Below are 57671 nucleotides of genomic sequence, written 5' to 3' on the forward strand. Positions count from 1 at the left end.
CCCGTCTCCTTTACTTCCTGTAACTGCAACGCTGACATCTCTCCGTTTGTCATCAGCTGAATAATCTCCATAATAAACAGTCGGAATGATACGCAGAGCACCAAAAACCTTCGTAGGGGCGGCGTTACTACCTCCACCATCAGACGGCCTGCCAAAGGCGTAGGGATATTCGCTTGTAGTTAATGTTTGTCCACCCTGTATATTTCCGAGCTCAAAAATAGATTCCGGACTTACCTGTAAGTCGGCAAAATACTGGAAATGTCTTTGAAATGGATTGTTGGCATATGCTCTGCCGTCTGAAGTAATCAACATGGCGGACCCTTTATTATCAATAGCTTTCTGTAAGTAGGTTTTCGCTATCTCGTAATAAGTAAGATAGTCTGAACGGCGCGCGTATACACATTTATTTGCTTCATTACCTTTTCTGGTGAACGTCACATTTCCATAAAGATCCGGCACGTCAGTTCTTATAGTCTGATATCCGCCGGCATTAAGCGCCAACTGACCGATCAATGCATTACAATACGTCCTTGAAAAACGTTCGGCATTAATGCCGCCCTCGCCTATCTTATACATCAAGGGCTCCGCCTTTTTTAGATCCTCTATCAAGTTGTCATAAATCACAAAACGTGAGGTTAGCGAATAGTCGTCTACAAGTGTGTTTTCGTAACCATAGGGCACATCTCCAAAATGCCTTATCAACTCAAAATAACAAAACGCTCTCATCGTCAGGGCCTCTCCGTATAGTTGTGTCCAGGCTGATATCCTTCCCGCAGCCACATCTTCTTTAAAGGCTGCCTTTTCTGAAATTAAGCTGGCAACTTTAGCAGCCCGCCCAATGGTGGCGTAGAGTCCGTTAAATCCGCCGGCCACCGCGTCAATTGGAATCAGATCCGGGCGAAGTATGGCGTTTAAATTATTACTTGAATTATCCTCTGGATAAGTCTCCGCGTCAGAACCTATCGGATCATTCCAGCGATAAATCCCCATAACTCCAGTCTGGCGGTAATTTGCGTAGCCCCAGGAAAGTATTTTAAACGTTTCGGCAGGTGTTGTAGACACGAACTCGTCGTCTACACTAGAGGGGGATCTTGCCTCAAGAAAATCTTTTTTACACTGGGTGAAAGATATACTGACTGCGATCAATAGTATATATTTTAAACTCTTCATGATTTCTTCTTTTAATACTTAAAAATTAACGTTCAGGCCAAAAACAAACGATCTCGCACGAGGATATGAACCGTAATCCAGGCCGACTGTAGGAAATTGTTGACTATTAAAATTGTCGTTAGCACTAACTTCCGGATCTAGTCCACTATATCCGGTGATGGTAAGTAAATTATAAACACTTCCGTATAAATAAAGATTGCCTACTCCCGCTTTTGCCAATAGTGACTTTGGAACCCTGTATCCTAACGTGAGTGTATTTAAGCGTAAAAATGATCCGTCTTCAATTCCCAGGCTTGAGGTAGGCCCGCCTTCACTGTAAGACAAGGGTAGCGTTGCGTTCACATTAGCAGCATTCAACTCCTCAGGCGTACTCAAACGTTTAAGCTGACCATCCACAACATCGTAAATTTTGTAAGCGCCGTTCATAAATGCCAGTTTATTCTCATAAACCCCTGATTCTTTCGGCCCATACAAATTCACTAACTTGGTTACATTATAAACATCATTACCATAGCTCCAATTAAAGTTAAGGCCGAGATCGAAGTTTTTATAACCGAGATCAAAGTTTAGGCCGCCCGTATGAAGCGGATACATTTCGCCAATCACCGACAAATCGTTGTCATCAATTTTACCGCTATTGTCAAAATCTCTGAACTTCGGAAGTCCCGGATAAGCTGTTTGGCCCGCCGGGCGGTTGGCGGTACTAAGTCCGTGCACTGTACCCATAAAATTGCCCAGGTCGGCTACCCCCGGTTTTAACGTATACAAGCCATTATTATAAGTAAAATCGGCAGGCGTATAGAATCCCTCATAAGTTAATCCCCGAACCAGCCCGACAGGTTGGCCCTCAATCAGAATATAATCAGAAACGGGATAAGTACCCGCACTGTTCCAGTTTGTCCCATACAGTCCGGTTATACCAGGCGCCAGTTCATCGATATTGCTTTTATTAAAGTTAATATTTCCGCCGGCACTGATTCTCCAGGTGTCGTTTCTAAGAATAGTGCCGTTGAGAGCAAGCTCAATCCCTTTGTTACTTGTTTGACCGACATTCTTAGTAGAAAAACGGTAGCTGGTGATAGCAGGAATTGGAACTTGGGTGAGCAAATCCTTGGTAGAATTCCAGTATAGATCGATAGTACCCGACAATTTGTTTCCAAACAAACCAAAGTCTGTTCCGACATTTCGTGTAATAGTAGTTTCCCATTTTAAATCAGGGTTTGCCTGAACATCTTTAACCTGATAGGCTCCCTGGCGTACATTGTCAATTGCATACTGATTTCTCTGATCTGTTACAGAGCCCCAGTTCTGAACAAACAGACTAGCATCAATTCTATCATTACCCGCTTCACCGTAAGACACCCGAAGTTTCAAGTTGTCGAGCCAGTCGATATTGCTCATAAAAGCCTCATCCGATACTCTCCATGCGAAGGCAGCAGCAGGAAAGAAGCCCCATTTATTACTCGGACCGAAGTTAGAAGAACCGTCCGCTCTAAACGTCAATGTCAACAAGTAGCGATCCAACAAAGAGTAGTTTGCCCGGCCAAAATACGACAGCATACGGCTGGGAAAGCTAACATTTGAGGAAAATAAAGCAGAACCGACGGCAGCGTCATATTGATTGATCTGAGCAAAAGCCGTCTCTTTATCAAAATTCGCCGGAAACCGGTTGGCTTGAACAGAAAGGTTGGTTCCGCCCGAGTTGGCCATTTCCTGTCCCGCTAAAACATTCAGTTTATGTGACTCATTAATATCGAACTCATAATTCAATGTATTCGTCCACCGGTAGTTCCAGCTATCGGATTTACGATAGTCTGCCGCACCAGCGTGAAGCACTGTACCTGTAGCATCTTCAACATAGTTATTGTAGATAGCCCCCGACCAATATTTACGCTCATTCCATGCAGTATTTAAGCTAAAATCGGTGTGGTAGGTCAGACCTTTGATAACGCCCCAATTTAAAGAGGCTATTGCTACTGCATTTTGATCTTTATTATATGGCTCATAATCTGAAATACGAGCTACCGGACTATAGTTATCCCACATCACCGCTTTTCCGTACTGCTCAATATTGCCTGTTCTAAGAGCACTAAGATCACCGAGAACATGAGACGTTGCGATAGGCCGGAAACGATACGAAGTAGATAACAACGATCCGGCTCCGCTTGTTGTCCCCTCATCGCCCATGGTAGGATTGCGCGTATAGCGCGTATTTAAATCGAAAGTTAAATTCTCGGTTATTTTTTGGCTAAGCTTAAACGCGGCGTTAGCACGTTTATAATAGGAATTTACCTTCATACCCTGATCGTCGGTATAGTTAACCGAGAACAGTATTTTTGTTTTATCTGTTCCGCCGGTTAATGTTAAGGCATGATTCCAGGAGACAGACTCGTTATACACCTGCCTTTGAATGTCATCTGAGGCTAAATTCCGGTAGCTTTCAATTCCACCGGTATTAGCTCCGGCATTGGCTCCCAGGCCATAGTATTTTTCGAAGGGCGTTTGATAAGCTACACCGTTGGCAGCAGAATTTGCCCATACATATTTTAAATAGTCATATGGACTTAGAGCGTCCAAGTACTTTGTTGGTGTGTTGATCTTAGCATAACCGCTGTAAGTCACAGTCGTTTTCCCTGCTTTTGCAGATTTTGTGGTGACAAGAACAACTCCGTTTGCACCTCTCGCTCCGTAAATTGCGGTTGATGATGCGTCTTTCAACACATCGATACTTTCAATCTGATCGCTGGATATATCACCCAGGTTCCCCGGAATCCCATCAATCAGAATTAAAGGCTGATTACTTTGGGATATAGAACCTCCACCACGGACCCTGATCGCAATATCTGCACCTGGCCGACCATCTTGGGCGGTAATTTTCACACCTGGTAATTTACCCTGCATGGCTTGCGCTACGTTAGGCACCGGAGTTTCAGCAATATCCTTTCCGCTTACCGAAGCCACCGAACCGGTAAGATCGCGACGTTGAACAGTACCATAACCGATTACAACCACTTCGCTAAGGGTCGACTGGCTTTCTACCAACGTAACGTCAATGTTCGTCCTGTTATTAATCTTTACTTCGTTGGTGGCGAACCCGATATATGTAAACACCAGCGTACCAGCAGGATCATTAATACTTAGGGTATACTGCCCGTTAATGTCCGTAACTGTTCGATTATTCGTTCCCTTAAGTCCAACAGTAACTCCCGGCAACGCTTCGCCGTCGCTGGCCCGGACTGTACCTTTTACAACAATAACCTGTTGCGCAAAAACCTGCGCAGCCATAAACACTATAAATAGAACACTAAGCAAGGCTGGGTGCCTTACAAATTTAAACTTGTGTCGCTGTTGCTTCGCGCTGAACTGATGAGTCAAATCAATCATAATAAATAAATTAGTTAATAAAACATGAACGATACTACACCACTTGGGTGCTAAAAACTATTTAAAGAAATGGTAAATCGAAAAGGAAAGTGGTTAGGTTTCCTGGTAACGGACTTGGGTAAATATAAACATTCTCATTTGTCTTATTAAAATTCTGACTATTGGTTTTGCCAGAAAGGTTATAAATTGGTTAATAAATGCCGGTCAATAAACGATCATCGCTTCGAGTCATGACATTGTTTGAGCAAGGTTAAGAAAGTCAGGATCTATTGAGGTTTAAAACTTGGTGAAAAAAGTTTAAAAATTGGTCGACTTCTCGGTTAAGAAATTAAAACACACATATCTTAATAATTATGCGGTATAGCATGGAATGCCTTTTAGTCTAATTATGATTTTTCTTAACGTTGTAACTGGTGTCCCGTGGAATCATGGATACGGAAAATAGGATGTCAAAACATCGACAGCTTAGCAAATGTATATTGGCCTAAAAATCTTTTTATTCACAATCGGTGGCTTATCTTCAAGATGTTTCGTCGCAATTTGAATTTTCCGCCTGAATCTTCCATTTATTCATTAAAAATAGAAATCATTGCCCTACCCGGTTACGCCTTGATTAACATTCTTCAGAAACCGCCACCAAACCGGATAATTATGATTGGTTGAAGTGGTTAGGAAATCACCAAAATCCCCTCGTGGAAAGAAAGGATAAGTAACTGCAAATTCAGCTCTTTGCTACATCGTATCCGATCTTAGAAACCCCGCCTGGCTTTTGGGAGCAGTAATGTCTAATGAGCAAATTTTGGTAAATTATTGAGGTAAATAACTTCGACGATACCGCGGTCAATCACTTCCCGCTGAACGATGCTGTAGAGAGCTTCAATGTAAGAGTTTTCTTCCGGTGTGGCAATATGTCTAAATTCGTGATTGGCTTCTGCTGTTCTGAGATACTGCTTACCATACTAGCGATGAACTGAGAGCTGTTATCATTCTTATGGTTACTCCTTTTATTCCGTACTCCTTATTGATTCTTCTGAAAGCGTTCATTACATCAATCTGCCTGTTTCTTTTCTGAAATATCTGATCAACGGCTTTAAGCGAGAATACATCCAGAATGGTTAACAGATAATAATTTCGTTTATCTGCATGAACATACACATACTTAATGTCCAGCCAAAGATATTCCATCGGGTAAGAGGCCTGATCGAAAACCGTGCAGAATTTGGCAGGGCCGGAAAAGCAGGTAAACTGTTGCGTCGCTCCATGCGCCTGCTGATGCAAAACGCATCTGACAAACGCGTTACCGCCCGCATGACACAAGAGATGATGCGCGTGCTAGGCTGACTCCACCAGCATCCGAGGAATGCGCAACGTACTCGATGGCGCTCGAGTTGCTTACCGGTTTCGAGTTTTATATAGCCTTGTAAAAGAAAATGTGCGAATGCTGATTGATTATATATATTTAAGGTATGAAACACTCAATATACTTTCTTCTCTTTCTGATTGCACCTTTTGTCTCTATAGCTCAAGAAAAGAACATAATTAAGCAGCAAGCCACTATAGTCGCGAAAGCCACTAAGGCGCAAGATTATGCTACGGTTATAAATTATATATATTTAAGGTATGAAACACTCAATATACTTTCTTCTCTTTCTGATTGCACCTTTTGTCTCTATAGCTCAAGAAAAGAACATAATTAAGCAGCAAGCCACTATAGTCGCGAAAGCCACTAAGGCGCAAGATTATGCTACGGTTATAAAATACACCCATCCGTCTCTTATTAAAATGGTAGGTGGCAACGATGCCATGATGAAATTGTTAACTACCACCATGAAGACTGTGGCTGAACAAGGTATCACCATAGATTCTGTTAGTCTTGGACAGCCGGGAGACATTTTCAAAGCGGGCAATGAGCTTCATTGTTTACTTCCACAAGACGTGATTATGAGGTTCGGAGCTGACAAGAAAATTGTAGCAAAGGGATATCTTATAGCTATTAGTAAGGACGATGGTATAAATTGGAGTTTTTTAAACTTAACAGAAGAGCTAAATAACCAGACGATTACAACGCTATTACCTAATTTTAATCAAAACCTAAAGCTTCCAACAGATAGCAAGATGGAGGTGTTAGACAATTAGTATACTAAACTTTTAAGTTACTCGAAGAACTAAAGTCTTAAACAGAGTTGGTTGTTTCTGCCTCTGTTCTTGTCCAAGGATCGGGGCAAGTGCTAGCCCTCTAATTTTTTGTAGTTCTTAACGTATTTAACTTAACGGCTTTTTTATGGAATTATGGAATCCTCTTCAACCAGGCTTCGGGCACCGGAACAATACAGATATTCATCGACCGGTTATCCGCAGATAGCATAGCCGACTGAATTTGTATCTTCTTTCCATCGGGACTAAATGTCGGATGAACGTGATCAGCAGCGGTTTGCTTATGTCCGGTAGTTAGCAACAACCTTTCAGATGTGTGCCTGTCAATAAGGTGGAGCGAACGGCTAAAGTCATCGCCTGTGGCCCATCTTCCATCCGGGGAAGCATGTACGTGCCAAAAGCTATCACCCGGAGCTTGTCCTACCATTTCCACTTCACGGGTTCTGAGATTCACTATTGCAAGGCCGGTAGGCTTCTCTTTGGTTCCGCTATTTCCCCAATCCAGAGGTTTGAGGGTATCAGCAGCATTGCTGATTCTTCTGTGTCCTAAAATAGCTATGGTAACTTCGTCTTTTCCTGTTACAGCTTCGTGCGTTACCCACTCATAACTTGCCTCAGGATAAAGAGGACGAAGGCCCGAACCATCTGCCTTGGCGTACCAGGTGCGTTGTGGAGCTTTACCACCGGTCTCCCAGCAAAATACTACCTCTCCGGGCTACCATGGATTTCCTTGAATGTGCCCTACCTGGAAGGGAACTGAAACTACATGTCTGGTTTCGCCGGTTTTCACATTGTAACGGCCTACGCCTGTTGGGCCTGCACCCATATTCCGCGGACCAAAATTGGAGGCGATCTTAGTCCCTGGAGCCAGGTATTTAGCGGCTTCTTCTCTGTTTTGTATTCTGAAATACACCCATTCTTCATCACCGTCAAGAGCCATATCTCCACCGGCCGAAAATTTAGGGTCGGGGCTTCCGCAATTGCGCTGGTAGACCTCAGCCTTTTTTAGCTTCCCGGCTTCACTATCAGCAAAAAGCTTGGCCAGATCCACCTCGATGATATCTACATTTTTCGTTCCCGCTGGCGCCTTAACCGAATTGCGCATAAAATAAAGCTTCATCGACTTCTGTGCTAAACAAAGCATTCCGCTGTAGCCGCCCTCAGTGACTTGTACTATCGTACCGGTTTCTTCATTAACCGCCATTGCCTCGCCTTTTACACGACCCGAGCGGAAAACTACCCATTTGCCATCCGAGGTCCATTGCGGATGCGTTGGATATGCTTTCGAATCTCCATTAGGTGTACTTGTAAGGAAAGTAAGCATTGTACCCGTAACCGGGTCCTTCACCACTTTTCGTTCTGACGGAAATCTTCTACCGATTTGAGAAAAACTGGAGAACGGCAACACTAGCAAAATGCAAAACGCGGCACTAAAAAAGATGAGTCGGTTTTTTTTCATGATTTAAATTGGTTAAAACGGGGATCTAACTTGTAAAAGCGATATTTAAATCAAAATACGCACATTTTAAACTCCTGTGAAAGAAGCGGCTGTATCATTTTTGTTGTTATTACAGATACCCTCATCCCTTTCTAAAACAGGATTCTCTTTTTTATCTCTTATGCAACATCGCGCGGCGAAAGACATTGATCAGAAGATAATTATTACAGAATAACTGTGCAACTTACCTGCCGTATGTTATTCTCTTACAGAGGGCGACCCAAAGTAAAAATACAGCCTGCGTTTAGCGGAACCGTTTAACTGATTCAAATCGCTCTGAGGCCCCAGTTCTCTTACAGCCGAAGGACTTACGCCCATTTTCGAACCTACTGCCGGAATACCATCCAGAAAAGAAATGTCGCCCGCTGGAAGTTCGGGATGGGGACTGTTCCCGTTGATTGCATAGAAATCGAACAGGCGCACAAACAGGTCATTATCCGGAGAAGCGATTGTGAACTTACCTTCCATGGTACTCAGTTCCATCCATACGATATCTGAAAAATAGCCTTTGAATTCCGGATAGACCCAGGGCGCAGTGCCGGTATGGGTGTTATTGTTCCTGCTTTGATAAACATCATAGCTAACGCCTTGCATACGGTTCTTCCATACCCGGAAGGGCCCCTTACCTAACCATTTCGCTCCCATTACCAAGCCTTCTGGGTAATTGAAAGAGATTCCGCTAAAGGGATATTTTCCGTTCAGATTGTACTCATAAGACATCTCGAGCCAGCCAGTTGGATGCATCTTCCATCTTACATACTTAAGGTCTCCGGTATAGCTGGCTTCAGCCACATGGGCATCTCCCTCTTTAAAGTGCTTCATGCCTGCAAAAGCCGCTGAACCACTTACCAGTAGCGGACCATTACCGAAAGATATTTTCGAGCTATTATCGTTACCAAGGCCCACCAGCTTACCGGTCTTCTTGCTCAAACTAACTGATATTCCGTTCGCCTTTAGGGTGATTACGCTATCAGCCTCCGTCATCGAAACCACTTTCGGACCTTCGGATTTTAACAGCCCTTCAAGTAATACAGTATTCGGTTTTGCTTTCCAAACCCAGCGATAGAGTTCCTTCCCATCCGGGTCGTAGGCCCTTAAAGCCAAAGCATCGTAAATTTTCCAGTTCGCCGGAAGGCGCAACTTCAAAATGCCCTTTGCTACCGGAGCTACATTGGGGCCGGCCACGGAGCCTTCTCCAACCACGGTATGACCAGCTTCATCGTCTTCCCTGCTGTTAAAATCAATCAGCTCCCATGTAAACTTACACTGGTTCAGGTTGCTGAAATGAAAACGGTTTTCCACCGGGATCTCGCCCATGAAGTTTTCCGGTAACTCTTTTAGCATTATCCTAACCGGCGAATAAATCTCGCGTATAGCGTTAAAGCTGCCTTCTTTTTCGCGATGCGGACCAACAATACCGTCCGCGGCGTTAAGGCCGTTCAGGTCAATCATATTATTCAAATCGGTACGAATGATGCCTTCGTCGGCAAAATCCCAGATAAAACCTCCTACACCTTTTTTAGAGTTCCAATGCAGCTCCCACATATCGGCCAAACCTGCAGCTCCGCCACCGTCATGCATGGCATGAAGAAATTCTGTGGGCATGTAAAGGTTTGTATCTGCTACTAACTTTTCCGAACTATAGTATCCCTCATAATGATTTCCGTCTATGCCGTTAATAGCATTGCCCGGTCTATGGTGGGCATGCATTACCGTGCGCCTAGATAGATCATATTTGGCGTAATCATCCACCAGCTCCTTGTTATGTCCGCCCTCATTACCATTGCTCCAAAGAACAATGGAAGGGTGATTGGCATCGCGCTTCACCATTTCCTTTACGAGGGGCCTGCCGGCTTTAGTATTGTACGCTTTTTGCCAGCCGGCGAGTTCATCGATCACGTAAAGTCCCAGCGAATCGCAAACTCGCAGGAAGTTCTTATCCGGCGGATAGTGCGAGCAGCGTACGGCATTCATATTCATCTCCTTCATCAACTTCACGTCAATCAGGTCGGCATCGGGATAAGTGGCACGCCCGTACTCCGGCCAGAACACGTGCCGGTTTACCCCTTTCATCTTAATTTTGGTTCCATTCAGGTAGATGCCGTCTTGCTTTCTTAATTCGATGGTGCGGAACCCGAACTTATCCGAGGTTTCGTACACGGTACCGCCCTGATTCTTTAAAGCTACCTTGACGCTGTACAGGCTTGGTGTTTCTGCCGTCCAAAGTGATGGTTTTTTAACCGTAGCCTGGAGATAAACAAGCGAATCGCTCCCTGATGTTTTTGCGCTTGCGGTAGCTACCACCGAGCCTCTCGAATCAATGATTTGCGCAGTAACTTCACGGCCGGCCACGGCTTTGTTCAGATGCACATTCATGCCGAAAGAACCATCGGCTTTCGCATCAATTGATGTCCATTCAATATTTTCTATCGGCAAAGCTTCCAGATAAACCGGTCGAAAAATCCCTCCGAAGATCCAGTAGTCTGCCAGGCGCTCGGCATTGTTCACCGATTGATCTGCCGACATCTTGCTCACCGTAACTTCCAGCAGGTTTTGCTTCCCATAATTTAGCTTATCGGCAATATTGTATTTGAAGCGATAAAATGCGCCCTGATGCACCGGCCCGGCCAACTTTCCGTTTATCTTCACTTCGGTATCCGTCATCGAACCCTCGAACACAATATTCACCTCCTTACCTGCCCAGTGTGCAGGTACCTCAAACTGATATTTGTAAAGGCCCTTCTCATCGTGATAACGGAAGTTCTTCCCGAAGGTGACGTTATCACGACCGTAATTATAGTTTCCAAATCCTTGCTGCTCCCAGTGAGAAGGGACCTGTATCGTGGTCCATGAACCACTTTTTCGCCCGGCGCTTACCTGAAAATCCCAGGTCTTTGTGTTCTTAACATCGGTTCCCGAGAGATACTGAATTTGCTTTGTTGCTGAGGACTGCGCCATAGCACTTGCCGACCCAAGCAGTGAAATACATATTGCTGTGATACTGGTTCTTAAGTTCATATTTTAAATAAATCTTTTTTTCAATCACAGTCTCTAGCTTCCCGGCGGTTTTCGGTCTGATGCTTGTGGGCTTAAGGGCCAATAAAGAGTATCGAAGGGATCTGGTCTGGCCGGATTGAAAGTCTTTTTAAACTCGGGCATCAAATGCTTTGACAATCCGGGTACAAATTGCTTAATGCCTTCGGCAATACATTTCGCAAGCTCCCAGGCACCATAAACACTTGCATGCGAAGCATCAACAAAACCTTTTCCTGAATTAACTGGCCCCCATGCCTCATATAATTTCATACTCATGATATTGAGATCGATTACCGGAACATTAGCTTCTTTGCCCGCACGCCGAACAGCTTCAGGATAGTCTCCCAAAGTATTAATAGGCTTTCCCTCCGGGTTAAAGCTACGCCGTCCCATAGAACTTACTAACACTGGATGAACTCCCCGTTTACGCGCTTCATTTACCCATTCAATCAGAGTTTCTTTATAGCTAGTGAAAGGATCAAGATGGTTAACTCCGGCTTTCTGATCATTATGGCCGAATTCTATAAATAAGTAATCGCCGGCCTTAGCAAGGCTCCAAATCTTTTCAAGACGCAATTCACGCTTAAAGGCAAGCAAAGTCTCTCCAGATTCAGCATAATTTGCAACAGACACTTTTTCGGGTCTGAAAAAAACCGGAATCATTTGCCCCCATGCGGCCCATGGTTCCCTGTCCTGATCTACAACTGTGGAATTTCCGGTTAGAAACACAGTTATCGCCTCATCATTTCGCTTAATTTCTATTCCGCAGACTTTAGGCTCGGTACCGTTAAACTCCAGAGTTAACTGGTTGTCCCAATGAAAAAAGTTCACTTCGCGAGGAGTAATTAACACCTTTTTATCACTGCCGCCAATGCCAAGAGTGTGCATATGCACGGTAAACTTCCGTTTATCAACCTTTTTAGCCTCAGAGGAGATATTTTGAAGCATAAAGCGTCTGCTCTCTGCCCTTACAGTTTGGGAAGAAGTTCCCTCTTTATCACCATAGGTAACAATGACATCATAATTACCGTCAGGAAGATTTACTGAGAAATAAAACGGTTTATCACTGGTGATGAAATCACTTTTCAAAGCGCCGCCTTTAATTCTGTCATAACCGGCCAACTTCGCACCAGGCCAAAAACCATAGCCTTGCTCAACCGAATATTCGGTCTCGGGTAATACTTGAGTGAAGCCCGCCTCCGTTTTACCCGGCCCAAAATCATATTTAAGAGGAACAGAAATATTTTGGCTTGATACATTCAAAGTGATACAACTGAGTGTAACCAACAGCAGGTTCTTTACGGATTTCATAATTAATAAGTAAACAGTTATGTTCGTAGCATTGTCTCCTCTGCAGAGGCTTTGTGACGGTTCAATTTCTGTCCGGCCAATATCCTCGTTAAGATCTTATGTTCAACTATTGAATGTACTATCAAATTAAGTTTTTAGCAAGACTGAGGTTATTATCTCACCTCATTGACCCGCCTCGGCATTATTGTATACCATGTTTATAAGGTCTAGGCTCGGGCCATTAATACAAATATCGTAAACGTTTACGTAAGAAAAAAACAGAATTATGGATATATAACCCGAGCAAAACTATTATAACCGCTAAATAAACTTAGCTGAGGCACTCATGAGCAAATGACAAAGCAATTACACGCATTCTTTTATGTAAACGTTTTCGATGATGATTATGCCCTCACAACTATAATCGCTGACACATAGTTTATTCGTAAAGGCTTATTAGATTCGACTTAGCATGCAGGACGCAATGTTCTCTTTTGAAAGTTTAGTATTGTAAAATATAATTTACAAAAGTCTTTTCAGAAATCTTTAGGCGAGCGGAAGACTTGGGCATATAGTTTCATCTAATATAATTGATAGTATTATAACGAATTCTAAACATTGACTCTATTCGATTTATACAAGGGTTGCATATAAAGAATAAAGAAAAACGTGCATTTATTCTTTACAACAGATGACATTAGTACAAGAGAATGAAAGCCTCTACTATAATCTGCTTACTTTAATCTTTCCGGCAGTAATCTTCAAAACATCAACATGAATCTCTAACTTGATCGGCTTGCTGATATATTCATTTATTCCAGCGTTAAGACAAGCTTCACGATCTTCGGGCATAGCATTGGCGGTCATTGCTATGATTTGGGGCTGATGTACTGAAGTAGCCCTGATAACGCGGGTGGCTTCTATTAGATCCATCTCGGGCATTAGCATATCCATACGAATGTTCATTCAGCATGCTTACGGCCTCCTCACCATTATTTGCCGCGCTCAAATATTTACCAGGGCATATTGCACCGATAATCGTTGAGCCATATGGATGTATTGGGGCATTGTGCTAGTCTCTAAGCGCTAACCAGCTGAGCTGACGCTAAAGTATTTAACATAAAAAAAGCCTCACATTTCTGTGAGGCATTTGCTCCCCTTACTGGGCGCTTCTCGAATCATTTTGTTGAAGATTTGAGGAGATTATCCCAACTATTCACTTAGCCCAGCATGACCAAATGTGAGACTAAACATAAAAAAAATGTTCTTTAATTGCGGGTCCTGCATCTATCTAATAGCTTACGATATAATCTTAATACAGATAACCTGCTAGTTCAAACGGTGCTGCTCGCAGCGGGAACCCTACTTATCAAAATGGTACTATTTTAACAGCTATTGGTACCCCACGACAGAGCCATAGGTCTAAATTTGTAAGATAAAATATTATCAAATCACTATGGATAAAAAAGCATTAATTCTGTTTATCCAGTTGCTTGTAATTCTCAATTCCCTCATAAAATTTGGCCCAAACCGATATCATAAACCGGGTATTGTACTTGTCATGCAGGGTAGATATCATCTCCTTGGCATCAGGGAAACGTTCCTCATCAAATGACTGGCTTCCCCATTCTGCTTCCTTCCAATAAGACCAGTCCAGCACAATATTATCTAAGGGAACTTGCTTTTCCCTGAACGTCTTCACAGTTTCCAGGATCTCATCTTGGGATTTGTATCGTTCCCGGCTTTGCCATAAACCCATAGCCCAACTGGGCATCATTGTCGCCTTTCCGGTAAGCCTACGATAGCCGCTGATCACTTCATCTGCATTCTTACCATAAACGAAGTAGTAATCTATGTTATCACCTGCTTCTGAGGCAAAAGCAAAATCATTCTTCAAATTAGAGGGAACAGGACTTAAAAAGTTAAGCGCGATATAACATTCGGTACCGTCTGGAATCCATTCAATTTTTATCTTGTACCTTTTACCCTGGATCAGATCCTGGTCAATTGTTGCTGTAGCAGGGTTCCAACCTTGCCTCCATCTGTCGGCAACTAAATTTTCATCTATCCAAACTTTCACATACCCTCCATATTTCAGTTTGAACTGATGAAGTCCGCTTTTTGCAGGCTCGAAGCTACCCTCCCAGATTACTTTACTTTTGTCCAGCTTTACTCCCTCGGGGAAGTTCTTCTGGTCATTCAAAAATGAATATTCAATCTTGCTTTCAGGCCGCTGAAAGAACACTTCATCCTGATTATCTCTATTTAGATAAGTAGCGGTCAACCAACCTCTTTCTCCCTCCCTGGAATATAACTTCAAGGCCGACAAAGGCTGATAAGACCTGATATCCCCGACCTTTGTTATAGAATAATGTCCCAAAGAATGCCATAGTTTCTGCTGCTGAGAACGAAGGGAACAGCCACCTCCGTGTTGTTCTGAGCAAGCAGCACCTGCCTGCCCTTGTAGTTCATTATTCCTTCCTGATGTTGTCCCAGACCGTAAAAGGCCTCGTTTTGCGAAGATTCGAATACCTGCGTAAGCTTATAAAAGGAATCTCCGTCATACGAGTCTGGTTCAAAAGTACGCCCTGTTTCTTTCTCGGCAAGAATTGTATTCCCTTTGTTTTCCAGGAATCTGACTCTACCTGTGCTTAAATCTACTATCGCATTAATTGCTCCGGTCTTCACAATAGCTTCATTACCGAAAACCGAAGCTGACCATTTGCCACTTCTTTTCAGCGTATCGATTACACTCAAACTAGCAGATTGACGGAAGTCCTTTTCAGGATCAGCTGTTACCCTTATTATCCTATCTGAAATCACCCGGAGGCGAACTGTCGCCCCTCCCTGTTTTGGATTTACAATTATTCCGTCGCTGATATTAACAACATTCTGGGCCTGAACCTGAACACCTCCGCAGAAGATCAGACAAAGTAAGAAACTGTAAATTATCTTTTTGTACATAATTGTTTAAATTTTAGTGTATGCATTAACGTCAGGAAGCGGCTTAGTTTTATTGGATAAGACAGGCCACTGAGTCTGCTAAACTAAGGCAATGGCCCCAAGCTAGGGAGTGTTAATGTTTATAGAAAGGAAATTTTTGTTAACCTGGTTAAACGGAGAAAGAAGAAGAGAGAAACGGACGAAACTAACGACTCCTTAGGATGAGAGGGCCTTTTTTATTGGATTACCAAAAGCTTTTAATTGAAGCTATGTAATGCTATCCTGAAGGGAATATTCAAACGATTGACATCGATTGCTGCGTTTCTAGCAATCGACCATATTCATTCCGGAGAACAAATTAATGCTGGTAATCGCTTTATCCATACCAGAATATTGCCAATTGCCAAGAGAGTGTCCACCTCACAATCATAAACCAATTGTAAAACCAAAGCCTTTTTATATTTCGGTCCGCCTAAAACATTAATCTATCCTTAAATATGTAACAACATCGCTAAACCCTAACAATCTCGAACTTTAACACAATTGATAACCCAGAGCACGCGCTGCTCACCATTAACTTAAAACATTGACCTACTTATTTCATGAACTGGATAAGTTATATAGCGCATTTAACTTCTCCACCAACTATCCGCAGGTACACGCCTGTTTAATTAAGAATTTCCGAAGCGAAACGGAAGGCGACTCATAACTTTCAGCAAACCTTGGCATCATCGCAGTCTGATTTAGCACAGAAAGCGTTAAGAGACCCTTATAATTTCGATTTCCTTACTTTTACCGATACATTTAACGAACGTGAACTAGAAGCCGGGTTAGTTGGACATATTGAAAAGTTTCTACTGGAATTAGGTAGCGGCTTTGCTTTTGTAGGGCGCCAATATCCTGATGCAATAGACATGCTTGTTATTCAATATTCTCCTAAATATTGTTTAGCCTCCTCCAGTTCGGAAATTCTTTAGTAATCAATTTCTCAGGCCATATACCATACCAGGAATACCCCACCCGCCGTTCATACTCAATTTCGGAGATCCGTTTTCTTAAGATTTCTGTCCTATCGCTAAAAATGGGTTCTTGAGTTTTCAAATCATAAAACCTGGCCCAAAATACGTTTGCAGGATCTTCGACCAGTATCAGGTCAAACCCCTTAGGCAAGTTAGTATCTTCAACCCTTTTTGTATTAAATCCAACGATCTTTACCTCATCAAACCATTTAACAGCAGCTATTATGGCTGTTTTTATTTCATCTGATGGATTTTTTATACGCATAAGGAAACGCGCTATCCCAACAGATTCCGAACTGGTTATAGAAACTGGTTCAAATGCACGAGCCTTTGCGGGCGTCAGTGTTTTTTCATCATATTGAGAACCCCATGCTGTCAGTTTACCTCCGACCGTAATTTGAGACTTAACTATACAGGTAAGTGCTTTAGATATAGCGGCGTTAGCCTTTTTTATGTAAGCATCTTCAAAAACGCTGTAATCGCCTTTGTTTTCCGCAATATCCTGCAGGATATTGAGAATATTCACCATCGCGTCGTCATTAAAGGTGACTTGAGCCCGATATAACCGCTTGTCAGGGTAATACTGAGGCCAGCCTCCGTTTTCATACTGTGCGGCGAAGATAAAATCTATACCTTTCTGGGCTGCCTGGAAATACTTTTCATTCCCCGTTAATTTAAATGCGCTGATCAGGTAACGAATTTCTCTACTCGTTGCTTTGTTATCAAAAGTGCCATCATTTTCATTAACCGTTGAACGGATCTGCTGAAGTTGCTCCCTGGATATTTTGTTCTCATAGATAATTTTCTTTTCGTTTATCGCCTTTGGCCAGCCACCACTTGAGCGCTGGTAAATTAGCATCCGCTCAGCGATGGAATCAATAGTCTGAGCTTTGGAGTCAGAAATAAAAATAAGAGATAAAAAAACTAAGAGAGCACCCGCTTTGGCTTTACATAGCCCACTAAAACTTTTGAAATAAATCATTATACTATTATTGTTTAATACTAAGTAACATAACAAGTAAGAGAAGCCTCAGGTAAACCAGGCCTCTCTTACTGCCAACTAACCAATTTAGAAGCAATTATATTTTGAGTGATTAACTATAAGGAACCGTTCTTAGGGGCAACTATTTATTTACAGTCGCCACCGTGGATCGCCTGCGGTAGATTTCCCTGCGAAGTTAGCATCCCTGATACGAAAATTTCCAGTTGCTGGGCTTGTAAACAGCGCAGTACTCGTATCTGCATAATCAATGATATTCGGAATAGGGCCGCCGGAAGTAATTATAAAGTCGTTTGTTTTATAATTATTAGCGGAAACCACGTTTGTACCTCCGTAACGAATACCTCTACCGGTGTTTAACGGCGACAGTGTTTTAGCCAGGATATTATTTTTAAAGCTAAATGTTCCTATGGTTTGAGCATTGTAGTCAATAAAGTATCGCCCATCTCCGACCACGTTGTAAAAAGTATTGTTCTCAATAACCACCGACGCTGACGGCGCTGCGTTATGCAAAATAAATCCATATCCAATTTTATGGAATGTGCTGTTTGTTATTGAAATATTATTGACCTTGCCGGTAGCTACGTTGCTATGAATAAATGCATAAGTTCCGTTGGCATTGTTGTCACCTGTGTCGAACACAGTACAGTTGTTGACTGTGAACTTGCCAATAGTAATAACGTTTGTGCTTTGTAGCCTCATCGGGGTATTTACAAAATTCCTAATGATACAATTTTCGAAAATAATTTCGTCCGTTGTTGAAGCCATGCTTTGATTGAAAATGTAATTGCGCTTAGTCAGTCCGGCATCATTCTGATATCCTGTAATATCCAGATTTTCAAATTTAATAGTCTTATTTGAGGCGGCCAAATTTATCCCGTTAAACGCAAGAATGGGTTTTATTGGACCGGGTTGTCCCCAGATCGTAATACCCACACCGGCAGGAAGGTTTATCAGATTATCTGTATTATACTTTGCTCCCTGTAATAAAACAAACATCTTACCGTCTGACGCAGTCGAAATCATAGTGGCAAGGTCGTCTGTAGTTCCCACTATAACCACATTCGGGCCTGTGGGAAGATCCTGATTGGTCTTGAAAGATTGTGAACCTCTCACTGCCGTGTTATTATGGATTACTGCAGAATAGTTTGTCTCCGGTGTCAGACCAGTAATAGCCTTTTCACCAGCTAACTTCTCGCTCGCTGATATATCATATCTGGTAGTACCAATCATAAAGTGTGTTACTTCATTAGGTACAGACCATTTTAGAGTTACACTATTTTTTGTAATGTCTGCCGAAGCTACAGGAAGCATAATTTGTTCGGCCTCTGTTGTAAAGATTGCAGTTACCCATTTAGAATCCTCTATACCTTCTTTAGCTCCTTTAACCCGAACAGAATGTTGAGTAGCGCCATTGAGACCAGAAATTGTGTAGGGAACCTGATCGAAAGTTATACCTGTAAATGTCTTTAAGGGCGAGCCGGAGAAATCGGTATTTTGAAAAAGCTCAACGGTATAAGAACTTGCGTTCGCCATTGCTTTCCACGTTAATTTCACTTCGGTTTTATTAACTACTTGCGCAGTAAGACCTGTAGGTGACAATACCTGATTTAATTCCAGAGTTGTTATTTCTTCAAGTACATCATCCTTACAACCAGAGAAGCTGAGAATGCCGGTCAGCAGAGCTGTACCGATTAGGAATGTTTTTATGTTCATAACCTGTGAGATTATATTATTTTAAATGATCATTATTTATAAGGCCGTTTGAATTGTCAACGAAATATTGCCAAATGGGCCAAATTTGACGGGAGTTGGGGTCCTTTACATAAAGAGCATTCCAATAGGTAATCGGGTCATTGCTGGCTGATAAAGTCCAGGTCTTATTTGACGGGTACCCCAAAGCAACCCCTTGAGCGTCGGTTTCACCAAAATTCAGACCGTAGATCTGAACGGTCTCACCGTCAGGAGCTGTTCTGTAGTAAATCCTAGCCGGTAAATTTGCGTATTTCCCTTCGCGCTTATCTAACTGTTCCAATTTTGTTTTAGCCTCGGCGAGTTTAACATTTAGTAAGTTCCAGCGAATCAGATCGGCTTTTCTTAACATTTCTCCGGTAAACTCAAGCGCACGCTCATTCACAATCGCATTGAAAAACGCAGTCGGTGAAGCAATTGCTTGCGCCATAAACGCAGTAACTTTTTCCGGATTGTTAGGGAATGCTCTCTCGCGAACCAGTTTCAAATGTGGAGCGGCCGCAGAAGGTCCGTCTAATTCGTTAATCGCTTCGGCAGCCATTAAAAGTACATCAGAATAGCGCATGTACATCCAGTTTAAACCATCGTCATTAGTAGAAGTTACTCTGCGCTTCATCCACTCATAGCGGTACTTACCAAAGTACAGGCGGGACAATACGGATGGCACCTGTACACCGTTTGTCCACTCATAAGGCACGATGGTTACATCGCGGCGCACGTCTCCCTGCTCATATTCGTATAGCATAATTGGATTTGGACCGTTTGCTCCACCACGGTTCTGACCGGTATATTTATCAATAGTAGTATGTCTAACACCAAGGTCAAAAATCACCCTTCCCCGACCTTCGCTAAAAGGAATTTCCCACATAGATTCCTGTCCAGCCAAAAGAGATTCCTCATTCAATCTCCTGAATGTAGTTTCGAAAGGCAATAACTTAAGAGTATTACTCTGAATTATCTCCAAGCATTCTTTTTTTGTGATCGCATACATCTTTTCTTTCGACAAGTCAGGGTCTGTACTCAAGCGGACGGTACCATCAAGTCTGAACCCGTAACCGCCGGCATACAGTGCAAGACGTGCGCGAAGGCCCTTTGCAAAGGCCTTATTGATATGCTCTACTGTAGATGTTACAGCGGTTTGATTCGGCCATGGCAATAAGGTAGCTGCTTCTTCCAGATCGGCTAAAAGCTGTTTGTAAATAACGTCTCTGTCGGCCCGTGGCAAATAAAGCGTTTCTCCGGTGATGGGTTCAAAACGTGCCGGCACATCGCCCCATCCTTTTATTAAATCATTATACAATACAGCCCGCAGGGTAAGAGCCTCGCCTAAGACCTGAGCCATTCTGGCATTGGTACTAACGTTGCCGTACTTTCTCAATCCCCGGATGGCTAAATTAGCCCGCTCAATACCTTCATAGAACTTTGCATAAGCATTGTTATCGGTATTCATATTAGTATTGTTAGCCGGGGTATTATAATTCGCCAGCTCTCCCCTTGCATCGGTAGCCGTTTTTAAACTATTGTTCACCTCAACATCGGTATTAATACCGTAATGTGCAATGTAGCGACCTCTGTAAGAATTCGTTTCACCAAACGACTGTAGAATTCCGGCGAGTGTTCCTTCCGCCAAATCAGGTGTTGAGAAGATAACGGACTCATCTAGGGCCGATTTAGACGGCGCTTCAAGGGCATCTTTACAGCTGCTTATCGCCACCAGTCCTGTAAGTACCAGTGCTATATTTAAAAATTTCTTCATTTCCTTGTTTTTACAAATTTTCACTCGATTAAAAATTGAGATTCACACCAAACATAAATGATCTGCTTCTCGGATATGCTGAATAGTCAACACCAGGTGTTTGGTGAGTTTGACGTCTTGTTGACACTTCAGGATCAAAACCAGAATAATTAGTCAGGCGGAACAAATTATAGCCGGAGGCATAAACCCTCATGTTGTTGGCTCTAAGCTTACCCAAAACAGATTTGGGAAGTGTATAGCCTAAGGTTAGTGTCCCAAGTCTTAAAAACGATCCATCTTCAACCGCCCAATCGCTTAATACATAACGGCTCATGTAGGGAGACCAAAGCGTTGTGTTCGTGTTCATGGCTTCGAGCTCTGCAGGGTCATTACTAATTGTACCATCTGCTCGAAGGTTAGTCCATCTGGAACCGCTCGCCATTTCACCAATCATGTTTCTGGAGCTGTATTTACTGGTTGACGTATACTCAATTTTATTGGCGTTGTAAATATCATTGCCATAACTCCAGTTAAAATATGCCCCCAAATCAAACTGGAATATCCTGGAGTTGATCGAAAAGCCTCCGGTATGCAGCGGATTGGCATTACCTATTATGGTTCTATCGGTCGCGTCGATTTTGTTATCTCCATTAAGATCCTGCAATTTCATCGATCCGGGACGGATAGTACCGACTACTGCACTAGCGGTTGGTATATCGCCTTTTAACACCCAAGTATTTCCGGTGTTGCTGGCAAAATCTGAGACTTCGTAACGTCCGGCACTTTTGTACCCATATATTCCACCGATTGGCGAACCTACTTCAACAAGATAATCAATTCCGACTTCCGTAGAGGCCCAGCCAGAGCTAGCCGAATATTTTACACCACCCAAATCCATAACCTTATTCTTATTTGCGCTTATGTTCGCGTTCAAACTGAGGTCAAAGTTCTTTTTCCTGAGGGCATTCCAGTTCAGAGTCAGCTCAACTCCTTTATTTCGGGTTTCCCCAATATTTCTAAACTGAATATCATAACCCGTTCCACCTACCGGGAATGGAATCAGTAAATTTTTTGTATTGTTTCGGTACGTTTCTACGGTACCTGTCACTCTAGAATCAAATATCGCAAAATCCAATCCCAGGTTACGGGATATAGTAGTCTCCCATTGCAACTCAGCATTTGCCATCGTTTTTGACGGAGCCCAAAAGCTGTTGGTGCCGTTAACCCAGGAAGTAGTAGCATTCGCGAAAGGCTGTCTGATTACTCCTGATGGAATTGCATTGTTACCGGCCTCGCCATAACTCGCTCTTAATTTCAGGTCGCTAAGCCATGATCTGGTTCCTTCCATAAAGTCCTCAGCAGAAATCCTCCATCCACCCGAAAATGCAGGGAAATAGCCTAGTCTGTTTCCTTCGGCAAACTTTGATGAGCCGTCGGCCCGAAAAGAAGCACTTAATAAGTATTTTCCTTTGTAATCATAATTGGCTCTGCTAAAGAATGAAAGCAAAGTATTGTCGTCGGACTGGTTATTGTCAATCGAATAAGGAGATTTTCCGAATGTTGAAAAATTACGAGCCTGCTGAAAACTCATCCATTCCGGAAAACCGTGAACCACAGTAGTAAGAACCCCGCCCTGAGTTTTCACATACTCGTGCCCCAGTAACAGAGTTAGATTATGGTCGCTACTCAAGAAGCTCTTGAAATCATAATTCAAGGTATTGGTATTTCTTAAGGTGTTTCTTGTAGTATTCGCGAAAATAATTCCCGGAAGGCCTTGGAATTCGGCGGCAGGGGTATTATTGACATAATAGGTTGTAGCACCGTAAAAACGGTCTTGATCATTTCTGAAGTTATCATAACCTATTTCGGAGCGAAGGCGAAACCCTTTAAATAGTTCGTAGGTTACTGCGCCATTCAAATTGAAGGTTTTGCGCCGACCGAACTGGTCGTTGTCTGCGATCGATACTAGAGGACTAAATAAATTAAAATCAGGATCAGTATCTGTTGAAGAGGTTAGACCCGCTACAGGGAAAGGCGGATAGATCATAGCCGACTTCAAACGAGAATCCGAAGAAGACTTTTCATTCTGCTCGTTGACACCGCTTCCCTCGGTCTTTGCATCCGCATAGCGGGCGTTTAGATCTAAAGTTAGTCGATCAAACAACTTCTGATTTAGCTTAAAGTTTATGTTTTGTCGTTCAAAAGCCGAGCCTTGCATAATAGCTTTGTCTTTCACTAAGCTGTGGCTTACTGTAAATTTTGTCTTTTCGCCGCCGCCGCTGATACTTAGGTTTTGGTTAAATGTTGTACCGGTACGACCAAACACCAGATTCTGCCAGTCATTTGCCTGAACATTTGAATACAATCCTATATCCTGATAGTTACCGAAATATTTTGTGTAATCGTCAATGCTATTGTCTAATAGTGCTCTCTCATATTGCCAGGTAGCGTAATCGAGAGGCGATAAAACATCCAGTTTGTTAGCAAGCTTGCGAACTCCGGTAAAAGCGTCATAACTGATAGTGGTTGTGCCGGTTTTGCTGTTCTTTGTTGTAACCAAAACTACACCGTTAGCGCCTCTGGCTCCATAAATTGCTGTTGATGAAGCGTCCTTAAGAATGCTGATAGACTCAATATCTCCCGGAGCAATATCGGATATCGAATTTGCGGGAAAACCGTCGATGATATAAAGAGGTTCATTGCTCTGGGTAATCGATCCTCCCCCCCGCACTCTTACGGTCATTTCGGCATCAGGAGAGCCTTCAGTCGCTGAAATGCTTACACCCGCGACCCGTCCTTTAATTGCTTCTAAAGCCGATGACACGGGAGCAGCTTTAATCACGTCCGCGTCTACTGTAGCAACTGAACCGGTTAGATCTTTCCGTAGAACGCTACCATAACCAATAACTACAACTTCATTCAATTTGGTGACCTCTTCTTCTAACTTTACATTTAGCTGCGTTTGACTTCCTACCTCAACCTCGAGGTTTTTGAATCCTAAATACTTGAAGACTAGAGTCTGATTTCCTGAAGGTACATTGATTGTAAAACTTCCCACCTCATCAGTTGTTGTACCCTGGGAAGTTCCTTTAATTGTGACACTAACACCAATCAAAGGTTCGTTAGCCACATCGGTTACTTTACCCGTAATTGATTTTGTTTGCGCCTGTACTGAAAACATGCATGCATACAGTACAGAAAAGACTAGTAAAACTTTTCTCATATGTTCATTGAATTAAATTTTGAAGACGACAATTAGATTGTCCAGACCCCTTTTTGAATAATTGGTTTATTAAGCTTTTTCTCAACCGACTTTTAACGACATTTAAAGTAAGCAGACCGCTGTATTAGCAAAATCGTCCCGAAAAGATTTAGAACATCGCTCCCTAAAATGTCATTATTTTTCGTTCTCAAATATAGCTGACTGCCTTCTGTGCCGGCAGTATTCGACTACCAAATAGCGGGCTATATGTCCCAAAATGCGGGTTATATTTCCCAAAGAGTCTAATTGGTGATAAACAGACTAATTCTTAAACCACCTCCCCTATTTACAAGAGATTACGGCGATTAATAAACATACTTTTTTACAGAAGTTGGATTTTGATTTTACAGGATAACTAGAAACCTGATTATTCGATATTCTTCAATGCGAAACTAAAAATGGCTTTTATGTCGCAAAGGAGTTAGGGAGGAGGCGAATTCCAGACACCTATTCGGTCTCTTATGCGTCAATCGATCTGTCTTCACTCTTCCTTACATATTCTGTCGCATTTAAGCCAAATTTTTCACGGAAACACTTCCGGAAATGTGACAAATCCTTAAATCCAACGGCATAGGCAACTTCCGAAACGTTTAATTTTTTCTGGTCAAGGAGCTGAGCAGCCCGTTTCAGCCGGATATCGCGAATAAACTCTTTGATTGTCATTCCTGTTAAGGCAGACAATTTGCGGTACATCTGCATCCGGCTTACCGCCATTTGCTTGGAGAAAGTTTCAATATCAAGTTCCGTATCATCAATATTCTGCTCCACCACTTCTATTGCTTTTCGCAGAAACACTTCGTCAGGAGAAGTAACGGCGACATTAGATGGAGAGATGACTAATTCCCCTGCATACTTCTTTCGCATCGAATTCCGTAAGGCCAACAGGTTTTCAATTTTTGTTTGAAGTATAGAAACATCAAATGGTTTGGTAATATAGTCATCTGCTCCGCTTGATAAGCCTTCGATGGTATGTTGCTTAGAAGAAAGGGCGGTTAGAAGGATAATAGGTATATGTGAAGTATATTCATCTGCTTTCAATTTCTTGCACAATTCGTTCCCATCCATGTTCGGCATCATCACGTCTGATAAAATAATGTCGGGTAAAAGCTTCTGTGCAAGACGAAGCCCCTCAATGCCATCTGCGGCTTCTTCAACATGGAACTGGGATTCAAAGTTCTGCCGAATAAACCGTCGCACGTCGGGATTGTCTTCTATGACAAGTAGTATATTTTCTGCAAGGAGTTCACCTTTAGCTGTTACTTCTTTTTCATTAGAGCTGTGAGGATCTTCATTGATTGCTAACTCACTATCTATTTGTTCCTCATGCTCTTTAATCAATGGCAATCTAACCGTAAATTTTGTTCCCCTGCCGGACTCACTTTCCACGGAAATTTCACCATGATGCAGTTTAACTAATTCCTTGGTCAGAGCTAACCCAATACCGGTTCCACCCAAGTTTTTATCGTCTGAAACTTGAAAAAACCTGTGGAATATACGTTCCCAATGTTCCTGTTCTATGCCGATTCCATTGTCTTTGACTACTATCTCTATAAACTGATCATGACTGTCAAATGATTCGTCAGCGGCAATATTCACATAAACCGATATTGTACCATGCTTTCGTGTAAACTTGAAAGCATTAGATAGCAGGTTGTTAATTATTTTCTCCAATTTATCCGAATCAAAGTATGCCATCACGCTATCGCTATAAGCATTGAACCTTAGATGAATTCCCTTGTCGTCAGCCATTGAAGAAAACGAGCTGACGATCTCCCGAATAAAAAGAGACAAATCACCTCTCTGAAGCTCCAATCGGAGATTGTCAATTTCAAGCTTTCGAAAATCCAGCAATTGATTCACAAGCTTCATTAAAGAGTTTGCGTTCCGATGCATAATTTCCACCTGGCTTTTAATAAGTTCAGTTGGCATCTCGGAGTTTCGGATCCTCTCCAAGGGCCCGATTAACAATGTGAGCGGGGTCCTGATTTCATGGGACACATTCGTAAAAAAGCGAAATTTAATATCATTCACCTCATTTAGTTGCTTGACTTTGATTCGCTCCAAATCCAATTGTTGCTTTATTTTTTCCCGGTTAACTATAAAAGTTATAATCTGGTGAACCAGGCCTATTGCCATAAGCGCACTTAAAACTTTGAACCACCAGGTCATCCAAAATGGAGGCAGAATTTCGATTTGCACCTGTAAACCATCTTTGTTCCATACATGATCGTTATTGGCAGCAATAACATGGAAAGTGTATTCACCAGGATCAAGATTTGTATAGGTAGCGGAAGACTTAAAGCCGGATTCATTCCACCCCTTGTCAAACCCGATTAGCTTGAACTTGTACATGTTCTTTTCTGGTCTTACGAAGTTGAGTGCAGCGAAATCAAGCGTAATTATGTTATACTCGTAGGGGATACGAATCTTTTTCATTTCTGATATACTGCGATCGAGGACAGAAAATTGGTCTCCAATCTGTACTGATTTATTGAAAATCTTCAGATCGGTTAATACTACAGGGGCGCGATAATTATTTCTGGTCACTTTGGCAGGATCAAAAAGGTTGAATCCGTTTACCCCGCCAAAAACAAGCTCGCCAGTACCTAACTTAAAAGCTGCACCATAATGAAACTGATTGCTTTGAAGGCCGTCCCTCTTGTCAAAATTGATGAATACTTCCTTTTGAGGATCAAACATTGCCAAGCCGTTAGCGGTGCTTAACCATAGGTTACCTCCATTATCCTCCAGAACCTGAAAAACCTGGTTATTTGGAAGGCCATTCCTCTCATCAAAATACTTAACCGGGCCATTATCCGCACCGAATAATACCAGTCCATTATTTCTTGTGGCCAGCCAATGCCTGCCCTTAGTATCTTCGTAAAAACAGCTGCCCTGCTCCTTGAATGTCTTGATAATACCGGTGCCCGGCTTAAACTTAGCAACAACACTAAGCAATCCCAACCATAAATGGCCTTGGGAGTCTTCGCTAATCCAGGCAACCTGCTGATTTTTATTTTTTATGCTTTGATGGACAAAATCATTAGTCTCTTCATTATACAAATCGAGTCCTGCATCCGTACCTACCCATATATTACCCTTTTTATCCTTATGTAAAGCCCAGACACTGTTGTCCGATAAGCTTGATACGTTTTTAGGTTCATGCCGGAAGTGAGTAAATCGTTTATTTTTTAGATTGAAAACACTTATTCCGTCCTTGTCAGTACCTATCCAAACATTCCCTTTCCCATCATCCAAAAATGCTTTGATACCATTTCCTGAAACAGAATTGTCGTTACTAGCACCATGGGTCATGTAGCTAAAATTCCCAGTTCTTCTATTAAGTATATTTACTCCGCCTTCAGCAGTACCTACCCAGATGCTGTTTCCTGATTTATCCGCCCAGGCGGCATATACCTCATTGTTATTAAGGTATTTTGAATTATTTCCAAGCGCTTTATAATGCTTGAATATTTGCCTCCCCGGAACCATTAGGCTTATTCCACCGCGAGTACATATCCAGAGGTTTTTGCCAGCATCTTTATACACATTCAATACTGAATTGTTAACAAGAGATTTAGGTTCGTTTTCTATATTTCCAAACCAAGCAGAGGACTTTTTTTCCGTGTCATAAATATACAAACCAGCACGGCTGCCTATCCAATATAAGCCATTCTCATCCCGTACCACCGAGCGGATAGTTTGGCTCCATTCACGATTATAGTCCAGAGGTATCTTTTGAATATTGTGAGATACCGGATTGATCACAAATAGACCATTATTGTACGTGCCCACCCAAAGCATGCCTTTCGGATCTCTATAAATCTCCCATATTTCATCCCTCAATTCAGGGCGGGCAGTATAGATACGGCTGAACTTTTGCGTAGAAGGATCAAACAGATCCAGACCTGAATTTGTACCCACCCATAATTTTCCGTTTGCATCAAATTGCAACACCCTCACATAGGGGTCTGAAGGAGAAGAAGAATTGTTGGCTTTGAATGGATACCATTTTACCCACTTAGATCTTGGGTCATACACTTTTATCCCTTTATTCGTTCCCAGCCATAAACGACCATCTTTATCTTCCGCGATCGATTTCACAGATGTTCCGATAGCGGTAGCTGAACTCTTTGGCAATATATGCTCAAAAATTTCCTGTTCGCGGTTAAAACGATTCAGGCCGCCGGATTCGGTACCTATCCAAAGATTTCCTGCCTTATCTTCATATATGACCCTTGCGAGCAGTCCAGACAGGCTTGTTGAATCATTAGGGTCGTTACGAAAAGAAGTGAACTTATATCCGTCATAGCGGCAAACGCCGTGGTTGGTTGCAAACCACATATAACCCCTACTATCCTGAAATGCCTGCTGAACGGTGTTATTCTGAAGGCCATTTTCCAGTGTATAATTCTCGAAAACAGCCTGACCAGGCTGTGCAAAAGCTGCAATACTCTTTGTTAAAAGAGCTGTAAATACTGCTAAAAACAGTGCTAATTTCAAAAACAATGGCATCATCTGTTTAAATATAACTATTATAACGACCAAGTACGCATAGATTTCTCCAGACAAAGCAAATCAGGACTGGAAACATTCCAGCCCTGATTGCACCAAACTAACGCTTATGCGTTAAAGCTTAATTACCCTTTTGAGATGAGACTGTCCATCTATTTGCATGGAACATATATAGACCCCAGCACGAAGGTTCCCCATATCAATATTTAATTCATTCATTCCAGGAACAACGGCAATGCTTTTACGCAGAACTATTCTACCGTTAATGTCCATTACAAGAATTTCAGATGTTTGCGACATGTTGCCATGGAATGACAAGACAGTTTCGTTCGTGACATAAGTCGGCTTTAGAACCATATTAACCTCATTAATGCCTTTTGCAACGGTAATACCACCTTGTAAAGTCATTGCAGGTGCAGAGCTACCCGTTGTAGAAACCATATACGTACCCGACTCCACTGGTGTTCCACTGATGGTCAAGGTTTTTTTACCCTCATCCTTATGACTTGATAATCCAGCGGGCAACCCAGATAAAGCCACTCCGGTAGCGGCACCACCCCAGGTAAATATAATATTTGAAATAGCTGCACCTTTGATCACAGTTTGGTTGTGATTAGCGGTTGCTTCCAGAGTAGGATTTGCAGGCAGTACATTAATCGTTCCTTGCACAGATGCCGCTGGCGAAGCACCCCCAATCGTCGCAGCAGTATAACTGCTCGAAGATCCTGGTGTGCCGCTAACAGTCACAGTTCTTGCTGCCGCGTCTCGTGATATGGTCAATCCTGATGGCAGCCCCGAAATAGTAATATCAGTGGCACCGCCGCCCCACGTGAACACGATGTTTGTGATTGCCAGACCCTCAATTACATTCTGGGTATGATTGTTCGTAACCGCAAGTGTGGGGTTTAGAAGCGAAACCAGAACAGTTCCCTGTAAGGATACGGCGGGTGCTGCTCCTCCTATAGTTGTCACTGTATAAGTACCCGAAACGTCTGGTGTGCCGCTAATAGTCAGTGTTCTAGCGCCTGCATCCTTTGAACTCGTTAATCCTGCAGGTAATCCGGTAACCGTTACATCAGTAGCACCGCCTCCCCATGTGAATATGATATTTGAGATCGCTGTTCCTTTAACTACTGCTTGACTATGGTTGCTTGTAAGTGTCAGTGTAGGGCTTGCCAGCAGCATATTAACTGTTCCCTGCAAAGACACAGCAGGTACAGCTCCGCCAATAGTTACAACTGTATATGTACCAGAAGCCTCTGGTGTGCCGCTAATAGTCAGCGTTTTAGCACCTGCGTCCTTTGAACTCGTTAATCCTGCAGGCAATCCGGTAACCGTTACATCAGTAGCGCCGCCACCCCATGTGAACACAATGCTCGTAATAGCTGTTCCCTTAATTACTGACTGGGTATGATTGGCTGTAACAGACAAAGTGGGATTTGCAAGAAGCATATTGACCGTTCCCTGAAGAGATACGGGCGGTTTGCTACCGCCAGTAGTTGTAACAGTATAAGTCCCGGAACCAGATGGTGTACCACTAATGGTGAGGGTTTTAGCCCCTGGATTTTTCGAACTTGTCAATCCCACAGGTAATCCGGTAACAGTAACATCTGTAGCTCCTCCACCCCATGTGAACACGATATCTGAAATGGCGGTACCACTAACTACTGTTTGCTCTCTGTTGTCTGTACTTGCAAGTGTATGCAAAGGGGGTTCAACAAGTTCATTGCCCATTAGATACAAGCAGGCATTTCTCACAATGGTGACACCATCTGCCGTTACCTGGGCGTAGGAGGCGCTATTAATTCCGATCTGTATAAATTTTTGATTGATCGGTGTTCCGGATACTGTTGTACCAGCGGGTATCTCAAGTATACTCACCTGACTGACTTGTCCGCCTACGGTTGCCAACGACTGGATTGTACCACCGCTAACATTTTTGAATTGCGAGGGGTCCATATAAGTGAGACCTTTCAGGCTGCCTACTGACGATAAAATCTGTACTTCGTTACCGTTAATGAAGTTTATCCCCGCAAATATCGGGTGAGTTTTTTCCGTAACCTGTATTTTAGTGTCTGTAGCGCTTTGATTATATGCAGTCTCTGTATTCGACCAACTCCAGGCCGCAGCCGCATTTTTATATGAGTGTACTTTCATCATGACAAAGGGTTTATTAAGCCCCTTAAGCTCCAAAACACCAGGATCTTCCGAGCCTGCCACTTCACTGAATATTACCAGGTCATAAATACTGTAGTCAGTCCCTCTGATACTCGAACTCACTTCCGTAACTGCAAAATTAGGATCGCCCTTTAGTCCGGTCAGTATTTTGGTATCGTTGGTGTAAGTTGGTAATGCACCGTTGGTAACATAGGCAACTTTGTACTTAGCAGAGCTGAAAAGAACATTTACGATCGCTTCATAGCTGACAGCAGCACCACTACCGCCTATTGTGCTAATTGTAAAGGCTCCGAATAAGTTAGGCTTACCGCTGATCGTCAGTGTTTTGGCGGTAGCATCTTTAGTTGCGGCGAGTCCTGCAGGCAGAGTTGATACGGAAACATCGGTAGTGCCTCCGCTCCAGGTAAATACCATATCAGAAATCGCGCTTCCACGGTTAACCGACTGGTTAAGATCACCGGAAAAGGCGAGTGCTGCTGGAGCAATGGTTGTGAAGGTGATGGCAACTTGCTTAGTTGCTGGCAGTCCTACGCCGCCAACGGTTTTTACCGTTAATGTGCCAGGGGCAGTTGGTGTTCCACTTATTGTTAAGGTCTTAGCAACGGAGTTCTTCTCAGTGATGAGACCTGCTGGCAAAGACTCGATAGCAACATCCGTAGCCGTACCGCTCCAGGTAAATACCACAGGTTCAATAGCATTGCCCGTAAATACTTCTTGTTCAAGCTTGCCTTTGGCAGCGAGAATAGGTACCGATGGACAGTTAGAGTAAACCTCGCCGTTCTCGGTAACAAATAGTGTAGCACCTGCACCACAATCAGCATTCGTAATTGCGGCCTGCACTTGTGCAGAAGGCATGGCTATATATTCATATGTTGGTGGAACAACGGTACCATAATCGGCCGCTCCATTAATACAGTCCTGGAACTTTATACCAATGTCGCCAGGCCCCAAATCAGAGACTTTGGCAGTCGCTGGCAGGTTAAAGACCCCTCCTTCGACGTAAACCCTGGTACCGAAAGTCCCCGCAGTAATGCCAATAGCATCCGCCGTTTCAGGACTATTCCAATAACAATTCAGTAAATGGATTTCTGCGTTTCTGGCGCGCACCATCCTGGCCTTTACGCCCGGAGCCCACCAGCAGTTTTGCCAGGTAGTACTATAACGTCCATCAGCAGGGGCATCTGAATCACTTCCCCCAATAAGATTTGAAAAACGGTGATCTGGGGACCCTCCGGGGCCGCCGGCTCTTGGTGCTTTGAGATAAGTAAACTTACACCATGAAACCGTAATACTGTCAGAGTCGCCGGAATTGTCAAAGTTTCCGTCAGTTCCGTCCTGAAACTCGCAATGATCTACCCAAATTTTATACCCTCCTTTGTTCGATAACAGGTCATATCCATCAACGTCATATGCTCCGGGACCTTCAAAGGTGAGGTTCTGAATAATGACATTTCTGGAGCCCTCTGTAAGGAAAAATATACCAGAACCAGACTTTGTCTGATCCAAATTGATCAGTCTGGCGCCAGGCAGACCTATAATGGATTTATTAGAAAAAACACCCGATATCCTGTTTGTAGTGATCGTACCAGAGACGAGGATAACTGATTTACTACCGTTAATAGCGTCTGCAAGCTCGGCTGCTGTTCTTACTGTGACAGTGTTTTCTGGTGTGGGAGTACCGCCGCCAGTAGTACCTTCCGCGTAACCTATCGGTTTTGATAGCTTTGAAGAAACAGGAGTATTAAATGTAATCTCGTCGCCATATACGGTGCCAACACTGTTGGTCGCATAGGCCCTTACAAAATATTTAAAGTTTTCGGTCAGACCCGTAAGGGTCCCTGAATGAAAACCTGCACCAGTGCCCAAAACGGCCTTGTTATCAGCGACAGTTGGTGTCCCAGTGGTATTCCAGCATAATCCCAACGTAGTCATAGCGTTACCATCGTTGGTGATCGTTCCACCACCAACTGCCTTGTATGAGAAGACGCTTGTGATAGGAGCCGTAGTTACAGCGGGAAGTGCCACGGCACCTGTGCTAAGCTGCTTTACTTCGCCATATGATGTACCGGCTATATTTACCGCATAAGCGCGATAATAATAAGTGGTATTCGGTGTAAGATTTATAAGAGTACTTGTGAAAACACCTGGTCCGGTGCCATCTGTGGATTTGCTATCGGCAGTAGTTGGAGCCCCTGTGGTATTCCAACACACTCCCCGCTCGGTAATGGGAGCACCGCCATCATCTGTAACATTTCCCCCGCTGGTAGCCAGTTCACCTTTCACATCTGTTGCAGCTGTTGTTGAAAGCACCGCAGGTGTGGCTGCAACCGTTGTAAAAGTCAGTTCATTTCCATAAGCTGTACCCGCCCTGCTTGTTGCGTATGCACGAACATATATCAATGTTCCGGCAGGCAAGCCAGTTAACGGACTACTAAACGCGCCTATTCCTGTTCCAGCCGGCACTTTATTGTCTGCGATAATAGGTGCAGTTTTCGTATTCCAAACTACACCTCGTTCAACTAAAACCTTCGAACCAGCCGCGGTAATTTCCCCGCCAGTAATTGCAGTATTCTTATTTATATCAGTGACAGCAGATGTAGTTAAGCTGGGTAAAGTCCCGGAAGGAAAAACTGTAACTGTGATATTATCTATATCTGTATCACCTCCACTGTTATTTCCGATTCTTAGCTGATTGACGCTTCCGCTGTTAATTTTAACCACTATTTTCTCGCCTCTCACGGTTTCTATATCCTTTAGCAATGACCAGGTTGCCCCTCCATTGCTGGAAGTGTAAATAGTTAAGGTACGATCGCCGCGACCTTCGTAAAAAGACAATTCGGAGACACCATCTTCCAGAAGTGGCGTAGTTACGTAAGCCCCTCCTTTTAGTACACGAAGCGCGCTCACAGATCCATCTGTAATATAAAGAGGAGAAGTTGAACGGTAGGCATTGAAATAGGTCCAGTCGCCCTGACCAGGCACATTAATTGTTACAGGGCTCGTTGGCTGTGAGGTAGGAAAGTGTGAATTATCATTGAACGGCTGGGTCCAGTACGCAACAGGAGCATCAGCTGCACGGGTAGTAAAGGGTACTACAAGTCCATAACTTATTCCGTCTGGTGTTTGGGCATAAGCTTTCACATAATAGGTCTTTCCTATTTCCAAACTACTTATCGTTCCAGAAAATGTCCCTGTAGTGCCGGGTATCTCCAGTTTATTTGAATTTATATCCGGCGAACCTGTTTCATTATAAACAATTCCCCGAGCCGTAATGGTTGTAAGGTTTTGTGAAATAATGTCCCCGCCAACAACTGCAGAAGTTTGTGTAACATCCACTGGCGTAGCCGTTGTCGTAGAGACTCCCGGAGCTCCGGCGCTGGTAACCAGTACATTGTCAATATAAAGACCACTGTTTGAGTTGGATGAAAATCTGACATACCTCACTGCCGGATTATTAATGGTCACGGTTCTTAGTGTCCATGCCGCGGTAGAGGCGTAACTGTCTACAGTTACCCATGTTGTCTTATCCACAGACGTTTCCACAATAACCGTCCTGCTACTTGTTCTGATGGTGTGATAGGTGAGCACACCAGCACCGTTATCCAGGCGCGGCGACATTAAGGCCGCTGTTTTGTTTTTAAAAAGAAAGCTAAAACTCCCTTCAAAAGCAGCTACCGCATTGCTCTGCACGTTATCCCTGGCGGCAGTCCAGGTTCCTGTAGAAGAAGGAATTTCGGTAAAGGTGCTGGGGGAATTGGCCCAGATGTTACCCTCGAAACCTTCTACACTATAAGTGTACGATTGGCCATAAAGCGACTGTACACCCAGGATAGAGAATAAAATGACTAAAACAAGATGTAGTGATCGTAGAATTTTTTTCATAATACAATTGGTTAATTTCAATGTTGTTATTAAGCCCTGGCATGCAACACAAATTCTTCACCGGGCGTCTACCTCTAAAATGTTATTTATCTGAAGTTTTGGGTTTGCCGTCGAAATTGAAAAGGATTCCAAAACGGATGGCGTTCGATAAGGGATTTTGATTATTACTATTTTCTGTAGGGACTACATAGGAAAAATTTAAACCAAAATCATTGTATTTAAGGCCGGCACCAAGAGTAAAATATCTACGATTCCCTTTGGTCTTGTCCTCGAAAAAATATCCGGCTCTGAGTGCAAACTGTTCTTTATACCAGTATTCGGCACCTGTCGAAATCTGCAGTTCTCTCAGTTCTTCTTTTCCGCCGCCTGGAGCGTCGCCGAAAGAGCTGAACCAGCTGCCAACTATTCCCTTGTCTCTATAATCGGCAATTTGCTCTGCCGTTGGAGGATTGCCTTGTGCATCACCTACAGGGGGTGTTGGAACAAGTAATTTATTCAGGTCAAGCCCGAAAGATAGTTTGCTATTTTCATCCAAGGCCTTAGAATAAGAAGTACCAAGTCCGAGGTTAGCAGGGATATATTCATCTCTCGTCTTATCTGAAGTGTAATTTATTTTAGTTCCTAAATTTGTTAATGTGGCTCCAAAACTCCATCCCTCACTGCTTTGAGTTAAACCGGAGTAAAAAAAACTAATATCCCCGGCGACAGCACTACCTGACTTGTAGCTGGTTCCAGTATTACTGGCGTCTCCTTTTGCCAGGCTCGAATTAATGTACCGCATTGCTACTCCCAAGCCGACTTTTTCAGACAACTTCCGTGTATAACCTACATCAATAGAAAATTCTTGCGGATTGGTGGCTCCAATATCCTGCCCGTTTTCATTCACCAACTGGATATTCCCAAGGCTGAAATATTTAAACGTTGCAGCAACTGCCTGTTTATCGTCTAATTTTTTATACCCCGTAGCAGAAGTTAGATATACATCATTAAGTCCTAATTTTTTCAACCAGGGCGTGTAGGTAAGAGATGCTCCGATTGGTCTTGTATTAAAGGAAGTCTTGGCAAGATTCCAGAATGCTGAACTAGCATCAGGAGATGTCGCGATACCTACTTCGCCCATACCCCCGGCCCGCGCATCTGGAGCAATGCGAAGAAACGGAGCTGCACTTGTAACTACATTTATCTTATTATCCGACTGCGCATACAGTGTACTAGAAACACTAAATGCAAATAAAGTAATAGTGAGTTTAAACGTTAATCGTTTCATTCGTTGATTTTTGGCTTTTGTCCGTGACATGGCGTAATAATATTTGATAATTGGTTTGGTGCAGGGCCTTGCTACCCAGGTTATAATTGCAATAATTTGCACTACAAATGTAGGTCAAGATTGAGGCTGTACCACTATATCCGCCTGCCAAATAGCGGGCTGTGTGTCCCAAAATGCGGGGTATATTTCCCAAATGACTATTAGTTATTTCCGCATAAGTCTCAGATAGTCTCTTCATGCACATAGCGTTTACATACCGTGTCATTCCAAACATGATTATAGGATACTAATAATAATTTCCTGCGGGTATCATGTTCAATGAATAATATGGAGCCTGAAATAATTAACGTCTTATTGACTAACGCCCAATTGATCACAGTCGGCCTTTTTTGGTCCTTCTAAGTCTGTTGTTTTTCGGGTTCGTGTTTATCTTTAACAGGTCGTGATTAATCGTAATTTTGCTTGCAAATTCAGATGTGTATAGTTGCTATACTCTTGCCGTTTGCGAACTAAAAAGTCTGGGATAATTTTGATTTGTGCTCAAAGGAGTTTCATAAGATATTAAAGGGTTTGAATTATATGTGGTAAGAAATGCGGCAAAAGAGCCACTCTTCTCTATTTGCAGGAAGCGGGTGAGGTAAGCATGGACAAACCGGCTTTCCTGCTGACCTAATTGAAAGGAAAGCTGGCGATACATAAGAGATGATAGCACGTGACGAAATTGGGTATTAAACCTAAAGAAATCGCCCCCCCCCTTAGATATAACTATCCCAGAAAATAAACTAACGCTTGCGATCTATCTATCCACACCAGAGGTTGAAAATGATCGAAAAGCACTAAATGTTGTTCATGGAATGCGAAGAGCCAGAAAATGAGGACGGCGGATGTCCCAAGCACCTATTGTTTGTAAGAATGCAAAGTTAGAGAATGGGAAAAAGGCTATTGTTCCAATGAGCTAACGGCAACAATAATTAAACAAGCCTTTGAAAGATTGCATCTGGTCAATTATCCACAGAGCAATTTGGAAGGTGTCGAGGGAAAAATGGGTTAACCTGTGGAAACGGCAGATTTCTTCTGGCAATGCGAAACCCTGTTTATTGCGTTAAATCTTCATCGACCAATTTAAGGATGAAAAAAGCCATATCCTACCGGGCCTTCCTAAAGCCATTTTTCAGAACGCGATTCAACGGGCTCAAGATGCAATGGACGGACGGAAAAGACACCAGGAACGAACACTCTGTCTCAGGATGGATGCGATATAATCACGCCGGACTGAACGAATATATTTAATATGGCTAATAACAACTATGGGTCCCTAAAGCATAGTTCAGTCATCCTAAAGAAATATTTTTCATTATCAGAGGTGTTTTTGTGCAAATTTTGTGCACATAAAAAAGCCCCACTAGGGCAAGCGGGGCTAACTACTTGATTATAAAGCTCCCGAAGCTGGGCGCTTTTCGAACCATTTTATGGCAGATTTAAACAAATTATCAGCTATAGCAATTTAAGTCTTCATCAAAACACAGGTATTTTCACTTCTAAGTTCGCAGCGTTTATTATGGTTCAAAAGTTTCGTTTAACAAATCGGGTTGAGAGAGTTTAAACACTTTTCTAAGAGAGAACAGCTGTTAAGACTCATCATTAGACCCGTGATTAAAGGTGCAACAAAGTTTTCGTCTACCCGCAGAGTCCCGGAAAACGGAGACTCTGCGGGTAGGAAAATTCGAGCGAACAACAACTAGGACAGTTACAGAACTTCCTTGAAACTTTCCTGCATAAGACGGTAAACCCGCTGGTTTTTTTGCTTTAACTCATATAATTCCGCCGGCATCTTTTTCGGTGGATGTGGACCATCAAAATAAAAAAACCAAAAGCCCTTTATTTCTTTATCGGTCCGTTTTTTCAATAATTCACAGAATGATTCAATATCTGCTTTAAGTTTAGCTTGCATTCCATGCTTAAAGTGACTAACGCCATCAGCATACCATTTTCCATTACTACTTATATCGATGATTCGATTATAATACATCGTTTTTTCGATTTCCTCTAATTTAAAAAAGGCTTCAATATAAATTAAAGATTCATCATATAACGGACCTGGTTGAAAATCAGCGCCCATAGGCTCTTTGTCCGTATAACCAAATAGACCATTAAGCAATACAAATGAACTTGGGAAGGAATCAAAATACTGTTGTTCAAACATTTTGAAAGAAGAAGAAGACAACCTCTTGTACGCTTTCTTAAGCTGTTCTGCTTTATGTTTTAAATCTGATTGTTCTTCTTGAATATGTTGATTCTCGTGAACATTCGATTTATTAGCTCCCTTTTGAGTTGTATTACTTATACAGCTAAGAAACAGGTTACAAAATACTATTGTTGCTAAAAGCTTTGCCATAATTAAAGATTAGTCGGATCAATGATTTTTATTGTAGCTCCCTTACTATTGTTTTTAAAATGATCCATGATTTGTTTCAACACCCCTCCACTACCTCCAACAAAGTTTTCACCAACAGAGCTTCCTGGTAATAAGCAGCCTTCAGTGTCTCCCGGATAATTTCCTATATGAATTAGAATTGCTCTGCTTTGAGGTACCTCATCATTGTATAATCGAAGTCCATATTTCGTTCCAACATTCAGAATTAAATTATATGTACCAGCTGGTACTCTTTTGTCCTGATTACTTTTAGTTGTTGATGGCCCTGCCGGTTCTATAAAATAACCACTAATTGTTGTACCAGGAACAGTAAAAGTTCCAGTGGTTGATTCATCCGTTTCCGTAGTTCTTTGGTATATAATTGTTGCAGGATCTGTGAGAATGGACCAGCCAGGTTCCGTGGGTAAGGGTTCCCGCGCAAAAGGATCGCCGCCCTTTTTAGCATCCTTACCGCTCCCCTTTGGGCATTCTTTACACTGGAACGTTGAAAGTGGATCTCCCTGGTCATCGTCTTCCTCATCTTCATTCCCTTTTTGTGCGTTATGCTGTAAACGGTAAGCAATAAAGGCCTCTCTGGCAGCTAGTCCATAAAGAGTCTCCATCCCGTCAGGATCTGTATTATTTATGGGATTGTTATCTGTATAATTATATGGTGTTAAATGATGAAACTTTTCCGCAAGCGGATCGATGACATTCCACCTACCTATCACCGGATCATAGAACCTCGCCCCGTAATCATACTGTCCATCCTCATTCAAAGAACCCAACTCATCCTGCAACTCTTTTCCACTATAAAGATATTGATTTACTCCGGAAACCGGACTCACTAATTTACGCTTTCCGAATGCGTAGTAGTTGTCTTCCTGTAACCGTCTAACAGCTCCATTATGAATATCGAAGGTGTACCGTACGTTACCCAGGTGATCGGTCAGGTTGTGGTGGTAAGTATAAGTGCCGCCATTGTTCTGTGCTATTCCGGTTTCGGTCTGGACACGATCGATCGTACCGCCGCTGTATTCGATGCCGCCAATATAATGACGACTGGTGGTTATCGAATTGATGATACTGGTTTTTGTAAGTCTTTGCCCTAAAGCATTGTAGGTATAACTCAAGCTGGTACCGGTTTTGCTGGCCGTTACAGGCAGGTTCAACAAATTATAGGTCAGCCCCATGCCGTTTCTGCCATCAGTGATCGCATTGCCGTTCACATCATAAACATAGGCGCTTGCAATATTATCGACGGACGATAAGCGGTTGCCGTTGTAACGATATTGGTTCGCGGTTCCGCCATCCCTGCTAAGGGTACTGATATTTCCCATTACATCGTAGGTTAATACTTCGCTCATGGCAATGCCTGTGCTTATGCCGCTTGTAAGTCTGTTCAGCTTGTCATACCCATAGCTATACACATTCGAATAACTAGAGCCCGCCCCCCAAAGCTGACCTGAAATATTTCCGTTGTATTGCGGAGATATTCCGTCATCATACGTCAGCTGCACGCTAAATTGTGTTGATGTCTGGCTTTTTAGCCAGCCACGTGGGTTATATTTGTAGGTGGTGCTTTGCAGGTTATTATGTAACTTCTTTTCGATTAACTGACCAACTTCGTTATACTCCAATTCAGAAAGGCTCACTTCTGTATTGCCTGTCCCGCCCGTAGTCTGGAAGGTTTGCTTCTTCCTGCCCATATGGTCGTAAGTATAACTGTTAGCAATGGTAACACTGTCGGTACTGCTGGTATGGCTGCGACTGCTGCTTAGCAATTCATTGGTAAAGCTATAGGTATTATCTACAATGTCGGTTCCGTCCAGGTGGTTTTCTGATTTAATTTTAATAACTCTTCCATCTTCATCATAGTAGTTTACTGTCAATAACATCGTAGAACTTCCCAATACACCGGTTTTAGTAGCAGTAGGCAAAAAGGTTACATTTGCTCGCTGACCGGTAGAACTTCCGCCGAAGCTGTTTCCGGGAACATCGTAGCTGTCGTAATAATTTAGGGTAAGCGTGGTAATAAGGGTTTGAGGATAGGTCCGGTATTCCGACTGAGCATTGGTATACCCGTTACCCCCGGTTTGCCTGATCTCCCATTGATGGGATTGACCATCAACACTATTTTGTATATCCAAACGATACGAAGTATTAGCGGCGCTCCCACTATGTACCCATACTCCCTTGGTTACTGTTCTTCCGTGTGCATCGTACTTTGCGATTAACCATTCCTGGCCGCCATGGCTACGCTGCATGGCATCCTGGCTCATGACTACCTGGTCAAGCGCATTATAAACCAAATACTCCCACCCTTTCCCTGGGATCTTCTTTTCCACCACCCGGTTACGGTGGTCGTATTTGTAACCGTAGATAAACTCCAGGAATTCATTATCACTTTCCGCATAGCTGCTCCCAGTTATGGCTGGTGGTACCACATAACGCAGATTCCCTATGCCGTCGTACACATAGTAAGTAGATAGAGATGCGGTTTCACTTTCCCATGCCCTTTTGAGAACTAACCTTCCCTCTTTGTCTTTATACTCTTCGGTGGTTCCGGCTTTGCCCGAGGTCCAGTTCTCGTCTCTTTGAAAGGTTTTATAGAGCTGATTGTCTCCATAGGTGGCCGGGCTTTCTAAGCCAGAGCTCGTGATTACCCAACGCTTCACCTCTCCCGTGTCGCTGGTGCCGTAGGTGGTTCTTAGAGTATGTCCCGTCCCGACTTTAAAAACATCCCCGGGTGCACCTTGTTCCAGTACGCGGTTCAGTACTGAGCACTCAAATAAGGTCTCAGAATAAGGTACATTAAATGTAATGGACTGCCCTGGCGCGGGGCTGCTTGCGTTATAATAATCGCTTAAATCTTTCGCCCAGTCTAACTGATAATATCCAAGATTACTCGCGGTGGCGTAGGGCAGAAACTTCTTTACCTCACGCCCGAAACCGTCGTACTCATTGGAGACTATTACATCTTTCTGTGCGTCGGGGCTTCCTTTTACTAATATCGTTTGCAGCGGCCTTCCCATACCGTCAAAATACTGCACGGAGGTTTGCACATTCACCGGGTTGGAACTGGCGGTGACCACCGATTGGGCACTGGAATAATCGCCGTTTCTCGGGGTGTAGGTAACAATATAATTCTGGTCTTTGCTCAGGCCCGAAGGCTTAGGGATTACCGCAAGGCTAAAGGTTGCCGGAGTGGTGTTGTACCCGGTTACTGTATAAGTGGTTAGTGCCGAGCTTACCGTTGCTTTGCCCGTGATCGAACAATCCTGAGTGTTGAACACCAATCCTGCCGGCAGGGCCGGGCTGATGGAAAACGGCGGGGCGGGTATCCCGCTGATCTCTGGCCGGATGGCAAAGGGGGTACTGACCACCATGCTGATGGTATTGTAGGGATATTGAACAATTACAGGTGGGATTACATCCACCTGGATAAGTGTGGATAAATAGCCGTTAAGCGTCCCGTTTCCTTCAGATACCACATAATAGGTCCCTGCCTCCAGCTGTGTCTCGATAAATGCTTGTTTACCGGGACAGGGTGAGGCAATAGTGGTATTGTCGTTATTTGATTGGAGAACATTGCCATTAGAGTCAAGCAACCACATATAGGTATCAAAATTGCTGCTGCAATGCGACAGTTGCACTTTTGAGGTGCCGCTAAGCTGAAATTTGTAGTAGACATCATTGCTTGACTGCCCTGTATTATTGCCAAGGCAGTTGTCTGCCGTATTTTTTGTGTCGCTAAACCGGCCAGAAACCGAAAAGGTACCTGCGTCAATCGCACTGCTTAGCACCGATCCCGGAGGGCTGCTTATTACAGGCGTGCTGATACTGGTTGTGAGTTCATCGCTAAATTCGCCGATACCTTGCACCACAACATAATAGGTACCGGGCGAGAGCGTTTCGCTGATGACTGATGGGCTCATGCCATAATCGTTGGCATTGGCCGAAAGCGAATGCCATCCGTCTGCATTAAGCAAATGAACCACCGCACCCGACGTACCGTTAGCGCTGATGGTTACCGGGGCCTCATTGTCCAGCGTAAACTGGTAGTAAAGATCGGGGCTGTACTGAGCGTTCGGCCCAGTATAATCCCTCCCCCAGCAGTTGTTGGTATTGCTCCGGGTGTCGGTAAAGGTGCCCCCGCAGGTGGTGACACCCGTAGCTTTTATCGGATTAAAGAAATTATTTCCCATGGGCGTAAAAAGCGCCCGTACCTGTAACTTAAACGTCCCAGTGTTGCTGGTGCTTTTATCACTTCCCTCTACCACGATATAATAGTCCCCCTGTAAGAGCGAGACGCCCACTTTCGACTGTATGCCGCAATCCGAGTCATCATTGTAGTTCATTACGTTTCCTGAGTTATCTATCACCTGAACGTAGGTATCAAAAGAGCTCTCGCATAGCGAGACCTGAACAATAGCATTATCCGTTACTGAAAACGAATACCATACGTCTGGGCTCGACTGGCCGAAGGTATTACTGTACCCATCCCAATTATTGGTAGAATCGGTATAAATAGGGCCTCCGCAGGAGCTGTAAGCCCCTATCTGGATAGGATTATACATACTATTTCCCAGGGGCTGCGCCCAACCGGTCAAAAAAGGAAGCAGCATAACTGCCAGCAGCGTAAAGCGGCATGCGCTGTATTTGCTTAAGATGGGTGGATAAACTTTCGACATAGGTTTGTGAAAATTGAATTTGTGAATCTGATTCCGCTGCTCCAGGCTTTCGATCCTGAACCGTCCCTTGCTTTTATGGTGCTCTGCAGGTAATTTAATGGTCATCCCGCAAATGATACTGGTATACTTTTACTGTTTTCTCCACCCATGCTCCCAGCCCATTTTGTTCTTTTTTGTAAATCCGGGTGAGCCGTCCCAACCCATCGTAGTCGAAATAAGAGATCAGGCCCTTTGGATCGGTGATGGATGTTACCCCTCCGAGCGGTTTATAGGAATAAGTAGTGACCATCGAATTGCCCAATTGGGAGCGCAGTCCGTTAAGCTGACTCATATCGGAAGATGATGGCTCTGTTTTTTGTCTCAATGCATCAATGAAGGTCTGCCCCAGCAGCGTTACAATCTCTGAGTACAGGGCATTTTCGATTTTCGCCACCACTAATTGGTTATTGTATCCCATCAGGTAACAGGTACGTGAGCCCTTCTCGTGTGACACTTCGGCTATATTGCCATAAGCGTCATACGTATGATAATTAGTTCGTGCCTCAGGCTGCCCGTTCGAGCCGATCGTTTTGATTTGCTGAATCCTTTCTCCGTCGTATATCGCTTTGGTGGTTTGCACACTACCCGATTTTTTAACAGTATGCTCCAAAAGCGGTTCGAGCCGATTATCTCCCAAAAGATAGTTCTGACCCGCATCCTCAGGAATCCCGGTAACGTGCGCTCTCAGCACATAATCTTCCGGATATAAGAATAGCTCCTCCTTTAAATCACCATCGCTGGTGCTGGTCTTTATTTTTACAGGGAGCATGTGCTTGCTTGAATCGTTATAAAAGTATTCCTTTACAATCTTTAATTCTCTTTCGCCCGTGTAGCTTGTCTGAGTTTCTTTATTCACTCTCATACACGCGTTTTCAATAGCCCATTCCACGTATGCTAATCTTTGATACTGCGTTCCGGTATAGTTATTTGGATTTATAGTGCGCAATTCGATCGTGTTGTAGGCATGCCCGAAATGAGCGATCACATCCCGGCATGTATAATTTGAAATTGACAATTCGTCGCAGTTTCCGGTATAGGCACCTGTGTAGGTTTTATATCTCGACCATTCATACTCGGTTTTGGAAAGCGGCTTATATACCGCTCTTCCATACTCGAAGGTACTGTCATCAATAAACTTTTCTTCACTCAGCAGCTGACCATACTGCATGTCGTCTTTCATATCTATCATGAAGGGCACTGTTGAGATTTCAGGCTCTGAAGGTTCTGTTGCAAAACCTTCTGGAACTTTGTACTTGCGTCTTATAACCTGGGCCCTTGTGCCGTCATGCTGCATAAATTTCTCGGTAACAATACCATAAAGCATACTGCTGCCATTGTTAAATGTGATGGGCCTGAGAGGGTAGGAACCATAAATTCTGAGCCTGGAATGGAATTGGGGATTATCCACATCATCAGGATTTACCCGAAGCTTGGTATAAGCATAATCATTAACACTCACTTTACGCTTTGGCACTCCCCAATTTGCGTATACTGGAGTTGAGGGCCCCTCGGGGTAAAGTGTTTCTCCATACTCAAAAGCTCTGGTATAATTCTTTTGAGAATAACGGTGATCGCGAACGTCAATGCGACTGATGCGCAGACCACCCGATAAACGCGTTTTTGCCGGATTGGTCGGATGAACGTCCCATCCATAGATATGTGGTTCGTAACTGAAATTTGTGACACTTCCCTCGGGCGATACAATAGTTTTTAATGTTCCTACCTCGCTGTCGCCCGAGGGCTCTCTCGAGCCACCTCCGATATTAAACGTGACTACCGTGTTTACAGGCGTGGTATTTGCGCTGACGGTTGCTGATGGTACCATCCAGGGGGTTCTTGATGCAAGTCTTGAGCGTAGATTATCCTGCCCGTTATAATACCCCCAGTGATCTATCCCCTCCGTAGAGGCTGCGGGCACTCTTCCTGGTGAATTATAATCAAATTTATAGCTCTGGATTTTTGTGCCGGGGGCGCTAATCTGAATGGAATCTAGCTTGGTCAGGGTGGTAACGTTATGGTATTTATTGATAAAGAAGGTAAATTCCCGAATCAGAGTTTGATTCTTATCGTAAACGTAAATTTTATTTAAAGTGCCAGGCTCGCTTGTTTTCATTTCGAACACTACTTTACCCGACTCGAAAGAAATTTCCTTGATACTTTTCTCTTTGATAAAATCCTGGGGTGATGTAATCTGTACGAAAACGCTGCCTCCGAAGTATTCGGGAGTTAGTGTGCCATCGCCTTCTACTTTATAGGAACGGCTGTCTTCAAAGGTAGTATTAGTAGTCACCCGGACAGGGGTAATATTGTCTTCGACCATAACAATGTCTTTGTATCGTAAGGCATGCAGATCGGCAATTCTTACATCGTGATAACTGAAATTGACCATAGCGGAGGTTGTGGCACCTTTTACCCACTGGCACAACCATCTGGTCTTTATCTGATTATCACCGGTGGTCTCATGGTAACCCTCGCCGCCAAAAAGGTATTGAATTCCGTTTCTGTCCTTCATGTTGAAATGGGCGAGAGTACTCCCTGCATCTGCCATAGTTCCTGTAAAGGGTCTTGAAACAAACCCGTGGTAAGCATTTGTACTATAATCGATATATCTCCGGTTCACATAGAGTTCACCTCTTTCCGACAAAAGCTTGTAATAAAATGCGTCAGGCTGTCCGTCCAGTGACCCGTTGGCCAATTGCCCATGGTAATTGGGATTACTGCGGTTTAAATTGGGATTCTCGGAATTGCTTAAATACCCTACTCCTGGTTTATCGTCAGGCAAGCCGTTAACATTGCGAGATATTGACGGCTCGGCGTTTAAGGTCCAGCCTGTACCTACGGGGCCACTCCGCTCTCTGGGTTTTAAGCCGGAAGCATGGTAAGAAAGTGATATTGGAAGCACCAGATCCCCTACCTTAATCTCATATATAGGTACCGAGATATTCACCAACCCAACAGAATAGTCGACCGGATAGTTAGCGTATTGAGCTACAGCAGCAGCCGTCGGTGAAACCGGCACTTTTTCAGGAAGTTTAATTGTTATCGTATTATTTTGGCCGGAAGCTTCCGGATTTGATACAAAAACAATAAGGCACAAGAGGAATAAGCGCGCAAGGCTGATCTTGGGGTTTAGGTTTATCATAAGTTTAGCTGTAGAACTTAGGAATCCAAGTATCATCAGCGCCGGAAATAACTGAAGACGCTGTTCGCTATCCCCGTCACCTCAAAAAGCTGACATACACGATTCCTTTACGTTTATATATGTATAAAATACGTTTATAGATGTATAAGGGGTTGCAACAGGCACAAAACTCAACCCAGGCACATAGGTTACAGAAGGGCAGGTATCACAGGAGGTTAGTCCGCTCTCTTTTCACAAAACTCAAGCGTTATCAAAACATTTCGACGAATCTAGGATCAGTACAAGCATGTTAAGACTTCGGTAAACTTATTCAAATAGAAAAAATAATTATGATAAAAAGAAATTTATTTTACAATAAAACAAACAGCAGGCGCATTAGCCGTCTTAAACCCACAAAAGGTGGCTAAATTTTGTCATTAGCTACTTTTATTGAGCAAACAATTTAGAACGAAGTGTAGTAAGATCTGGCGAATAGGATCAAGCTGTGAATTCTCAATCTCTTGCCTGGTAGATCGTGGGGTGCTGATAAGCTCTCCGGTGTTTCCGCTGGTATTGAAAGGATTGGCACTGGAATTAGCAACTACTTATTTCTCCCGCTCTTGAATAATCGCAAAAGAAGTTCTCAAATACAAACTTTCAGACTGAGCCATATTCAGCTTCTTTTCCTTAACAAACTTTGAAGAAGCCACTAAGCCCGCCCCTTTCATCCGCTCTAAGGAGTCGAGCAGAGTAACGAGCTTTTTGAACTCGCCCTTAAAGGCGATATCCTGCTTCGCTATTTGGCTGGCGCTATCACTCAATGCTTTTGTTGCAGATGGGTTATAATTCACACTTACGTCTTTTAAAGCAGCAGCTTTCGAAACCTTGAGCCAAAAATCGCTGCTCCATTCCGCAGAATCGAGGGTGTATTGTCTCACCACCTGATTAAGAACCTGCTGCTTGCGGTTAAGATAATCCGGATTTACGGAGAGGTCATTTTTCTGCTCGACTTTGCTTACGAGCTCTGAGTTTAATGACATTGCATCGTAGGTTTTGCGAAAAGCCAGATTCCAGGAGAGCAGCGCTAATATTAACGCTCCAGCAAGCAGGATCCGATTTTTGGTATGATAAGTCAGACTGGTGAACATCAGAAATTTAGTGTGATGGCAAAGTTTTGTTGATCATTTTCAGGCGAAGGCGAAAAGTTGTCGAGGTTTACACGCTTGAGCCAGCTTTTGCTCTTTAGTCGGTAGATCAATTCATTAACAGCATCGAGGTTGCTGGTCTCCCCTACCAATTCTATCGTCCCGATTTTATGTATTTCCTTACGTTGTCGGTTACTTTCAATAGGGTTTAATGGATTGATCGAGATTTCTTTCAAACGTATTCCGGGGGGAAGGCTTTGCCCAAGTTGATCTGCCAGCCAGGCGTGACTGATCCCCTTATACCATCCGATACCTTTTAAAAGCTTTTCGTTCTCTTCAATACTTTTTTCCGTTTGCTGAAGCGTCTCCACACTGGCCGTACTTTGACTTACTTCAGCAAGCAACACGTTGTTCTTCGAATCGCAATAACTAAACAGCAGAAAGTTTATCAATAGGAGTACGAAGAATACCGCCAGAATTGTACCCAGCCTGAAATTAAACTTCTGCTTTTGCTCAAAGTCGCTTAAGTTATGCTGAATAGCATCTACCGGCATCTCCACAGCGTCAAGCTTATAATACAACACCAATTGAAAGGCTGCTGCATATGCCAGCAGATATTGCTCTCCGATGGGCTCAATACCTATTTTAACAGGAAATTCGGCGCGAGAAGATGCGGAGTATTTATAATCCTGCCACTCACCAGTTTCGGAGAGGCTGATGACGTGTCCATCAAACTTTAGTTCGTTCCCGTAGGAGTTAAGTTGCTTTAAAATATGTGAGGAAGCAAATGCTCCGAGATTGATAAGCAGAGGAGATATCCCCTCCTTTTTACAGGCCCTGATAATTTCATCAAGTACTTCTTTCCGAACAATCGATACAAAGGAAAATTCCCCGCTGATGAAGTTTTGAATATAGAATTGCGTGGGGTCAATATTCGGATATAGTCGTAAAAGTTTATCCTCAGTTATATCCTCTTCTTTTTCCGACTTCTTTGTTAATATTCCCTTACCACTTAATGAAATAGAAACTTGCTTATCCTTGGGGACCTTCTTTAGTATCTCTTCGAGGCTACCGGTAAATTCCGATTTAGCATCTATAGACAGGCTGTTCTTTTGAATCGAGATAGTGCATAAGCGGCCGCTTATTGAACCATTCTGAAGCAGGTGTAACTCCAGCCCGGCAGCAGAATTTAGCCATTGAGAAATACCAAGGCTGCTCATATTAATAATGGATGATTGGTCTGATGAAAACCAGCGTAGTCACTTTACTGTCCGACTTTTCACGACTGCTAAACAACCATTTTATACCGGGAATCCTGGCTAGAAAAGGCACGCCATCGCCCGATTCGCTTCTTTCGGTCCGTTCCAGTCCGCCAAGTACGATCATATCTTCGTTCTTTGCACGAATGATGGATGTAAACCTGCTGGTCGACGTGGGCGGAGGAGCGTTAAGAGGGGGATTTCCAATAAAGTCGGAGATATCAATATCGATATTCAACGTCACCTGATCATCGCCGGAAACTATCGGCCTGATATTGATCGCCAGGTTGGCCTCCACCGGAGTAAATTGCTCCGTGATTACTGTTTGCGTGGTTAATGACGGAATAACATTTTGTGTTCTGGTGGTGTAATAGCGTTTGCTTCCAATCGTGAGATTAGCCACGTGTCCGTTTAAAGTAGAGAGTTTAGGTACAGAACGTACTTCCACGTTATTATTCTGTTCCAGGGCGCTTAGGCCTACATAAAAATTGGGAGTCACCCGTCCCAGGTTGAAGTGGCTGTTTCGTCCGAGCCTCGCCAGTAAATCATTTATTGCGTTAGCGCCGAAAGTATAATCAATTCCCGGAAGCAGGGTGCCCCCAGTTTTTACGCTATCAGAAATTCCTGCTCTTATGCCCGTACGAACAGACTTTCCTTTTCGAACATCTACCAGTGTCACTTCGATAAGTATCATCGGAACCAGGCGATCTATTTGCTTGATAAAGTTCTCTATTTCTGCAATCTGCGGCGCTGATCCCGAAAGAAGAATGGTATTTTGTTCACGAAACTCCTTAATCTCCACTCCTCTTCGCCATTCTGCAGGTATCATCGCCTGAATGGTGTCGAGTGAACGGTATTGCAGCTGCACTACTTTATTCGTTCGTAACCCTTCCAGCTTTCTCTCTCCGATCAGGTAAATTCCATTTTCTACCCGGTAGGTATAGTCGGTACCCTGGAACAGGGTGCTTAGAAAACCCGGAAAAGTAATATCCTTTAATTTGGAAGTAACATTCCCTTTGATATCCGAGTATATAAAATAATTGATTCCAGCTTCTTGGGAAGCTGATTTAACCATCTCCAGGATCGGTGAATTGGTAGCATCAATGGTGAGCAGCTTACCTGCTGCCGAATTTTTTCCTGATAAGGAGAAAGTACCTGCGCTGCCAGAAGCACCCTGGGCCGGCCGCGGACTTCTGCGAACGTCGGTAACTTTATCGCTGTTAATATATAACTCTTCACCATCTACGAGGGGTTGAAAGATGTATACGTTATCAGCAGTTTGAGTAAGCTTGAGATTATTGGCAAAAGCCAGCTTCTCAATGGCTACATCAAACGGTGCATTAGAGAGAAAAATGGTCACTTTATTATTCAGGAGGTTATTGGGCACCACAACGTTTTTCTGCGACACCTGCGTAATCTTTCTTGCCACCAAGCCCAGAGTATCAGCATTAAGCTCCATACTTATTGTATTATTCTGAGCGTTATACCGAACGTTAATTTCCTTGGGAGGAATAGCAACCCGCATCTCCGGCCCCTTGGTTATCGACATAATAGAGCCTATTAAATTGATATCCAGATTATGTTCTTTCGCCAGAAAAAGCAGGACGTTCAGCGCAGTTTCATTAGTAAAATTATTATAGATCTTAAAATTAAGCTGCGGATCTATATTGATATTAAGATTATTAGATTGGGCAAGCGCACGCAAAAACTCCTGTGCCGAAGCGCCGGAAACCGACAAGGCTACTTTTTGATTTAATCCCGGAACGGTGATAGCCAGATTCCGCAACCGCTCATCAACCAATCGTAACCGCTCGGCAGCTGGTTGCTGTGCAAACAAAGCAGCATTCATTCCCAGCCAAAACAGCAGGAATAAAAATCCGGCTTTTACACACTTCTCTCGGTAAATCGTTCTCATCAGTAGTTAAACAACAATGGGTAAATCTCATCAATAGATGTTTCTCCGGCAGCAAAGAGCGCAAAAGAGTTTTCCGCCAAAGTTTTAATTCCCCTTTCCTTTAGCATAGGGTCAATATACAAGTTCCCTTGTTTTATTTCAACAGATAATTCCTGGTCTAGCGGAATGACCTCATACACCGCTTTTCTTCCCTTATAGCCGGTATAAAAGCAGCTTTCACAACCTTTTGGTGTATAATGATATTCCACTTCATAGAAAGGATTAAACTGTTTCGGGTAGATTTTACGGTCGAGAGATACTTTAGTTTTACATTCGGGGCATAACAGACGCATTAAACGTTGAGCAACTGTAGTGTTCAGCGTATTGGCAACCAGAAAGCCTGGTATTCCCATATCCATCAAGCGGGATACGGTCCCCCAAGCCGAATTGGTGTGAATAGTAGACAATACCAAATGCCCGGTCAGCGCTGCCCGAATGGCCATGTTGGCTGTTTCCGGATCGCGGATCTCCCCCACCATGATCACGTCAGGATCCTGGCGCAGAAAGGTTCGTAAAGCCGATGCAAACGAAAGTCCGATACTTTCTTTTAGCTGTACCTGGTTAATTCCCTCCAGGGTATACTCGATCGGATCTTCGATCGTAAGGATGTTCCTGGTTTCTTTGTTAAGGTGTTTTAAAGTAGCGTAAAGGGTAGTTGTTTTACCAGAACCGGTAGGACCGCTAATCAGCAAAATCCCATTAGGGCGTTTTACCCCTTGCAAATAATTCTCTAAATCAAACTCTGATAAGCCAAGACTGTTTAAGTCAATATCCGTAGCACTGTTGCTCAGTAAGCGGAGCACCACTTTTTCGCCATGCAGTGTAGGGAGCACGGAGACCCTGATATCGAACGAGTCGTCTGCGTTTTTATAATTAATCCGGCCATCCTGTGGTAACCTCTTCTCAGCGATATCGAGGTTGGCCATAATTTTAATCTTGTTCACCAGCGCCGGATATTCGTCTTTTTTCAGAAGATAGCGTTCTACCATCATCCCGTCGATACGCACCCGCACCCGGCATTTATTCTCATAGGTTTCGATGTGAATATCACTGCTTTTTAAGCTTTTGGCTTCACGTATTAAATTATCCAGAAAGTCGTTTCCACCTGCCGCAAATGATGAGGTCTTTAGCTGGCGTTTACCTTGTTCCTTAAAATAATAAGTATTGAGTAATCGGGTAACTTCTTCCGGCGGAAGCTTTTCAAGTTGTACCTGTTTCCCTAAGATCACTTCCAGTTCTGCAGAGAGATTCTCATCTTCATCTTCCTGGCAATAGAACACCATATTACCGTCTACCTCATTCTTGGGTAGTATCCGGTAGTGCCAGGCTTGTTCCCTGCTCAGCAGGTGCACCATATCGTTTGTCAGCAAAATCTCTTTGAAGGCACTCATTGGCTCAGGTAATTTAGCAACCAGTGATCGTTTGTAATATTTAGTATTTTCAGGTTCCAGTCGGTAACTAAAAGCGAGGCAAATAATATGGCCTGTAGTCCGGCCAGAGGGATTTTAATTTCCTGGGCGTGGCGAAATGTGTAGATCAGCAGAGCTCCAAGCAGCACCAGTACCAAACTCAAAATATAAAAAAGCAGGTAATTTACCGGCGAAAGGTAAAAGGCGATACAAAGCAGGAACAAAACATCTCCCCAACCCAGGTATCCCGATGTGATGTTCACAAATCTACCCGCCTTAACTGAGAAATAAATAAAAAGCACCAGCAGTTGCAGAAGCAGAAAAGCCAGATTATAAGTACTGCTTAGCGTTAAATCTAATATATCCCGCTCCTGGATTCCCAGCAAAACCAATAAGCCGAGCAAAGCGGGAAAAAGCACCCAATACACTGCACGATACCGCAAATCCTGGTAAAAAACGAAGAGCAAGCCGGCGATAAGAAGGGTCTTAATCAGCATCAATCCGCAACAACTTCTTTCAGGTTTTTATCCTGATCGATCTCCCAAACATTGAATGTACCATTACCGTTGAAATCTGCCACGGCAGTAGCCCGGCCAACAAAGGCAGTAGGACTTGATTGCACCACTTCCACGCGGTAATTGGCGCGACCGTCTTTATTATCGCTACTAAGCTTTTCCTGGATGAAGCCAATTTCGCTTAAATCGGATGTGTATTTCGATTTTTCAAAAAAGTAGTTACGCTCCAGCGTATACAAATGCTCCAGTTGCATCTTGGCCTCAGTGCTTTTAGCTTTGGTAATTAAGGGCAGAAGGTTAGGTAGAGCAAGTAGCACCAGGATTCCAATGATGACAAGCACCACTAAAATCTCCGTAAGTGTATATGCATTAACTTTCCTATTGAAAAAATGCTTCATATTGATCGGCTTAAGGATTTTAAATTTAGCAAAGGTTTATTAATTAACAAGGTATATTATCGGCTGAACGGTTTAAACTACATGATTATTAAGCACTCATTTCACCCGAAAAGCCACCGCTTAAATCTTGCTGCGATTTCCTGAACCGGATACCAATCGAACCCTGTTGTGAATAATAATATGTTCGTTTAGACCGGCAGTAGCAAATTGGTGCGCCCAAGTCTCGCATTGCATCCAGTGAATCATATAGTGTTCTCTCTGATATGGCAAGACGCCTGGCCAGACTTTTGGGCGTACCCGTAGATTTTGTACGGATCAGAAAGTCAAGAGCTTCTAACCGTAGAAACAATTCAATTTGCATATAGGCTTGTGATAAGGTTTAGTATTGATCCTATTATTTCATCATTATAAAATTTAATACCCCTAAAAGAAAGTTCGGCAACCTTCTCAACTCAATTCATATACAAGTTCAAAAAAAGAAACTGAAGTTTTTTAGTTATTACACGAAGTGGTCAGTTGCCGTGATGAAATGGTCAGTTGCCGTGATGAAATGATAAATTGGGGGAAGTAGAAATGCTTGGTTCGGACATAAAACTGGTAATAATGTTAAGATAGGCTGAAGGCTAATTGCAATAAGCGGGCAAAAAAATGCTCACTTCTGGGAGAGCATCTAACCATTGAGAAAATGAAGGTCGAAAAAATATACTGCGACCTGATGTTTGGATTACGAATCTCGGATAGGAGCTTCTGGATTACAAATCCCGAACAGCAGGTGAAAGTGAAATGCCGGAACAGACATGTAACTGATAATGATAATCCTTAACGCTAATAGTACGCTTGTTACGGATTGACCTTCCTGGCGGAGAGGTAGAGATATTGATGACTACCTTACTGGATAGCAAAAATACCTGACTGTAGAAGACAAAAGCCACATCATGTATTCGCTCGATGGGGCTCATATAACACACCAAGGTTAGCTTATAAATAACAAAAGCCTGGCTCATCTAAGAACCAAGCGTTTTACATTTTTTTTCGATACACGTGATCCACTTACGGGATGACTAATCACTTCCCATGTATAACCTTCAAAATTTTACAATCTTTTTTTCGAATTTCAATATAAGGAACCCCGCCTTTTTGCTCTTTCAATGTCCCCATCACGACCCAAACGCTATCATTCATTAAAGTCGCTTCAAACGGCTCATTCTTGTATATTTTTTTACCATAAATAGGTAACCAGACTGCCTCTGCAATTTTTATAGCCGTTTCCTCATTAGGAACATAATCATCATTGTCCAACTTCTTCTCTTTTAGTTCAATACAAGATAAAAGCAAAATCGCAATCAACAAAATTGGGAATTTAAATGCAATTATCTCTTTCATGATTTCAATCGTTCTGTTCATCTTCTTTACGTTTTATCACGGGTGCAACTCTAGTATTATCTTGTTTAGCTATATTCTCTGGAATCTTGATCTCAGAAAGCGGCTTCAGTGTAAGCGGTTTCTCGGTTGGAGAAATAGTATTCTTTCGATCTGGGTCGTTAGGATCGCTGGATAAATCGGTAGACAAGACAGATGTTTTACCTGTTTTTGGATCGTATTTCTGCAATGCTCCATCAGGCGAGGTTAAATAGCCGGTTAATCCTGTTTTATCATTGTCGTTTTTATCTGTTGGAGAAAAGTGATTATTATCATAACCCTTTTCATATTTCCCGTGGGAATGAATATCAGCAACCGGTTTTGTTCCGTCAGGAGCAGTGCTACATGTCACAGCATCATTACCTCCCTTATTGGGGTTTGTATAAGTGTAATAAGTCTTACCATTCTTATTTACAACATAGATTGTTGAACCATATTCCTGACCTTCTCTTATAGAATTATCATTGAATGTTTTACCAAAGTCTCTTGCAGCTCGATCGACTGTCTTAAATAAATCCCCAGGTTTCATTCCATCTGGATCTATAAAACGCATCGGATTGTTAAAGCAGTAATTATACGGAGACCACCTACGCATTTTTTCCGCCAATGGATCTATCGTCGTCCACCTTGCTATCACCGGGTCATAGAACCTTGCGCCGTAATCATATTGATCCTCCAGGTCAACCTGTTTTTCTTTACCATTATAAAGATAGCGGTTATTGTTTGAAAAGTTATACAGCGCTTTCTGTAAACCAAATGAATAATATTCATCCTCCTGCACTACCCGTGCCTGGCTGTTGTACTGGTCGATAGATACACGTACGTTTCCAAGATGATCTTTCAGATTGTACACGTAATTGTAGGCACTGCCACTTCTTACTGCTTTTCCTTCTTCTGTCTGTATAAATTCTATCTGGCTGTTTTTATATATGATCCCGTTAATGTAATCCCAGATCCCATCGCTGCCCGTATTACTTAGTTTTACGCCTGAAGCAGTATAGTTGTAACTGGCGATCGTGGTTCCGCTCTGCTTTATCGCCGAAGGCAGGTTAAGCAGATTGTACTCAATGGTTTTCGTCTTTCCATCGCTGGTAGCATTGCCGTTAGCATCATACAGGTAGTTGCGGGTAGCAAAGCCTGTTCCGCTGACAGAGGCCAGTTGGTTACTTTGTCCGCTGTTATGATACGTGTAGCTTAACGTACTGTAGCTTTGACCTCCTCGGGTTAGCGACTGGATGTTGCCCATTTTATCATAGCTGAGACTTTCATTTAAGGTGCCTGCCGTAGATACCGCATTCTCAAGCCGGTTTAGTTTATCGTAACCGTAGTAGATGCTTTTGCTTCCGCTGTGGTCTCCTGAATAAAACTGCTGAGCAATATTACCATTGTATTGCGGTGTACCGGTGTCTGGGGTATTATAGCGCAGGTCAAGATTAAACTTACCTGAGTTTTGTGTACGTAACCAACCCCTTTCATTATAGGTATAACCAGTGCTTTGAATACCGTTGTGTAAGGCTTTATCTTTGAGCTGGCCGGTTTCGCTATAGCTGAGCTCGGATAAGACAATCGGAGTTGCCCCGTTGATGCTTTGTGTGGTTTGTTTTTTCCTGCCGACATGGTCGTAAGTGTACCCTGTGGCAACAGTGGTGTTGCCGCTGCCTAAAATATTATGAGTGCGGTGGCTCGACATCAGCTCGCCGGTAATATTATTATAAGTGTTTACTATCCGGTCAATACCGCTTTTGTGGTTCTGGCTTACCGATTCGATTAAGCGTCCTTCTTCATTGTAATAGTTAGCCGTCAGGTAAGAGGCTGAGCCATCCACAGTATAGACTTTGCTTCCGGTAAGCAGGTCTTTGAGACGGTTGGTTACCGTTACCTGTGCCGGAAGGCTGGAGGCTCCGGGAATGGCGGAATCGTAATAATTTACCGTCAAGGGTGTTATTCCTGTGGTAGGGAAAGCAGTCCCGGGGTATTCTGAACCGGAGCTGCGGATTTCCCACTTTGGCGCAGCATCAATCTGTGTCTGCAAGGTCGACCGGATATCTGTAGTTGTAAACACGCCTGTACTGATTACTCTGCCAAAGGCATCATACTTCGTGTATAACCATTTGTTCTGGCTCTGCTGAATGGCATCACGGCTAAGTACCACCTGATCAAGCGTATTGTACATCAGCTCTTCCCATCCCTTGCCCGGCAGCTTCTTTTTTTCTACCCGGTTACGGTGGTCATAATGATACGCATAGATAAACTGGTTGAACGGGTCGTCTGTGCTACCTTCTGTGAAGCTTGTTGCGCTTACTGCTGGCGGTATCACATACTTCAGGTTTCCGAAGTCGTCGTATACATAATAGGTCGATAGCGATACCGTTTCACTTTCCCAGATTCTTTTCAGCACTACCTTACCTTCCTTATCTTTAAATTCTTCGATTGTTCCGGCTTTGCCTGATGTCCAGTTCTCATCTTTGCTTACCGTCTTATATAACTGGTTAGCGCCATAAAAACTATTCGTACAGCTGGCTCCGCCTCCCGTGCTGATCGTCCAGAGATATACTTCACTGCTCGCATTCGAGCCATACTCCATTTTCACAGTGTGGCCGTTGCTCAGCTGCCAGGCATCACCCGGTGCCCCCTGTTCTATTACCCGGTTTAAGGGAGAGAGCTCAAACTTGGTCTCTGCAAAAGACGGGGTGATGCCTCCGGCTGAAGGGATCGTTATTACGCCATACGTACTGCCGCTGTTATAAAAAGCATTTTGACTGGTGATGGCATTAGATTTATAGGCTCCATAGCTGCTGCCTTCGGCATAGGGAAGGTACTTTTTTGCTTCTCTGCCGTAGGAATCGTACTCGACCGGTTGAACAATATCTTTGTTTGTCGGACTGGCAAAGGTTTGTACTGTTTGCATCGGCCTGCCAAGGCCATCAAAGTATTGCACCGTCTGGTTTACTTCATTGGCTGGTCTGTTGCTGAGTTGTGAGGGGGTGGTGAACCCTACTCTGGGGCTATAAGTAACTACATAATTCTTATCTCCACTCAGGCTGCTGGTTTGCCCGTACAAGGTAACCCCTGTCCCCAGGGTTAGCAGCAGGACGCCTATTAGTTTTTTCATCGTGACAGGTTTATCGTGTAAATAGCTGTATTATGGTTTCTTGTCCTCTTTTGTCTCCTCCCGCCTTGTTCTCTCCTCTTGTATTTTTTGCTGCTGGGCCTGCCTCCG

At 43.3% G+C, this 57671-nt stretch carries 34 protein-coding genes (2 of these 34 running past the window's edge); 5 read left to right on the plus strand and 29 right to left on the minus strand.

The window, feature by feature from the left end:
* Both J3P43_RS15080 and J3P43_RS15085 read right to left on the minus strand, forming a co-directional pair.
* A protein-coding gene (locus J3P43_RS15080; protein ID WP_255903877.1) for a RagB/SusD family nutrient uptake outer membrane protein crosses the window boundary here: on the minus strand, window positions 1–1170 show its 5' portion. 867 nt of this gene lie to the left of the window's left edge; 1170 of the gene's 2037 nt are visible here — the first part of the coding sequence; it begins with the start codon at window positions 1168–1170; the stop codon falls past the left edge of the window.
* Between the two features lie 18 nt (window positions 1171–1188).
* A complete protein-coding gene (locus J3P43_RS15085) occupies window positions 1189–4554 on the minus strand; it encodes a SusC/RagA family TonB-linked outer membrane protein (RefSeq protein ID WP_255903879.1) in 3366 nt (1121 codons plus the stop codon).
* 1143 nt (window positions 4555–5697) lie between these two features.
* Between J3P43_RS15085 and J3P43_RS15090 the strand changes: the two genes are divergently transcribed.
* A complete protein-coding gene (locus J3P43_RS15090; RefSeq protein ID WP_255903881.1) occupies window positions 5698–5895 on the plus strand; it encodes a hypothetical protein in 198 nt (65 codons plus the stop codon).
* A 279-nt stretch (window positions 5896–6174) separates the two neighbouring features.
* Window positions 6175–6690 (plus strand): hypothetical protein, encoded by a 516-nt coding sequence (locus J3P43_RS15095; protein WP_255903883.1) that lies wholly within the window; start codon window positions 6175–6177, stop codon window positions 6688–6690.
* Window positions 6691–6841: 151 nt separating this feature from the next.
* Here the strand turns inward: J3P43_RS15095 and J3P43_RS15100 are convergent, their stop codons facing one another.
* From J3P43_RS15100 to J3P43_RS15130, 7 genes are all read right to left on the minus strand, one after another.
* Window positions 6842–7162, minus strand: a complete 321-nt coding sequence (locus J3P43_RS15100) for a TolB-like translocation protein (protein ID WP_255903885.1) — start codon at window positions 7160–7162, stop codon at window positions 6842–6844.
* 261 nt (window positions 7163–7423) lie between these two features.
* Complete coding sequence (locus J3P43_RS15105) at window positions 7424–8167, minus strand: TolB-like translocation protein (RefSeq protein ID WP_255903887.1); 744 nt, start codon at window positions 8165–8167, stop codon at window positions 7424–7426.
* Window positions 8168–8404: 237 nt separating this feature from the next.
* The gene (locus tag J3P43_RS15110; RefSeq protein ID WP_255903889.1) at window positions 8405–11224 is read right to left on the minus strand and encodes a glycoside hydrolase family 2 protein; all 2820 of its coding nucleotides are present in this window, start codon (window positions 11222–11224) and stop codon (window positions 8405–8407) included.
* A gap of 33 nt (window positions 11225–11257) precedes the next feature.
* Window positions 11258–12553 (minus strand): rhamnogalacturonan acetylesterase, encoded by a 1296-nt coding sequence (locus J3P43_RS15115; protein ID WP_255903891.1) that lies wholly within the window; start codon window positions 12551–12553, stop codon window positions 11258–11260.
* A 702-nt stretch (window positions 12554–13255) separates the two neighbouring features.
* A complete protein-coding gene (locus tag J3P43_RS15120; protein ID WP_255903893.1) occupies window positions 13256–13486 on the minus strand; it encodes a response regulator in 231 nt (76 codons plus the stop codon).
* Between the two features lie 517 nt (window positions 13487–14003).
* Window positions 14004–14852 (minus strand): TIM-barrel domain-containing protein, encoded by an 849-nt coding sequence (locus J3P43_RS15125; protein ID WP_255903895.1) that lies wholly within the window; start codon window positions 14850–14852, stop codon window positions 14004–14006.
* Window positions 14853–14893: 41 nt separating this feature from the next.
* Entirely contained in the window at window positions 14894–15496 is a 603-nt protein-coding gene (locus J3P43_RS15130) for an alpha-glucosidase domain-containing protein (RefSeq protein ID WP_255903897.1), read from the minus strand.
* 701 nt (window positions 15497–16197) lie between these two features.
* On the opposite strand from J3P43_RS15130, the gene J3P43_RS19715 reads away from it, so the two are divergent.
* The gene (locus tag J3P43_RS19715; RefSeq protein ID WP_369414802.1) at window positions 16198–16452 is read left to right on the plus strand and encodes a PDDEXK nuclease domain-containing protein; all 255 of its coding nucleotides are present in this window, start codon (window positions 16198–16200) and stop codon (window positions 16450–16452) included.
* Here the strand turns inward: J3P43_RS19715 and pelA are convergent.
* The 7 genes from pelA to porV form a co-directional block, all read right to left on the minus strand.
* Window positions 16412–17476 carry a pectate lyase gene (gene pelA, locus J3P43_RS15135; protein ID WP_255903899.1) on the minus strand — a complete coding sequence of 355 codons (1065 nt, stop codon included), beginning with the start codon at window positions 17474–17476 and terminating at the stop codon, window positions 16412–16414. The two genes, J3P43_RS19715 and pelA, sit on opposite strands and share 41 nt — an antisense overlap.
* A gap of 150 nt (window positions 17477–17626) precedes the next feature.
* Window positions 17627–19210 (minus strand): DUF5123 domain-containing protein, encoded by a 1584-nt coding sequence (locus J3P43_RS15140; protein WP_255903901.1) that lies wholly within the window; start codon window positions 19208–19210, stop codon window positions 17627–17629.
* Window positions 19211–19226: 16 nt separating this feature from the next.
* Complete coding sequence (locus tag J3P43_RS15145) at window positions 19227–21002, minus strand: RagB/SusD family nutrient uptake outer membrane protein (protein WP_255903903.1); 1776 nt, start codon at window positions 21000–21002, stop codon at window positions 19227–19229.
* Between the two features lie 28 nt (window positions 21003–21030).
* A complete protein-coding gene (locus tag J3P43_RS15150) occupies window positions 21031–24204 on the minus strand; it encodes a SusC/RagA family TonB-linked outer membrane protein (protein WP_255903906.1) in 3174 nt (1057 codons plus the stop codon).
* A gap of 498 nt (window positions 24205–24702) precedes the next feature.
* Window positions 24703–28761, minus strand: a complete 4059-nt coding sequence (locus tag J3P43_RS15155; protein ID WP_255903908.1) for a hybrid sensor histidine kinase/response regulator transcription factor — start codon at window positions 28759–28761, stop codon at window positions 24703–24705.
* 111 nt (window positions 28762–28872) lie between these two features.
* Window positions 28873–34818, minus strand: coding sequence for a T9SS type A sorting domain-containing protein (locus tag J3P43_RS15160; protein ID WP_255903910.1), 5946 nt, complete (start codon window positions 34816–34818; stop codon window positions 28873–28875).
* An 82-nt stretch (window positions 34819–34900) separates the two neighbouring features.
* Complete coding sequence (porV, locus tag J3P43_RS15165) at window positions 34901–36085, minus strand: type IX secretion system outer membrane channel protein PorV (RefSeq protein WP_255903912.1); 1185 nt, start codon at window positions 36083–36085, stop codon at window positions 34901–34903.
* 1128 nt (window positions 36086–37213) lie between these two features.
* Here porV and J3P43_RS15170 point away from each other — a divergent pair.
* Entirely contained in the window at window positions 37214–37375 is a 162-nt protein-coding gene (locus J3P43_RS15170; protein WP_255903914.1) for a hypothetical protein, read from the plus strand.
* 457 nt (window positions 37376–37832) lie between these two features.
* Here the strand turns inward: J3P43_RS15170 and J3P43_RS15175 are convergent, their stop codons facing one another.
* The 10 genes from J3P43_RS15175 to J3P43_RS15220 all read right to left on the minus strand — a co-directional run bounded on the left by J3P43_RS15175 (window position 37833) and on the right by J3P43_RS15220 (window position 53393).
* The gene (locus tag J3P43_RS15175; protein WP_255903916.1) at window positions 37833–38480 is read right to left on the minus strand and encodes a hypothetical protein; all 648 of its coding nucleotides are present in this window, start codon (window positions 38478–38480) and stop codon (window positions 37833–37835) included.
* A gap of 2 nt (window positions 38481–38482) precedes the next feature.
* Window positions 38483–43297: a DUF5675 family protein gene (locus J3P43_RS15180; RefSeq protein WP_255903918.1), complete on the minus strand. Its 4815-nt coding sequence runs from the start codon at window positions 43295–43297 to the stop codon at window positions 38483–38485.
* Window positions 43287–46373, minus strand: coding sequence for an RHS repeat domain-containing protein (locus J3P43_RS15185; protein ID WP_255903920.1), 3087 nt, complete (start codon window positions 46371–46373; stop codon window positions 43287–43289). Before J3P43_RS15185 ends, J3P43_RS15180 begins: the two co-directional genes overlap by 11 nt.
* 584 nt (window positions 46374–46957) lie before the next feature.
* The gene (locus tag J3P43_RS15190; protein WP_255903922.1) at window positions 46958–47500 is read right to left on the minus strand and encodes a hypothetical protein; all 543 of its coding nucleotides are present in this window, start codon (window positions 47498–47500) and stop codon (window positions 46958–46960) included.
* A complete protein-coding gene (locus J3P43_RS15195) occupies window positions 47500–48717 on the minus strand; it encodes a PilN domain-containing protein (protein WP_255903924.1) in 1218 nt (405 codons plus the stop codon). Before J3P43_RS15195 ends, J3P43_RS15190 begins: the two co-directional genes overlap by 1 nt.
* 1 nt (window position 48718) lies before the next feature.
* Window positions 48719–50671, minus strand: coding sequence for a type II secretion system protein GspD (locus J3P43_RS15200; protein ID WP_255903926.1), 1953 nt, complete (start codon window positions 50669–50671; stop codon window positions 48719–48721).
* Entirely contained in the window at window positions 50671–52101 is a 1431-nt protein-coding gene (locus tag J3P43_RS15205; RefSeq protein WP_255903928.1) for a GspE/PulE family protein, read from the minus strand. The genes J3P43_RS15200 and J3P43_RS15205 overlap by 1 nt, the downstream gene beginning before the upstream one ends.
* Window positions 52098–52616, minus strand: coding sequence for a hypothetical protein (locus J3P43_RS15210; RefSeq protein WP_255903930.1), 519 nt, complete (start codon window positions 52614–52616; stop codon window positions 52098–52100). Before J3P43_RS15210 ends, J3P43_RS15205 begins: the two co-directional genes overlap by 4 nt.
* The gene (locus J3P43_RS15215; RefSeq protein WP_255903932.1) at window positions 52616–53032 is read right to left on the minus strand and encodes a type IV pilin protein; all 417 of its coding nucleotides are present in this window, start codon (window positions 53030–53032) and stop codon (window positions 52616–52618) included. Before J3P43_RS15215 ends, J3P43_RS15210 begins: the two co-directional genes overlap by 1 nt.
* An 88-nt stretch (window positions 53033–53120) precedes the next feature.
* On the minus strand, window positions 53121–53393 hold the full coding sequence (locus J3P43_RS15220; protein WP_255903934.1) for an HTH domain-containing protein: 273 nt from the start codon (window positions 53391–53393) through the stop codon (window positions 53121–53123).
* A gap of 324 nt (window positions 53394–53717) precedes the next feature.
* On the opposite strand from J3P43_RS15220, the gene J3P43_RS15225 reads away from it, so the two are divergent.
* Window positions 53718–53855 (plus strand): hypothetical protein, encoded by a 138-nt coding sequence (locus tag J3P43_RS15225; protein WP_255903936.1) that lies wholly within the window; start codon window positions 53718–53720, stop codon window positions 53853–53855.
* Window positions 53856–54097: 242 nt separating this feature from the next.
* Here the strand turns inward: J3P43_RS15225 and J3P43_RS15230 are convergent, their stop codons facing one another.
* The 3 genes in view from J3P43_RS15230 to J3P43_RS15240 are tightly spaced (at most 30 nt apart) and all read right to left on the minus strand, a layout consistent with a single transcriptional unit that may run on beyond the window.
* The gene (locus J3P43_RS15230) at window positions 54098–54436 is read right to left on the minus strand and encodes a YbbC/YhhH family protein (RefSeq protein WP_255903938.1); all 339 of its coding nucleotides are present in this window, start codon (window positions 54434–54436) and stop codon (window positions 54098–54100) included.
* On the minus strand, window positions 54420–57563 hold the full coding sequence (locus J3P43_RS15235; RefSeq protein WP_255903940.1) for a DUF6443 domain-containing protein: 3144 nt from the start codon (window positions 57561–57563) through the stop codon (window positions 54420–54422). Before J3P43_RS15235 ends, J3P43_RS15230 begins: the two co-directional genes overlap by 17 nt.
* A 30-nt stretch (window positions 57564–57593) precedes the next feature.
* Window positions 57594–57671: the end of a hypothetical protein gene (locus J3P43_RS15240; protein ID WP_255903942.1), read on the minus strand. Its footprint extends 351 nt past the window's final position; 78 of the gene's 429 nt are visible here — the last part of the coding sequence; the start codon falls outside the window, past its right edge; it ends in the stop codon at window positions 57594–57596.

The sequence above is a fragment of the Paradesertivirga mongoliensis genome (assembly GCF_024436395.1).
GTDB classification, from domain to species: domain Bacteria; phylum Bacteroidota; class Bacteroidia; order Sphingobacteriales; family Sphingobacteriaceae; genus Paradesertivirga; species Paradesertivirga mongoliensis.

Excerpts from the sequence above, each read along its gene's own strand:
- J3P43_RS15085 (WP_255903879.1), bottom strand. The coding sequence starts at position 4,554 with ATGATTGATTTGACTCATCAGTTCAGCGCGAAGCAACAGCGACACAAG.
- J3P43_RS15090 (WP_255903881.1), top strand. The coding sequence starts at position 5,698 with ATGAACATACACATACTTAATGTCCAGCCAAAGATATTCCATCGGGTA.
- J3P43_RS15095 (WP_255903883.1), top strand. The coding sequence starts at position 6,175 with ATGAAACACTCAATATACTTTCTTCTCTTTCTGATTGCACCTTTTGTC.
- J3P43_RS15105 (WP_255903887.1), bottom strand. The coding sequence starts at position 8,167 with ATGAAAAAAAACCGACTCATCTTTTTTAGTGCCGCGTTTTGCATTTTG.
- J3P43_RS15110 (WP_255903889.1), bottom strand. The coding sequence starts at position 11,224 with ATGAACTTAAGAACCAGTATCACAGCAATATGTATTTCACTGCTTGGG.
- J3P43_RS15115 (WP_255903891.1), bottom strand. The coding sequence starts at position 12,553 with ATGAAATCCGTAAAGAACCTGCTGTTGGTTACACTCAGTTGTATCACT.
- J3P43_RS15120 (WP_255903893.1), bottom strand. The coding sequence starts at position 13,486 with ATGGATATGCTAATGCCCGAGATGGATCTAATAGAAGCCACCCGCGTT.
- J3P43_RS15130 (WP_255903897.1), bottom strand. The coding sequence starts at position 15,496 with ATGTACAAAAAGATAATTTACAGTTTCTTACTTTGTCTGATCTTCTGC.
- pelA (WP_255903899.1), bottom strand. The coding sequence starts at position 17,476 with ATGATTTATTTCAAAAGTTTTAGTGGGCTATGTAAAGCCAAAGCGGGT.
- J3P43_RS15140 (WP_255903901.1), bottom strand. The coding sequence starts at position 19,210 with ATGAACATAAAAACATTCCTAATCGGTACAGCTCTGCTGACCGGCATT.
- J3P43_RS15145 (WP_255903903.1), bottom strand. The coding sequence starts at position 21,002 with ATGAAGAAATTTTTAAATATAGCACTGGTACTTACAGGACTGGTGGCG.
- J3P43_RS15150 (WP_255903906.1), bottom strand. The coding sequence starts at position 24,204 with ATGAGAAAAGTTTTACTAGTCTTTTCTGTACTGTATGCATGCATGTTT.
- J3P43_RS15155 (WP_255903908.1), bottom strand. The coding sequence starts at position 28,761 with ATGATGCCATTGTTTTTGAAATTAGCACTGTTTTTAGCAGTATTTACA.
- J3P43_RS15160 (WP_255903910.1), bottom strand. The coding sequence starts at position 34,818 with ATGAAAAAAATTCTACGATCACTACATCTTGTTTTAGTCATTTTATTC.
- porV (WP_255903912.1), bottom strand. The coding sequence starts at position 36,085 with ATGAAACGATTAACGTTTAAACTCACTATTACTTTATTTGCATTTAGT.
- J3P43_RS15170 (WP_255903914.1), top strand. The coding sequence starts at position 37,214 with ATGAAAAAAGCCATATCCTACCGGGCCTTCCTAAAGCCATTTTTCAGA.
- J3P43_RS15175 (WP_255903916.1), bottom strand. The coding sequence starts at position 38,480 with ATGGCAAAGCTTTTAGCAACAATAGTATTTTGTAACCTGTTTCTTAGC.
- J3P43_RS15180 (WP_255903918.1), bottom strand. The coding sequence starts at position 43,297 with ATGACCATTAAATTACCTGCAGAGCACCATAAAAGCAAGGGACGGTTC.
- J3P43_RS15185 (WP_255903920.1), bottom strand. The coding sequence starts at position 46,373 with ATGATAAACCTAAACCCCAAGATCAGCCTTGCGCGCTTATTCCTCTTG.
- J3P43_RS15190 (WP_255903922.1), bottom strand. The coding sequence starts at position 47,500 with ATGTTCACCAGTCTGACTTATCATACCAAAAATCGGATCCTGCTTGCT.
- J3P43_RS15195 (WP_255903924.1), bottom strand. The coding sequence starts at position 48,717 with ATGAGCAGCCTTGGTATTTCTCAATGGCTAAATTCTGCTGCCGGGCTG.
- J3P43_RS15200 (WP_255903926.1), bottom strand. The coding sequence starts at position 50,671 with ATGAGAACGATTTACCGAGAGAAGTGTGTAAAAGCCGGATTTTTATTC.
- J3P43_RS15205 (WP_255903928.1), bottom strand. The coding sequence starts at position 52,101 with ATGAGTGCCTTCAAAGAGATTTTGCTGACAAACGATATGGTGCACCTG.
- J3P43_RS15210 (WP_255903930.1), bottom strand. The coding sequence starts at position 52,616 with ATGCTGATTAAGACCCTTCTTATCGCCGGCTTGCTCTTCGTTTTTTAC.
- J3P43_RS15215 (WP_255903932.1), bottom strand. The coding sequence starts at position 53,032 with ATGAAGCATTTTTTCAATAGGAAAGTTAATGCATATACACTTACGGAG.
- J3P43_RS15220 (WP_255903934.1), bottom strand. The coding sequence starts at position 53,393 with ATGCAAATTGAATTGTTTCTACGGTTAGAAGCTCTTGACTTTCTGATC.
- J3P43_RS15225 (WP_255903936.1), top strand. The coding sequence starts at position 53,718 with ATGAAGGTCGAAAAAATATACTGCGACCTGATGTTTGGATTACGAATC.
- J3P43_RS15230 (WP_255903938.1), bottom strand. The coding sequence starts at position 54,436 with ATGAACAGAACGATTGAAATCATGAAAGAGATAATTGCATTTAAATTC.
- J3P43_RS15235 (WP_255903940.1), bottom strand. The coding sequence starts at position 57,563 with ATGAAAAAACTAATAGGCGTCCTGCTGCTAACCCTGGGGACAGGGGTT.